This window comes from Arthrobacter sp. NPDC057013 (assembly GCF_042674585.1).
GTDB lineage: Bacteria > Actinomycetota > Actinomycetes > Actinomycetales > Micrococcaceae > Arthrobacter.
Map to the genome: position 1 here is coordinate 1 of NZ_JBHUSE010000027.1, position 54,803 is coordinate 54,803.

A 54,803-nucleotide genomic window follows, 5' to 3' on the forward strand; every position below is an offset into this window, starting at 1 on the left:
GACCCCGGCATGGGCGTCATCCGCCACGTCGACGCCGGCTACGACCGCGCCGCCGACGTCGCCAAAGAACGCGGAGTCCGCATCCCCATGAACGAAGGCAAGTAGGAACCATGACCATCACCACCCACGAACCGCTCACCGTTACCCTCGGTGCCAGCGGCGCCACGCCCGAGGACGTCGTCGCCGTCGCACGGCACGACGCCAAGGTGACCATCTCCCAGGAAGCCCTGGACGCCGTCGCCAAAGTCCGCGCGCACATCGACGGGCTGGCCCACAGCGACGTGCCCGCCTACGGCATCTCCACCGGCTTCGGCGCGCTGGCCAACCGCCACATCCCCGGCGAGCTGCGCACCCAGCTGCAGAAATCCCTGATCCGCAGCCACGCCGCCGGCATGGGCCCCGCGGTGGAACGCGAAGTGGTCCGCGGCATCATGTTCCTGCGCGCCAAGACGCTGGCATCGGGCCGCACCGGCGTCCGGCCCGTGGTCCTGCAGACCATGGTGGACGTGCTCAACGCCGGCATCACCCCGGTGGTCCGCGAGTTCGGTTCGCTGGGCTGCTCCGGCGACCTCGCACCGCTGTCCCACTGCGCCCTGGTCCTCATGGGCGAAGGTGAAGCCACCGGTCCCGACGGCGAACTGTACGGCGGCGCCGGCCAGCGCACCGTTGCCGAACTGCTCGCCGCGCACGGCATCGAGCCGGTGACCCTGGCGGAGAAGGAGGGCCTGGCGCTGGTCAACGGCACCGAGGGCATGCTGGGCATGCTCCTGATGGCCATCGCGGACCTGCGGCAACTGCTCACGACGGCGGACATCACCGCCGCGCTCAGCGTCGAGGCGCTGCTGGGCACGGACCAGGTATTCCTTCCTGAGCTGCACGCCGCCCTCCGCCCGCACCCCGGCCAGGCCGCCAGCGCCGACAACATGCTCCGGGTCCTCTCCGGCTCGGCCATCGTGGCCTCGCACCGCGTGGGCGATTCCCGCGTCCAGGACGCCTACTCCCTGCGGTGCGCACCCCAGGTTGCCGGTGCCGTCCGGGACACGGTTGACCACGCCGAACTGGTGGCTTCCCGTGAACTCGCCGCCGCCATCGACAACCCAGTGGTCCTGCCCGACGGCCGGGTCAGCTCCAACGGCAACTTCCACGGCGCCCCGGTGGCCTACGTGCTCGATTACCTGGCCATCGCCGTCGCGGACCTCAGCTCCATCGCCGAGCGGCGCACGGACCGGATGCTGGACCCGGCCCGCTCGCACGGCCTGCCGGCGTTCCTTGCCGCGGATCCGGGCGTGGACTCCGGCCTCATGATCGCCCAGTACACCCAGGCGGGGCTGGTCTCGGACAACAAGCGGCTCGCGGTTCCCGCGTCCGTGGACTCGATCCCGAGCTCGGCCATGCAGGAGGACCATGTGTCCATGGGCTGGCACGCTGCCCGCAAGCTCCGCAAGGCCGTGGAGAACCTGCGCCGGGTGCTTGCGATCGAACTCGTGACGTCGGCCCGGGCAATTGACATGCGGACCCAGCTTTCCGGCGGCCAGTTGACGCCGGGACCTGCCGGGGCGGCTGTCCTCGAAACGCTGCGGACCGTCGTCGCCGGTCCGGGCACCGACCGGTTCCTGTCGCCGGAACTGGAGGCGGCCGACCGGCTGGTTGGCTCCGGCGCGGTGCGGACGGCGGCCGAATCCGCCGTCGGCAATCTCGCCTGAAGGTGAACAAAGTGCACCGCCGGCAAGCATTTGCCGGCGGTGCCGAAATAGTCTGCAACGCGCCGGACACAGGCCGGCGAGTGTAGTAGAACTAAAGGTGTAGTAAAAGTCACATCAAAGATGCTGTGGCGTAAGAAGAACATCCACAAAGGGGTAGAAGTTCAAATGAAAGCACGCGGGGCAGTCCTGTCCAGGCGCATCGCACACGCAGCAACGGTTTCCGACTGGGGATCGCTGCACGTGGGCGAGCGGATCGAGATCATCAAGCATGCACACGTTATTGCGGCAGGCGAGGTGGAGGAAATCTCACGGAGCGGAAACGTGCTGTGGCTGATCTGTGGCGGGGCGCATGAGTCCCAGCTCTTTATGAAGTCCGACGGCGTGCAGGTGCGCCGGGTGTAGTCCGGCTGTAGCCGTGCGGTAGAACGCACACCAAAATAAAAAGCCCCCGACCTTGGATCATTCGGCCTTTCGGCCAGAATGAGTCCGGGATCGGGGGCTTTTTCGCGTGTTAGGCTGCGATGTCCTCGTGTGTTTCGCCGAAGGGAACAGACTCGTCGAGGGCCACTGTGTAACGGCCTGGCTCCAGGCGCGTGACCTTGATGCCGCAGGTGCCTTCCTGGGCGGCCGTTTCGATCAGCGTCTCCACCGCGCTTTCCAGGCCGTCGTGGACCTGGTCGGCACTGGTGAACGCCAGGTCGATGGACCGGACATCCGCGGAGCGGGACGCGCTCATAGGAGCGGTTGGGCGCTCCATGGTTGCTGTGCTCATGTACTGACTTTCTATGGTTTGTGCCGGGGGGGCAGTAGACCATTCTACCGGGAACCGGCCCAAAGGTAAGATGACTGGCATTTGACAAGGATGTTGACGATAGTTGTCTTATCAACCATTCTGTCATTGCGCGGCTTGTGGAAGCGATCCTGCGCCCCCTCGGTCGCGCCCCGGGCGCTAGTGTTGGTCAGGTCCGAGAGGCTGAGGGCGCAGGAGGCGACCGTGTTTGAAGGTGCCAGCATCATGTTCGCCGCGGCGGGCGTCGCCGTCTTCGTGGCCGCCATCCTGCCCAAGGCGCTGCGCAATGCCCCGATCTCCATGCCGATGGTGTTCCTGGGTGCCGGTGCGGCCGCCTTCGGGCTGCTTCCCGACCTCCCGGACCCGAACCCCGTCCAGCACCATGAGCTGACGCTGCACCTGACTGAGATCTGTGTGATCATCTCGCTGATGGGAGCCGGCCTGGCGCTGGACCGTTCCGTGGGGCGGCGGAACTGGGCCACCACCTGGCGGATGCTCGGCATTGCCATGCCCCTGTGCATGCTGGGCCTGACGCTGCTCGGACTCTGGCTGCTGGGCCTGGGGCTCGCCGCCGCGCTCCTCGTGGCCGCAGCACTGGCCCCCACCGATCCGGTCCTGGCCTCCGAGGTGCAGGTGGGTGAGCCGGCCGACGAGGAGGAGGGCACCGACCGGGAGGACGAGGTCAGGTTCGCGCTGACGTCGGAGGCGGGACTGAATGACGGGCTGGCCTTTCCCTTTGTGTACCTGGCCATTGCCATGAGCCTTGTGGGGACCGCGCCGTCGGCCTGGTTCCCGGAGTGGTTCGGCGTGGACGTCCTGTGGCGTATCGGCATGGGCGTGCTGCTTGGCTTCGCGACAGGCAAGGCGCTGGCCCGGCTCTTCTTCTCCGCGCGGCACGACAGCATCCGGCTGTCCAACCATTCCGAGGGTTTCGTTGCGCTGGCCGCCACTTTCCTGGCCTACGGCGTGACCGAGATGATCGAGGGATACGGGTTCATCGCGGTGTTCGTCTGTGCCGTGACCATCAGGACGGCGGAGCGCACCCACGGCTATCACCGCATTCTTCACTCCTACGTGGAACAGCTTGAGCGGCTCCTGACGGTGGTCATCCTGGTCCTTCTGGGCGGAGCGATCGCGCGGGGCCTGCTGGCCGGCGTCGGCTGGGCCGAGGTGGGCGTGGCACTGGTCTTCCTGGTCCTGGTGCGCCCGCTGTCCGGCTGGCTGGCGCTGGCCCGCGGCAAGACCGGCCCCCGGGAGCGGATCGCCATTTCCTTCTTCGGCATCAGGGGCATCGGGTCGCTTTACTATCTTGCCTACGCTCTGGGCCAGGGCAGTTTCGGGGACCAGACGCAGCGCCTGTGGAGCATCATCGGACTGGTCGTGGCAATGTCCGTGGTGCTTCACGGGGCCACCACGGCGCCGGTCATGAATCGCCTGGACCGGCTCCGCGAACGCAGGGCAGCCGAGAAATTCGGTGACGAGGGTAAGGCGCCGCAGACGCCGGTGTGACCCTGCCAAGCACCGATAGCGCCGAGAGCGGCAAGTATTCCACGTTCCGGCCGCTGATGTGGTGAGCTTGGATCATGGCAGGCAGAAGGTTGGTATCCCGTTTGGCTCTCGCGCTGGCAAAGTTGCTGGGGTTTGTGGTTGTCAGCTGCCTCTGCGGCGTCCTCGTGGCCAGCTTCCTGGTGCCCGGGGCCGCCCTCGCCGGCACCTCGGTCAGCAAGTCGATTTCCTACTTCAACAGCCTGCCCACAGAACTCGCAGTGCCTGCGCCATCGCAAACCACCCGCATGCTGACGGCCGACGGCAAGCTCATCGCCACGTTCTATTCGGAGAACCGGGTCCGTGTGCCCCTGAAGCAGATGTCCCCGTTCATTCGGAAGGCCGTTGTCGCCATCGAGGACAGCCGCTTCTATGAGCACGGCGGCGTGGACACGCAGGGCGTCCTCCGCGCGCTCACCAGCAACCTGACCCGCGGCGACCGGCAGGGCGCCTCCACCCTCACCCAGCAGTACGTCACCAACATCGTGAACGAGTCCCTGATTTCCGAAGGCCGCGAGGACCAGGTGGTGCTCAGCGGGCAGAAGACCATGGGGGACAAGCTGCGCGAGATGCGGCTCGCGATGGCCCTGGAGAAGAAGTTCACCAAGGACCAGATCCTCGAAGGCTATCTCAACATCGTGTTCTTCAACCGCAGCGCCTACGGCATTGAGGCGGCGGCCCAGTATTTCTACAGCGTTCCGGCGAGCAAGCTCACGCTGCCCCAGTCGGCGCTGCTCGCGGGCCTGGTCAACAGCCCCAGCTTCTACGATCCCGTGACCAACCCCAAGAACTCGCTGAAACGCCGCAACCAGGTCCTCGGCGAGATGCTCAAGCAGAAGATGATCACGAAGAAGCAGCATGACGCCGCTGTGGCCTCTGGCGTCGGACTGAAGGTGCGGCCTTCGCGGCAGGGGTGCGCCGCTGCCACCATGGCCCCGTACTTCTGTGACTACGTGACCCACTTGTTCCTCAACAACCCGGCCTACGGTGCGGACACCGAAGCCCGCGAAAAGCGGCTCTTCCGCGGCGGGCTGACCATCACCACCACTCTGGACAGCCGGCTGCAGGCGAAGGCGCAGGCGCAGGTCAACGCCACCGCCGGTGCCAACCCGGACAAATGGGGCGCTTCGCTGGTTACGGTGCAGCCGGGCACCGGCAAGGTTCTGGCGATGGCACAGAACACGGTGTACCTGCCCCAGCCCGGCAAGTTCGACACCCAGTTGAACTTCAACGTGGACGCCAAGGACGCGAGGGGCAACGACCTCAACGGCGCCGGCGGGTTCCAGCCGGGCTCCACCATGAAACCCTTCACTTTCGCCGAGTGGCTGCACCAGGGCAAGACCATGTCCACGGTGCTGGACGCCTCGAAGCGCGAATACCCGCTGGGCTTCCGCTGGCGGGACTCGTGCGGCAAGGTGGCCGGCGGCTACAGCACCAAGCAGCGCCGGGCAGGACTCGAAGCGGCCGACGACCTGCAGAACGCCTCGGAAGGCTACTACCGCAAGATGCCGGCCGACTACGGGCTCTACAACTCGATCAACACGGCAACCTTTGCCGAGGCCGCACAGCTGGACTTCTGCGGCATCCAGAACATGGTCAACGCCGTCGGGCTCCGCAGCGGGCTGGACGGGACACCGGTGGACATGCACCAGCTGGGCAACCTGCTCGGCGGCACCGAGGTGGCCCCGCTGACCATGGCCAACGCGTTCGCCACGTTCGCCGCCGACGGCCGGTACTGCGTGCCGGTGGCCCTGGCCGGCGTGGCGGACATGGCGGGCAAGAAGCTTCCGGCCGGGGTCCAGGAATGCAGCCAGACCGTGGAAAAGAACGTGGTCCGCGGCGTGAACAAGGCACTCCAGGACATGCTCAACAAGGGCTCAGGTATCTACATCAACCCCAAGGTGCAAAAGAGTGTGCCGGTGGCTGCCAAAACAGGTACCAACAACAGCAACGGCGCCACCTGGGTGCTCGGCTACACTACCGGCCTGGCCACGGCGTCGTTCTTCGGGGACGCCCTCGAGGGCCAGCAGCGCCCGGGCCGGAACCTGACCATCAATGGCAAGTTCTATGACCGCATTGACGGCTACATGATCGCGGGCCCGCAATGGGCGAACTACATGCTCCAGGTGGCGCGGCTTTATCCCGCCGCCGCCTTCCCCAAGCCGCCGGCGTCGATCGTCAGCAAGCCCGCGGCGAAACCCAAGCCTGTGGCAAAGCCCAAGGCGCCTGCCCGGCCAGCCCCGAAGCCCAAGGACTAGTAGTTCTCAGCCCAGCAGGATGCTGACCAGCCGCGCGGCCACCCGGGCGGTCCGGTTGTCGACGTCGAAGGCCGGGTTCAGTTCGGCCACGTCCGCGTGCAGGAGTTTGCCGCTGGCCACCACCTGGCGGCAGACGGCACTGATCACCGGCAGCGGAACACCGTACGAGGCCGGTGCGCTGACGCCGGGAGCCACCGCGGCCGGCAGCACGTCTAGGTCGATGGTGAGGTAGAGGACGTCGATCCCGCTGAGGAAATCCGCCACGAACGCCTCGGCGGCGCCGGCGGTGCACTCCTCATCCAGCAGGTACTTCACTCCCAGCTCATCGGCGGTGCTGAACAGCGCCCGTGTGTTGTTGGGTTCGGAAATTCCGACGACGGCGTACCTGAGTTCGCGTCCCGCGGCGGCTTCCGCGCGGGCCATCTGGAGGAACGGCGTTCCCGAACTGGGCGTCGCCTCATCCCGGAGGTCGAAGTGGGCGTCGAGGTTGAGCACGCCCAGCCGCTGGCCGTCGCGGACCGCCCGGGACCCTGCCACGCCGAGGTAGCTGGCGTAGGCGGTTTCGTGGCCGCCGCCGAGCACCAGGGTGAGGCGGCCGCCGTCGAGCAGTGCCGCCACGGCGAGGCCCACGCGGGCCTGGCCCGCCTCCAGTTCGCCGTCGCGGACCACCACGTCGCCGGCGTCGGCGGCCGGCCGGTCCGAGTGGCGGGCGAGGGGGCCGAGGGCAGTGCGGATGGCGGCCGGAGCGGCGGCCGCCCCCGTCCTGCCCTTGTTGCGGCGCACGCCCTCGTCACTGCAGAAGCCGAGGATCACGGCGGGGCGCTGAGCCGGTGTGGCGGCGTTCAGGTCGCGAGCGTTGAGCCGGGCTGTGCTCCCGGTAGCCGGCGTTACGGCCTGCCACCACCGGCGGTGGGCTTCGCCGTCGCCGTCGTAACGCCCGGTCCAGGGCTGGGGCTTAACGTCAACTGGGAGCGCGGGAAAGTCCATGCTTCAAGCTCACCGCACGCGCCCGGCCAGAGCCAGCGGCGCCGCCGTCGTGATGTCTGAAATACCGGAAAACGGTACTGCTACATTCCCAGCGACTGCTCGATGGGCCCGATCCCGAAGAACAGGACGAACGCCGCCGCGACGGCCCACATCAGCGGGTGCACCTCGCGGGCGCGCCCCTGGAAAGTGCGGATCAGGACATAGGAGATGAAGCCCGCGCCCAGGCCGTTGGCGATGGAGTAGGTGAACGGCATCAGGGTGAACGTGAGGAACGCGGGCAGTGCGATGCCCCAGTCCTGCCACTGGATCTTGCCGATCTGGGCCACCATCATGAACCCGACCACCACCAGGGCGGGAGCTACGGCCTCGAAGGGTACGAGGTTGATCAGCGGGGTGAAGAACATGGCCACGAGGAACAGCAGGCCGGTGACGATTGAAGCCAGGCCGGTCCGCGCGCCCTCACCGATGCCTGCACCGGATTCGACGTAGATCTGGTTGGAGGAGACGGAGGCCCCGCCGCCCACGATGGCACCGAGGGCGTCCACCTGCAGCACGCGGTCGACGTTGGGGATGTTGCCGTCCTTGTCCACGGTTCCGGCCTCGTTGGCCAGGCCCACCATGGTGCCCATGGCGTCGAAGAAGATGCTGAGCAGGATGACGAACGCGAGCAGCGCCGCGGCCACGACGCCGAGGTGGCCGAACGCGCCGATGGGGTTGGCCTTGCCGATCAGGGACAGGTCAGGGGCAGCCCACTCAGTGAACTTGGGGGCAACCAGGGACCAGCCCTGCGGGTTGACGTTCTTGCCGTCGAAGCTGGGGCCGATGTGCAGCGTGAACTCGAGGATGACCGCCAGGATGGTCGAGGCGACGATGCCGATCAGGATGGCACCCTTGACGTTGCGCACCAGCAGGGCGATGGTCAGGATCAGGCCGAAGACGAACACCAGCGTCGGCCAGCCCAGGAGCTTGCCGTCGAAGCCGAGGCCCACCGGGACGGTGGTCCCGGCGGCGTCCGGAATGCGCCTGACGAAGCCTGCATTCACCAGGCCGATCAGCGCGATGAACAGGCCGATCCCCACCACGATGGCAGTCTTGAGCCCGTCGGGCACCGCACGGAACACGGCAGTCCGGAATCCGGTCAGGACCAGGATCATCATGGTGACGCCGGAGAGGACCACCAGGCCCATCATGTCCGGCCAGGTCAGGCCGGGATTGGTGGCCACTGTCACGGCCACGAACGCGTTGACGCCCAGGCCGGTGGCCATGGCAAACGGGTGCTTGGCCCACGCGCCCATGAGGATGGTCAGGATGCCGGCAACAAAGGCGGTGACGGCAGCAACGGCCTGGAAACCGAGGGTGGCGCCGGAGGAGTCCGCGCCGGACAGGATCAGGGGGTTCAGCACCACGATGTAGCTCATGGCAAAGAAGGTGGCGAAACCGCCGCGGATCTCGCGGGAGGCGTTCGACCCCCGTTCTGAAATCTTGAAGTACCGGTCCAGTGCAGAGCCCTGCTTGAGCATTAGTCCTCCGGTGAGAGTGTGGGGGTTACTTGAATCCTAGTAGGTTGCCGAGTGCTGTCCGAGCAAATTCGCCTACTCTGTAATGAAGTCAACACTAGGAGTAGTCCGCCCATGCGTTTTCCCCGCCAGATGCTGTCCGCCTTCCTTGGCACGCTCGCACTTGTTGCCCTGCTCCTCACTGCCGGGCCCGCTTCCGCGCATGATGTTGCCGAGTCCAGCAGCCCGGCCGATGGCGCCACGGTGGCCACCGCTCCCGCCAAAGTCTCGATCACGTTCAACAACACCCCGCTGGGGCTCGGCTCCGAGGTCAAGGTGACTGACGCCGCCGGAACAGACTGGACGGACGGCAAGGTGGAGATCGTGGACAACGTCGCCTCGCAGAAGCTGCGCGAAGGTGCGCCGGCCGGGAAGTACACGGTGGTGTGGCGGGTGGTGAGCTCGGACTCCCATCCGATCGAGGGCACGTTCACCTTCACCGCCACGGCCGCTGCGGCGGGGGCAGCGTCGGTGCCCGTCCAGACCGTCGGCACGCCGCAGCCGGGCACCACGCAGGCCACGGGGACGGTCACGAATTCCTCGGAGCCCTTCCCGTGGAGCATCGTGGTGTTCGCCGTCGTGGCTCTCGGCCTGCTGGTCACCCTCGGTGTGCTGGCCCGCCGGCGGCTCAGCGTCGGCGACGACGACAATGACGGTGCCGCGCAGACTCCGGACGGCCAGGGCGGGCGCGACGCCTAGTCGACGGGACGCCTAGCCGACGCGACGCCTAGCCGGGCGCCCGCTGCCAGACTGGGGGACACCGACCCGCGACACGCCGGGATATGGGCGGATGGCGGCCCGAACCATGGCCAAAGTCCCCCACGACGGCAGCGCAGGCCGCCGGTCGCCCGGCCCGATCTGGTCTCAGACAGCCGCTGCGGGCAGCGCCGGGAAGCTTCCGGTCAGTACCGAGGGCACACTGTCCGGGTAGACCTTCGCCGAGATTGCCTGGCCCACCACCTTGGCCTGGCGCAGCACTTCCTTCGGCGTCGGCGTGATGAGCTCACCCACGCCCACCAGGTAAATGCCGATGGCGCGCATGGCAGCGACGAGGTTGGTGCCGATGGAGATGCCGAGGTCCGTGAGCATGCGCCGGAGCTGGCTGTGGGCGCAGCGCGTGAGCACGATGTGGTCGGCCAGCAGTACGCCGTCGGGGGTGTGCACGGCCCAGCGGTGCAGCGAGGGCTCTGCCCCCGGCCCCATCTTGTCGAGCAGCACGGCGGACGTGTCGCTGCGGATGTCCAGCTGGTGGCTTGAGGCGTAGTTGCGCAGGTGCCGAAGAATTTCGTTCCGCTCCTGGATGGACGCTGCCTCGGCGTCGTCGCACCGCTGGTGCGCGGATTTCTGGGACTGGCCGCCGGGGGATTCCAGCCGGCTGACGATGATTGAATCAACGCCCCGGCGCCGGAGTTCCGTCGCTATGGCTAAACCGGGAAGGCCGGTGCCGATGACCACAGTGGTGGTCCGTTCTGCGCCGCTGAGACCAGGCATGCGTGACACTACTTCCTCCTCGAGATTTTTGAAGCGCAGGGCATCATCGCCCATGCGCCGTCCACTGCCCCAGCAAGCAGACACACCCCATTTCCGGCTGCGCGGTGGAGCACAATCCGGACCGATGGTGCCTCGACATTACAGAATTTTTTGGTCGCTGGATACCCCTCCCGAAACATTGGTTTGCGGGGCTTTGCTCGGCGTCACGAGAGCATCCGGAGCAGTGCCGGAACAGCACCCTGGGCAGCGCCTGGCGAGCACAAGGAAAGGCTGAAAACACCCGGTCAGGGGGACCCGCAGGGCCCCAGGGGGCCTGCTTGCTAACAGGTCGCCGACCGAGAATAGTTGGTCTTAAAGGCAGGCTGTGCATAACCGGGAACCGGACGGCCTGCCGGTGACGGCTAGACGCGCTGCTTCTGGCAGAATAGCCGCATCATCAGGCAGTATCGCGAGGAGGCGGACCGTATGGACGCACACGAATTGCATCCCGACCCGGCACGGGATGGCGGTGCCCGGCACGCGAGACCAGAAGGAATCGTTGTAGGCGTCGATGGTTCGGACCACGGCCAGTGCGCCCTCGTGTGGGCCGCCCGTGAAGCCGAACGCCGCCGTCGTCCCCTCCACATTGTCACGGCCTACTCGGTGCCCATCTTCGCCGCCTCCGGACTCGACGGCGGGTATGCCACCGTGGACGACTCGGTGATCCGCGAGGGCGCCGAGGCCATCCTGCAGCACGCCGTGGACAAGGTGTCCGGCTACAACATCAGCGTCAGTGCCTCGGTCGAAAACGGGGACGCTTCAGGCGTGCTGCTCGACCTGTCCGAAACCGCCGAGCTGCTGGTCTTCGGGACCCGCGGCCGGGGCGGCTTCGTCGGGCGGCTCCTGGGCTCTGTCAGCAGCGCGCTCCCGGCCCACGCCAAATGCCCCACGGTCACGGTTCCGCTGATCTGCTCCGACCGCCTCGGCGAAACCACCCAGGACAGACACATCCGGGCCGAGCAGGCCAAGGCCGGCCGCGGTCCCGTGGAAAAGGTAGTCGCCGTGGGCGTGGACGGCTCCGAGCAGGCCCGCGTCGCGGTCCTGGAAGCCGCAGAGCAGGCCGAGCGGCTCGGTGCCCCGCTGAGGGTGATCTGCGCGGTGCCGCAGTACAGCGGATCCCTTGCCTGGGTGCCGGCCCCGCTGGACAGGGAAGCGCTGTTCGCCGATATCCAGGTCCAGCTGAAGGCCGGGGTGGCGTGGCTGCAGAGCCACTTCCCGCGGCTGGCCATCGAGACCCGGCTGCTGGACGGTTCGCCCGTGGATGTGCTGGTGGAGGCCAGCCGGCATGTTGAGTTGATTGTGGTAGGAACCCGCGGCCGCGGCGGCTTCACCGGCATGCTCCTGGGCTCGACGTCGGACGGCGTCCTGCACCATGCCAAGAGCCCCGTGATGGTGGTCCCGGACCGGGAAGACCCCCGCCTCGCCGACCGCGCCAGCTTCGGGCCCATGCTCGGCGCCTCGTAGCGCATGAGCGGCCTGGTACTCGGCCTCGGGGACCTCAGCGCGTCCATGCTGCCGCTGGTTGGCGGAAAGGCCGCCAACCTCGGCGAGCTGCTGGCGGCCGGTCTTCCTGTGCCCGACGGGTTCTGCCTGACCACCGAGGCGTACGTCCAGGCCGTGGAACCGCTCGGGCTCGCAGAGGTGCACAGCGCCCTCCGGGACACCCCCGCCGATGACTTGGAAACCCTTGCGGGCCTGGCCGCCAAGGCCCGGAGCCTGATTACCGCAGCAGAACTTCCGACGGCGATCGCCGGCGAGATACTCACGGCTTACCGGGCGCTGGGCGGCGTTCCGGTCGCGGTGAGGTCCTCGGCAACGGCAGAGGACCTTCCCTTCGCCAGCTTTGCCGGCCAGCAGGACACCTACCTGAACGTGATCGACGCGGTGGCGCTGCTGGACGCCGTCCGGAAATGCTGGGCCTCGCTCTGGACTGACCGGGCGGTGGCCTACCGCGCCAGCCGGAACATTGACCCCGCTACGGTGGCCCTCGCCGTCGTCGTCCAACGCATGGTGGACGCCGAGGCGGCCGGCGTGATGTTCACCGCGAACCCGGTCACCGGCAGGCGCCGGGAGGCCGTGATCGACGCAAGCCCCGGGCTTGGGGAGGCAGTGGTGTCGGGCGCCGTCAATCCCGACCACTTCGTGGTTGACACCGGATCCGGGGCCATTTTGCAGCGCCGCCTGGGGGACAAGCGGACTGCTGTCCGGCCGCTGCCGGGGGGAGGCACCGAATTTGTCGACCAAAGCGCCGACGGCCAGGCGTGCCTGACCGACGCCCAGATCCGGGAACTCGCGGCGCTGGGGAGCAACGCCGAGGCCCACTACGGCGCCCCGCAGGACACGGAGTGGGCGCTCGACGGCGGCGGGAAAGTCTGGCTGACCCAGTCCCGGCCCATCACCACGCTTTACCCGCTGCCGGAGAGAGCCTTTCTTTCCGAGGAAAACAGGGAAGGGCTCGGCCCGGGGGACGAGCTGCGTGTCTACCTCTGCTTCAGCCTCGCCCAGGGACTGACCCGGCCGCTGACCCCGATGGGACTTGCCGCACTCCGGCAGATCGGCTCGTCGGTTGCTGCCGCCGCGGGCTTTGACGTCCCGGACCCCCGCAGCGGGCCACCGCCCTACGTGGAAGCCGGGCAGCGCATCTTCATCGACCTGACCGCCGCCGCGCGAAGCGCCGTGGGCCGCCGGATCATCCCGAATGTCTTCGACGTTATGGAGGCACGCTCCGCAAAAGTCTTGCGCAGCGTGTTCGATGACCCACGCCTCTCCATTACCCGCCGCACGCCCTGGGACCTCCTCAGGCACGTGGCCCCCATCGCTGTCCGCGCCCGGGTGCCGGAAGCCGCGGTCCGGGCGCTGGTCCGTCCCGAGGCGGCCCTCAAACGCCTGAACCGCTTCACGACGGAGTTCAACACGACGCTGGAACTGCCCCAGGGTGCTTCCCCCCACGCGCGGCTTGACCACGCCGAGGGGATACTGTCGCGGCTCTTCCCTATTCTCCCTGCGGTGCTTCCGCTGGCCGGGCTGGGGTTCGCCATGCTCGGCCTCACCGGGAAACTTCTTGGCGCGGGCAAGCTCTTTGGTTCGGGCGAGGACCGGGACAGCGCCGGCGCGGACGGCGGGGGGCGCAACATCGACCTCCAGCCAGTTCTCCGCGGTTTGCCGAACAACGTGACGACGGAGATGGACCTGGAGCTGTGGCGGGTGGCAACCAAGATCAAGTCCGACGCCGAATCGCTGGCCGTGCTCACGGGCGATCCCCCCGCCGTGCTGGCCCAGCGCTTCGCCGCGGGCGACTTGCCCGCCGCTGCCCAGGCCGGCCTGGCGGGATTCCTCGCGAGGTACGGGCACAGGGCTGTAGCCGAAATCGACGTCGGCATGCCCCGCTGGCGGGATGACCCCACCCACATCCTGGGCGTCCTGGCCAACTACCTCCGGCTGGAGGACCCGGAACGGGCCCCCGACCGGCAGTTCAGCAAGGCAGCAGCCGAAGCGGACGCACAGATCGAGCGGCTGGTGGCCGAGGCCAGTGCCCGGGGGCGCCTCCGCGGCATGGCCGTCCGGGCGGCGCTGCGGCGGGCACGGCTCTTCGCCGGCCTGCGCGAACTTCCCAAGTTCCAGATCGTCCTGGCGCTGGCGGAAGTCCGGAAGCAGCTCGCAGAAGTTGGCGCAGTGCTGGCGGAGCAGGAACGGATCGCCCGGGCAGAGGACATCTTCTTCCTGGACTTTGCCGAAGCGTACCGGGCGCTGGACGGTGCCGACATGCAGGATCTCGTGGCCCAGCGGCAGGGGGCTTATTACCTGGAACTGGAGCGGCGCCACATTCCCCGGATGCTGCTCTCGGACGGAACGGAACCCGAGACGCTGCTTACCGCCGTCGGAACCGCGGAACCCGGCGCACTGTCCGGGAGCCCGGCGTCGGCGGGGACCGTGACGGCGCCCGCACGTGTCATCCTCGACCCCGTGGGTGCCCACCTGGAACCGGGGGAGATCCTCGTGGCACCGTCCACCGATCCGGGCTGGACCCCGCTGTTCCTCACGGCGGGCGGCCTGGTGATGGAGATGGGCGGCCCGAACTCCCATGGCGCCGTGGTGGCCCGGGAGTACGGCATCCCCGCCGTGGTGGGTGTCCCCGACGCCACCTCGCTGCTGCGGACGGGCCAGGAGGTGACGGTCGACGGCGGCGCGGGCACCGTGGTGCCCGGCGCCTGAGCCGGGGCTACTGGCGACGGGGCTGCAACGCGCAGTGGCTATTCAGGCCCACGGCTACTGCCGGTCCGGTGCCGGTTTCCGGCGCCGGATGTGCCGGACCACGAGCCAGATCACGAAGACGGCCAGGCCGGCGTAGACGGCGTAGTTGAGGTAGCGCGAGTACTGTTCCACCATCGCGTACTGGCGGCCCAGCAGAACGCCGAAGCCGATCAGCGCGCCGTTCCAGATGCCGCTGCCGGCGATCGTGAAAATGCTGAAGGTGCCCAGGCGCATCCGCTCGGCACCGGCCGGCAATGATATAAGGCTTCGCACGCCGGGAAGCAGCCGGCCGAAGAAGATGGCCGACCTGCCGTGGCGGCGGAACCAGGCGTCCGCCCGCTCAAAGTCCTCCCGGTCCACCAGCGGCAGCTTGGACAGCCAGCGGATCGAACGCTCCAGTCCCACCTTGGCGCCCAGGAAATAGAGCGCGAGGGCGCCCAGGTAAGCCCCCAGCGTGCTGGTCACGAAGACCAAGGCCAGATTGAGGGATCCCTGCCTGGTCAGGAACCCGGCGAGCGGAAGAATCACTTCACTGGGGATGGGCGGGAACACCGTCTCAAGGAAGGTAAAGAGTCCCACCCCCCATTCCCCGAGCGAATCGATCGCCTGGGCGGCGAAGCCCACGATGCCTGTCAGTTCGTCGGCCGGACTGGAGGTGGCACCGGGAATGTGCATTGGCGGGGGCTCCTGGAAACTGGAATACGGCGTCCCATCCAGTCTGGCCCACAAGGCGCCGCAGGGAAAGCGGACAGCCTGGCCGGGGGCTGCCACATAAGAGGCCGAGGCGTACCCTGAGGGTATGAGCTGCGACGTGGGAGCGGAGTTGACATGACTGCCATCTGGCTGCGGTGGACACCTGCCGTGGCCGTACCTGCTGTTATTGCTGCCGGAGTACTGGCGGGGTCCTTGCCCGCGAGCGCCCGGGATCCGTTGCCGGAAAAGTCACCTGCCCAGGTGCTGGCGATGATCGGACAACACCAGACCAAGTCGTTCTCCGGCACGCTGGAGCAGTCCTCCGAACTCGGACTCCCCGATGTTCCGCAGGTGGGGCCCACCTCGGGCTCAGGTGCGGGTTCCCTCGCCGAGCTGCTGACCGGACCGCACAGCGCCCGTGTCTATGTCGATGGGCTAAGCAAAGCCCGCATCCAGGTGATGGACCGGATGGCCGAGCGCGACGCCGTCCGGCAGGGCAACGAGGTGTGGCTGTACAACTCCAGGGACAACACCGCCACGCATGTCACGCTTCCGGCGATGGCTTCGAAGGAATCCCGCAGCCACGGGATGCCTGCAGGAGTGGCAACGCCGGAGGAAATGGCCGCGAAGATGCTCGACAACCTGGACAGCAGCACCAAGGTGGCGGTGGCCGGAGACACCGAGGTGGCAGGCAGGGCGGCGTACAACCTGGTCCTCACGCCGCGGTCGGACGTGACCCTGGTGGGTTCGGTGGCAGTGGCCGTGGACGGTGAGAACGGCATGCCGCTGAGCGTGGAGGTGCGGGCGCGCGGGCAGCAGGAGCCTGCCTTCCGGACCGCGTTCTCCAGCCTGACGCTTGGTGCTCCCGACGCTAGCCTGTTCAACTTCTCGCCGCCGCCCGGTGCCTCGGTGAAGGAATTTGCCGTGCCGGCACCGTCCCACGGCAAGGCGGACCGCACCGATAAGGACCTGGCTGACAAGAACCGGGCTCACAGGAATTGGGACCACAAAGACCTTCGCGGGCATGTCCCGATGGTCACCGGAACCGGCTGGGAACGGATCGTCGGGATTCCGGCCCCGTCCGCTTCCGTCCCGTCCGCATCCCCTGAGTCCGGGAAGCAATCCGTCGACAAGCTGCTCAATGACCCCCTGCTTCGCCAGGCAACCGTGACGGTCCCAGGCGGCCGTGCCATCTCCACATCGCTGGTCAATGTCCTGCTGACGGATGACGGCCGGACCTTCGTTGGTTCCGTGCCCCTGGAGCGGCTCCAGGCCGCCGCAGCCGCGAGGTGACAGCGCCTGGCCGCGCACTGGCGCTGGAAACCAAGGGGCTGAGCAAGCGGTTCGGCCACCAGATGGCGGTCAACAGCATCGACCTCGCCGTGCCCAGGGGCTCAGTCTTCGGCTTCCTCGGGCCCAACGGTTCCGGGAAGACCACCACCATCCGCATGATGCTGGGCCTGGCCGCTCCGACCGCCGGGGAAGTCAAGGTCCTGGGACTGGACATGCCGCGGCAGCTGGACGAGGTCCTGCCCCGCGTTGGTGCCCTGGTGGAGGGCCCGGCTTTTTATCCGTTCCTGTCGGGCGCGGCAAATCTGCACCGCTTGGATGCGGCGGACCGCCACGCGACGCCGTCCACCCGCAGCGCGCGGGTGGGGGAAGCGCTGGAACGGGTGGGGCTTTCCCACGCTGCCCGGAAGAAGGTGCGGGCCTACTCGCTGGGCATGAAGCAGCGGCTGGGAATCGCCAACGCGCTGCTGGCACGACGTGAATTGCTGGTCCTGGACGAACCGACCAACGGGCTGGATCCGCAGGGCACCCGCGAGGTCCGCAACCTTGTGCGGTCACTCGCCGCCGACGGTGCCACCGTGTTCGTCTCCAGCCATCTGCTCGCAGAAGTGGAGCAAATCTGCACCCATGCGGCGATCATGAGCGCCGGCCGGCTGGTGGCGCAGGGGCCCCTGGCCGAACTCCGCCAGGCCGGCACCGCGCAGCTCCGGCTCGTGACGCCCGACGCCGGTACGGCCTCGGGCGTTTTGGCGCGGTTTGGCCTGTCCCCGGTTGTGGGCCATCCCGACGGCGCGGACGCAGTGATCACCGCAAGCCTTCCCGTTGGCACCGGGCTTGACCGCACAGCATTCGCCCGCACAGCAGGGCGCTCAGGCCCTGAAGGCCACCCGGCGCCGGCAGCTGAACCATCCGCAAACGGAGGCGTGCCGCCGGAAACGATCGTCGCTGCCCTCGTGGCGGACGGGGTGCGCGTCCGCGGGTTCACGGTGGAGCGCGGCAGCCTGGAGGACCGGTTCGTGGCTTTGACGGGGGAGGGCTTCGATGTCGCACAGTGACCGGCAGCCAGTGCAGGAACCGGCGGCACATGAGCCGGAAGCGCAGAAGTCCGAGGGACGCGGGGCAGAAGCGCAGGAGACGGCCGCGGACCAGCCGGCAGTTCAGCGGCTGACGGTGCACAACAGGCCGGCGCCGGGGACCCGGCGCCGGGCGTCCAGCGGTTCCCTGCTCGCCTCGGAGCTGAAGCAGCTGTTCCGCCGCCGCAGGACCCAGGCGATGCTCCTGGCCCTGGCCGCTATCCCGGTGGTGATCGCCGTCGTCGTCCGCGTTTCCTCAGCTGTTCCCCCCGGGAGGGGGCCTGCGTTCCTGGACCGGATCAGCCAGAACGGGCTTTTCGTGGCTGTCACGGCGATGCTGGTTTCGGTTCCGCTGTTCCTTCCGCTGACCATTGGCGTGGTCGCGGGGGACACCATTGCCGGGGAAGCCGGACTGGGCACGCTGCGGTACCTGCTGGTGGCTCCCGCCGGAAGAGTGCGGCTGCTGCTGGTCAAGTATGCCGGGGCGGCGGTGTTCTGTATTTCCGCGCCGCTTGCCGGGGCGCTCGCCGGAGCTGGCATCGGTTGGGCGATCTTCCCTGTGGGGCCGGTGGCGCTGCTCTCGGGCGACCTGGTCGAACCGGACGAGGCACTGGTCAGGATGCTCCTGATCGCTGCCTACCAGGCTGTGTCGCTGCTGGGTTTGTCGGCCATCGGGCTGTTCCTCTCCACGCTGACCGACGTGCCCGTGGGGGCCATGGCTGCCACGATCATCCTGTCCGTCGTTTCCCAGGTGCTCGACCAGCTGCCCCAGCTGGAGTGGCTGCACCCGTGGCTGTTCTCGCACTACTGGTTCGGCTTCGCGGACCTGCTGCGCCAGCCCATCGGCTGGGACTCGTTCGGTGACAATGCCCTGCTGCAGTTGGGCTATATCGCGGCGTTCGGCGCGCTGGCGTACGGCCGGTTCGTGAGCAAGGACGTGCTGTCCTAGGGATCGCCCCTGCCGGCAGGGTCCCCGCCATTGGAGTCCCGCCGTTGGGGTCTCCGCCATTTGAGACACCGGTCAGTAGCGCGCGGCGACCGGGTAGAGCTGCATGCCGGCCATCATGCTGAGGTCCGTCACGGTGATGCCCGCGGAGGGGTTCAGCGCCTGGACCACCCGGCCGCCGCCCAGGTAGATCGCCACGTGGTAGAAACCCGGGGCCGAACCCCAGACCAGGAGATCACCGGGCTGTGCCTGCGACAGCGGCACATGGACGGGTGCCTGGGCGAACTGCTCCGCAGCCGTGCGCGGAAGCTGCTTTCCGATGGCCGCGAAGGCGTTCTGGACCAGGCCCGAGCAGTCGAAGCCGTAGGCACCGGTGCCGCCGTATTGGTAGAAGTACGGGGAGCCCACTTTGCCCATGGCCACCGAAATGGCCGCCTGGTTGGAACCGCCCGGCGACGGCGCCGGCTGAACGGGCGCCGGTGCTGGTGCCGGCTGAATCGGCGCAGGTGCTGGCGCCGGGGCGGGTGCCGGCGCCGGGCGGGCAGGGGCCGGAACCGGCCGTGCGGGTGCGGGAGCCGGGCGGGCAGGGGCCGGAGCCGCCGGCGCCGCAGGTGAAGGTGCTGACGGCTCCGCCGGAGCGGCAGGTGCCGGCGCTGCAGGTGCTACGGCAGTCTGGGCAGGCGTCCGGGAGGGCGCGGAGGCGGACTGTTCCGCCGGGGCCGTACTCCCGCCGTCGGAACCCGAAGCGTTCACTGCCGCCTTCTCTGCGGCCGCCTGGTCAGCGGCGGCACGTTCGGCGGCGGCGGTTATGGCGGCCAGCCGGGCCTGCTGGCGCTGGCGCTCCAGGCCGTCCACCCGGGCGGACTCGAGCGCTGCAGTTGTGTGCCGCAGCGAGGCAAGCTGGCCCACCAGGACAGTCCGCTGGGCCTTGGCGTCCGCCACCGCCTTCACCTGGGCTGCGTTGGCCTGGTCTGCCGCTGCTTTGAGTCTTTCGGCGGTTTCCGCGGCGTCGTCTGCCGCGCGGCGGGCGTCGGCGGCAGCGGCGGTGAGTGATGCGGCGGCTGCGGCGGTGGTTTCGGCGGCGGTGAAGGCCCTGCTCCGGCCGGCGGTGAGGGCCTGCAGCGTTGCAGCCTTGGCCAGGACGTCGCCCGTGCCCGTGACCAGGCCGCTCAGCTCCGGGTTGAGGCCGCCGTTCCGGTACAGGTCCCCGGCCAGCTGGCCCACGGCCTTGCGGCTCTTGGACTGTTCCTTGTCCGCGGCAGCAGCCCTCGCCGTGGCCATCGCGGCCGCATCCGACCTCGTGTCCAGCTCCACCAGGGCGTTGCTGTAGGCATTGTTGGCTTCGAGCGTCCGTGCGAACGTGGCCTCCTGGGCCGCCGCGGCGTCGGCAAGGATGCCCTCGATGTCGGCGACCTTTGCCGCCGTCTTACTTTCACTGGACTTGGCCGCGGCGATGTCCTCGGCGGAGGGGATTTCCGGCGCCGCCGGAACATTCAAGGATGCCCCCAGCACCGATGCTGGCGCAACAGCGAATGCCCGGTCGGCCCGCGCAGGTGCTGCAAGGGTTCCAAAGAGGACGACGGCGGTGCACAGGACGGCGGCTGTGCGGCCGGGACCGGTCAAACTCATTCATAACCTCGCAAGTCAGGGCGGGGCGAACGAGTCGGGAGGCAGCACCGAAGTGCCCCTCTGAAGATGCCCAGCCCTCTGAGGTTAGGTGCCAGTCTGCCACTTTGGCAACACTGGTCACATCAATAACATAAACAACACCAGTGTCATTTGCCCGGAGGTGGGGTTGGCGTGTCGCGGTCGTGCCTGGTCAAGGAGCGCGCATAACGGCAGGCAGGCGAGGGGCCGTCGGTGCGGAAAGGCGGTGGCGAGTGCATCCGTCAGGCGTGCTGCGGAGATTCGTGCTCGTAATGGCTGGCCGGTTCCAGCTGGAAGGTGCAGTGCTCGGTGTCGAAGTGCGAGCCGAGGCAGGTGGTGAGCTTGTCCAGGACCTGGTCGGCCCCCTTTGCACTGAGCATCTCGTCCTCCACAACCACGTGGGCGGAAAATACCGGCACGCCGGACGTTATGGTCCAGATGTGGATGTCATGGACGGCAACGACGCCGGCCACGGACAGGATGTGCTCGCGGATCATGCTGACTTCCACGCCCTTTGGGGTGGCCTCCAGGAGGACGTCGACCACCTCGCGGAGCAGGTGCCACGCCCGCGGCAGGATCATCAGCGCGATGATCACGGAGGCGATGGTGTCCGCCGCCAGGTATCCGGTGAACTTGATGACCAGGGCGGCCGCGATCACGGCGAACGAGCCGAGCAGGTCGCCCAGCACCTCCAGGTACGCGCCGCGGACGTTGAGGCTCTCCTGCTGGGCCTTGCGTAGGATCAGCAGCGAGACGAGGTTGGCAGCCGCACCCAGGATGGCGGCGTACAGCATGATGTCGGTGTGCACCTCGGACGCGGAGCCGATGCGGCGGATGGCCTCGGTGAAGATGACTGCCGACACCACCACCAGGATCAGGGCGTTGGCGAGTGCTGCCAGGACTTCCGCCCGCTGGTAGCCGTAGGTCCGAAGGTCGCTGGCCGGCAGCGCTCCGATCCATGAGGCCATCAGGGCGATGAAGACGCCGGCGGCGTCGGAGAGCATGTGGCCCGCGTCGGCCAGCAGGGCAAGGGAGCCGGAGAGCAGGGAGCCGATCACCTGGATGAGCATCACGGACAGGGTGATGGCCAGAACCGCGATCAGCCTGCTGCGATGCCTGCCCGTAGCCGTGAGGCCGTGGGCGTGGTTGTGATCGTGTCCCATGCCTACAAGGCTAATCCCAACCCAGTTCGTGAAGCCGCTGGTCGTCGATTCCGAAGTGATGGGCGATCTCGTGGATCACCGTTACAGCCACTTCCTCCACCACGTCCTCGCGGGAGGAGCAGATGTCCAGGATGGGTTTGCGGTAGATGGTGATGCGGTCCGGAAGGGATCCCGCGTCCCACCAGAAGTCGCGTTCGGTCAGCGGAACGCCTTCGTACAGTCCCAGCAGCACGGTGTCCGGGTCCTCGCCGGGCTGCGGGACGTAGTCGTCGTCGATGAACACGGCCACGTTGTCCATGGCCCGTGCCACCTCGGCCGGAAGCTGGTCCAAAGCGTCGCTGACAGCCGCTTCGAAGTCGGCCTCGGACATCTCGAAACCGGACGGGTCGCCGGCTCCGTCCGGCACGATGGGGAGGCCGGGCGGCAGGTTTGCGGGCATATCCAAACTTTAGCGGGATCTCCGACGGGTCAGCCCCACGCCGAGGAGGCAGATCGCGCCGCCGACGAGCCCCCAAAATGTCGGGATTTCGCTGAGCACCAGCCACGAGATCAGCACCGTCGTGCCCGGCACCAGGTACGTGGTGGCAGCCAGCTTGCCGGCATCGATCAGCGAAAGGGCGTAGGCCCAGGTGGTGAAGGCGATGGCGGTGGGGAAGATGCCCAGATAGATGAGCCCCAGGGTGGCGGGCATCGGCGCCGCTTGCAGTTCCTGACCCAGCTGGCCGGCGAAGGGAAGGCAGCAGACCAGGCCCACCATGATGCCGAACCACGTGGCCTGCCCGGCGGGAAACTTCCGCAGCACGGGCTTCTGGATGATGACGCTGACCGCGGCGAGTGCAGCAGCGAGGAGGCAAAGCAGCACGCCGGCCACGTCCGCCGTCGAGCGCGTCCCCGATCCCAGCGCGATGACCGCGACTCCGCCGAACGCCACCAGGCTGCCGATAATCAGCCAGCGCGGAAAGCCCTCCTTGAGGATGATGCCTGCCATCACGGCCACCAGGATGGGGTTCACGTTGATGAGAAGGGCGCTGGTTCCGGCGTCGAGCGAATGTTCCGCTGCGTTGAGCGCCACGTTGTACCCGGCGAACCACATCACGCCGTAGGCGAGGATCGGCCACCACTCGGGTCCCCGCGGGAGCGCCCTCAGCTTGGGAAGCACCACCGCACCGAGCACGACGGCGGCAACCGCCAGCCGCCCCAGCGTCAGGGCTCCCGGGGAGAAGCTTGGTCCGACGGCGCGGATGCCCACGAAGGCGGAGGCCCAGAGGACCACGGTCACCACGACTGCGGCGACGCCCAGCGCGTTCACCGAAGGAGTGGGCTTCTTCACAGTGGGATCTTCGGGGGACTGGGGCTGGAGGGGGCTGGTGCCCGCGGTGGATGCCATGGTGCCAATCTAGCCCCGCTGCCGGCGCCGTGGCTGGCGGAAATCGGCCATGTCTAGCCAAGAAACTGCCATTGTGTGTGGCCTTGATTTGCCCGCCATCTCGGGCTTCGCAGGGCCGATTTTGGATATTCCGGGGATAGGCTCTATAGTTTTACAGGTCCAGTTCGGAGGAACACGACAGGACAAGAACGAAAGGCTTCGGCCCTTTATTTTTGCCCTTGTTCAGCCGGATTGAGTCCAGGCCCCCATCGTCTAGCGGCCTAGGACACCGCCCTTTCACGGCGGCGGCACGGGTTCGAATCCCGTTGGGGGTACGCAAGGAAGTGGTCAAAGCAGGCAAAAAAGTCTGGTAGGCTGGAGTCCTTGAAAAAACGCGGTAGCCATACTGCGGAAGCAAGAAATAGCAAGGCCCTGTAGCGCAGTTGGTTAGCGCGCCGCCCTGTCACGGCGGAGGTCGCGGGTTCAAGTCCCGTCAGGGTCGCTTTGATTGCCGGAAGGAATTCCGGCCGTCATGGTGACATGTCACCTAGGCTCTGTAGCTCAGTTGGTAGAGCGTTCGACTGAAAATCGAAAGGTCACCGGATCGACGCCGGTCGGAGCCACCAGCTAGAACCCCGCTGTTCCATCAGGAACAGCGGGGTTTTTTCGTTCCCTGGATTTGCGGGTTCTCCGCCCTTGGCCCCAGCCTTTCTCTGCCCCGGCAAGCCGTCGTGGGGCACGTTGGAGGCCCCGGCGTCGTACTTTCCGGCTGCAAGCGGTGTGTCGCGAGTCAAAGTGCCCCTTTTGGCCGCGAGCTTCCCCGCCCTCACGACGGCCCCGGAACCCTGCGCCCGGAACATGAGCCCTCGTCGGGCCACTTTGGAGGCTCCGTCGTCGCAATTCCGACGACGGCCGGTGTGTTCCGCGTGAAAGTGCCTATGTTGGCCGGCCGCGGCGACAGTGCCGGGTGTGAGCAATGCCATTGATGACGCCTTTATGAAGGCACGTTTGATTCCGGGTCGGAACTGGGGCACGCGCGCGCAAACGAGATGTAAGCGTTTGCACCCGAGTGGGGAATCACGCAGATGATCCCCGAAAACCGTGTTGAACTTGGCTGACAACGTTGTCTACCGTTGAGTGTGGGCCGGGAAATGTAAGACATTTCCGATCGCCCAACGGGGTCCTACCCAAGCCCCGTTTTCTTCCCTCGACACAACGGCGTCCTCGATGACGCATGGCGTGTCAGCGGGGTCTCCGGAGTCCGGGGGACAAGGGCAGCCGCCCGTCTTCCACGAAAGTCACTCCGCGAGAAGAGCAAAAAATGCACAAGCACCCCAACACCCCCCGGATGCTGCGGTGGCGCCCCGCCGCCGCAGCTCTGGTGGCCACTGTCGCCGCCACGGCCTTCCTCGCCGTGCCCTCGGCGCAGGCCAACGAGCCGTCGGATCCGCCGTCGAGCACTCAGATGCCGGCCCCGACTCCGGGCTTCCCCCTGCCGACGCCCCACACCCAGACGGCACATGACCCGGCGTCGGACTTCACCTCAAAGTGGACCCGTGCCGATGCCAAGCAGATCATGGCACAGAGCGACTCCAAGGTTCAGCCGGGCCAGAACTCCATGAGCCCCGACGTCACCATGCCGGAGATCCCCGAGGACTTCCCCGCCATGAACGATGACGTGTGGGTCTGGGACACCTGGTCGCTGACCGACGAGAACGCGAACCAGATCAGCTACAAGGGTTACGACGTGATCTTCTCGCTGGTCGCTGACCGGCACGCAGGCTACGGCTTCGACCAGCGCCACTGGAACGCCCGCATCGGCTACTTCTTCCGCAAGACCAACGCCGACCCGGCGAAGGACAAGTGGAACTACGGCGGACACCTGTTCCTGGACAACACTTCCATCGGCAACACCGAATGGTCCGGCTCCACCCGCCTCATGAAGGGCAACCAGGTGAACGTGTTCTACACGGCCACCACGTTCTACGACGTCAAGGAGCGCAACGCCGGCGGCGGCGGCATCGCCCCGGACGCCGTCATCGCCAAGGCGCTCGGCAACATCCACGCCGACAAGAACGGCGTCACCTTCGACGGGTTCCAGCACACCAAGCTGCTCGAGCCGGACGGAAAGCTGTACCAGAACAAGGCGCAGAACCCCGGCTTCGCGTTCCGCGACCCGTACACCTTCGCCGACCCGGCACACCCCGGCAAGACCTACATGGTGTTCGAAGGCAACACCGGCGGCAAGCGCGGCGACTACCGCTGCGAGAACGCGGACCTGGGCTACGCCAAGGGTGACCCCAATGCCGAGAACCTCGACGAGGTCAACAGCAAGGGTGCCTACTACCAGACCGCCAACGTCGGCCTGGCCGTGGCAGACAACAAGGACCTGACCAAGTGGCACTTCCTGCCGCCGATCCTGTCCGCCAACTGCGTCAACGACCAGACCGAGCGTCCGCAGATCTTCATCCAGAACGAAAACGGCAAGAACAAGTACTACCTGTTCACCATCAGCCACCAGTTCACCTATGCTGCAGGCATGCGCGGTCCCGACGGCGTCTACGGCTTCGTGGGCGACGGTGTCCGCTCCGACTACCAGCCGATGAACAACAGCGGCCTGGCCCTGGGTTCCCCGACGGACCTGAACCTGCCGTCCGAGTCCCCGGAAGCCCCGACGCCGAACCAGAACGGCCGTCAGTTCCAGGCCTACTCGCACTACGTGCAGCCGGGCGGCCTGGTCCAGTCCTTCATCGACAACGTGAACGGCGTCCGCGGCGGATCCCTGTCGCCCACCGTGAAGATCAACTTCCGGAATGGCGTGTCCAAGGTTGACCGCACGTTCGGCAAGAACGGCCTCGGCCCGTTCGGTTACCTGCCCACCAACGTCCACGTTGGCGGCAAGGGCCTCTACAAGTAACCCACTGAAGCAGTAAACGGGAGGCGCCCGGACCCTGACGTGAATCGGGGGCCGGGCGCCTCCTGCCGTGTCTGCAACTCTGTATATACGGGTCAATTATCGGTATGCCTGCAAAGTGCACCGGGCCTGTCAACTTGGAAAGTGGCAGGACAGCCGGGCTAGACTCGCACGCCGGGGGACGGGGCAGGCGTTCTGCGGCTGCCCAGCCAGGCCGCCGCAGGCGGCAAAACCACTCCAGGAATGGAAACCGTGAATCATCTAGCCCGCCCGCTGTACGCCACCGCCCTTCTTGCCGTAACGGCACTTGCCGGCTGCTCCGCGCCCGCCTCCGGCAGTGCGCCGTCGGCGTCTGAAACGTCGACGACGGCGGCCAGCAGTGCCGCTCCGACCGCGTCGGCGAGCGCCGCGTCTGGTCCGTACGGCGGCTACCCCTCCGCGGCCGAGGCCTGCGACGCCATCTCCACCCAGGCCACGGGGGCGTCCCTGCTGCCCCTTTCGGCCGCGCAGGGCAAGACGGCACAACTCGAGCAGAAGAAGGCGGAACTGGCCGAAACGGCGCAGCGCGCTCCGGAGGCACTGAAAGCGGACTTCGCGCGGCTGAACGAGGTGGCCCTCGCCGGGCTCACCGACCAGAGCGTGTATTCCAACGGCAAGTTCGAGGCCGCCATGGCCCCCGTGACCAGCTGGCTGTCCACGAACTGCCACTGACCTGCCGGGGGCCAGGCTCTGCCGTGCGCCCGGGCCCCTGACGTTGTCGGGCCTAGGGGATAGGGTTGTGTTCAACAGAAGGGGAGTGCTGATGGAATACCAGAATCCACAAACCGCCGCCGTTCGGGCGGACCCTGCCCTGACGCCGGCCGCAGCCGGGGGACGGACCGTAATCTCCGAGACCGCCGTGGCCAAGGTCGCCGGGATCGCGGCCCGGGCCGTGCCCGGCGTGTACTCCCTGGGGACCGGCTCCTCCCGGGCGCTCGGGGCCATCAGAGACGCGGTGGGCAGCTCCGACCATGCCGCCGGTGTGCACGCCGAGGTGGGCGAAACCCAGGTGGCAGTCGACATCACCCTTGTGGCCGTCTACGGCGCTCCGCTGCATGCCCTCGCCAACCAGGTCCGGGCAAGCGTCTATGCCGCGGTCGAGAAACTTGTGGGCCTGCAGGTCATCGAGGTGAACGTCGAGATCAACGACGTCTACATTGCACCGCCCGTGAAGCCGACGGGTGCGCCCGCCGTCGCCGAGAGGGAGCCGGTCCTATGAGCCCCACTGTCGTTGGAATCGCCGTCGGCGCCTTCGTGGCGTTCATGTCACTACAGTTCGGCCTCTGGGGCTTCCTGATCTCCCTGCTGTTCATGGGAATCGGTGCGCTGCTGGGCCGCGCCGCAGAAGGGAAACTGGACCTCCGCAGCGTCATCGATGCCATCAGCGGCCGGCGCTCCTCCTCATGAGCGGTACGGCCCACATGAACGGGGCAGCCGACATGAGCCAGGCAGCCGCAGCAGCTACGCCCAGCCGGCAGTACAGCGGCCACAACAGGATCAGCACCCAGGCGCTCACGAGCCTGGCCCAGGCCGCCGCCGCCGAGGCCCTGGGCATCCATGCCCATGACGTGCGCGCCGACTGGACGGACGACGCCGGCCTGCTGGCTTTGTCACTCGTCGCACCCATCAGGATCCCCAGCCTGACGGCCGTGCTCCGCGACCCGGGGCGCGTCCAGTCTGTGGGCGGCTCCATCTGGGACAGGACCGTGCACGCCAGGACCGCCATTCTGACCAAGGTCACCGAGCTCAGCGGTGCGAGTCTGAGCAGGGTCGACATCCGTATCAGCGGGGCCCAAGTCACGGAAGGGGGCAGGGTCCGGTGAGTTCCGTCGTCGAACAGCAGCATGAGGCCGGCGGGGACCCGGCTCAGGGCGGCTCCGGGGCGGCGCACGCCCCCGCCATCGACATGCGCCGCGTCCTGCATCGCGAGACCCATTCTTCCCGGGCCGTGGCATCGGTCATCGCCGGGTCCCTGGTGATCGTGCTGTGTCTTTACGCGCTCCTTGAATCGGCGGTGCGCGCCATCGGCCAGCCGCCCTGGCTCATCGACCCGCAGACGGCAGCCGAACGGATCGTGGCACTCCCGTCTGGCGTGCCGCCGTTGCTGCTGGGTGCTGCCGGAGCCGTGATCGCCGCAGCTGGCCTCTTCTTTTTCCTGAACGCGGTCCTGCCCGGCCGCCGGGCCAGGCATCTGCTCGCCGACCGCCGGATCGCCGTGGTGGTTGATGATGAGGTCATCGCCGCGGCGCTTGCCCGGAGCGCGCGCCTGGCGGCCAACGTCACGCAGGAACAGGTCATGGTGGTGGTTTCCCAGCGCCAGGTGGTGGTCAATGTCCGGCCCACCTCCGGCGTGCCCGTCAGCGAGAACGCCATCCTGCAGGCTGTGGAGGATGAACTGCAGGCGATGGGACCGGCTCCCATGCCGCAGGTGACGGTTAACCTGTCGACTTCCGGGGTGGTGGGCGCGTGAACGGTACACCCAGGCTTCTCAACCGGATCCTCCTCGGCATTCTTGGCTTCAAACTGCTGGTGACCGGTGTGCTGCTGGTGCTCCTGGCGGCCGTTCCCGCGGTCGCGGCCTGGTGGCACTCCTGGTCCAAAAGCGTGTCGGACAATGCCGCCGCAGTCTTCGAGGCCACACAGTTCCCCGGCCGGCAGGGGAGTTGGCTGTGGATCGTCCTCGCCCTGGCGGTGGTGCTGCTGATCGGCCTCATGGTCGCGTGGATCGCCCAGCAGGGCAAGGGCCGCACCGACCTCCTGCTGGCAGCGGAGGACCCGGGCGGCATTCCCGGCGACATCCGGATCGGCGGTGGAGTGGCCGAGCAGGCACTCAAAAACGCCTTGGCCGACCGTCCCGACCTCGCCGGAGCCACGGTCTCAATTTATGACGTGAAGGGTCAGCCCGCGCTTAAGCTGCGGCTGCACCCGCGGCCGGGTGTTTCTCCGCAGGCCGTCGCGGCGGACGCGGCGGACCTGGTTGACGCACTGAGCGCTGTGGTGGGCCAGCGGACGCCGGTCCTGGTGCACATCGCGGCCGGCGCGCGGACCCGCTTCAGCCGTGCTGAGCGGGTCCGCTAACTCCGTTCGTCAAGGGCTCGCTGGCCTCTTTATCCGGCCACCAGGTAGGCCGCGCTGTTGGGTGCGACGACGGCGTCCTCAGCGGCTGCGTCTTCGGCGCTGGACAGTGCCACCCGGTAGCCGTCGGGGACAGGCGTAGGTTCGGTGCCTGTGTTGGCGATCACCAGGACATCCCGGTTCAGGAAGGCAAGGACTCCCAGATCGGGATCGTGGTTGTCCGCCCAGCAGAACGTCCCGGATCCCAGCCCGTGGCTCCGCCGCGCGGCAAGCGCCGAGCGGTACAGCTCCAGCGTCGAGCCTTTAACGCCGTCCTGCCGGTCTGCGGCCAGATCTTCGAACGATTCGGGCTGCGGCAGCCACGGCGCGGCCGGGTCCTGCGCAGCGGACGCCGCCGCGAAGCCGTACCCCGGCGCAGCGGATTTCCAGGGCAGCGGCACCCGGCAGCCGTCGCGTCCGCGCTCGATGCCGTTGGTCCGGAAGAACGTCGGGTCCTGCCGGGCTTCGGCGGGCAGCGTGGTGTGCTCCGGGAGGCCAAGCTCCTCGCCCTGGTAAATGTAGGCCGAGCCGGGCAGGGCCAGGGACACCAGCGTGGCAGCCCGGGCACGGGCCAGGCCCAGAACGGCATCGGGCTGCTCGTCTTCGGCGGCAATGCCCTTCGGAAAGGTGGTGGGGTCCTGCAGGCCGAAGCGGCTCGGATGGCGCACGGTGTCATGGTTGCTCAGCACCCACGTCGACGGCGCTCCCACGGACGCGGCAGCCTCGAGGGAATCCTCGATGGCCACCGCCATCCGCTGGGCGTTCCAGCCGGCCAGGAGGAAATCGAAGTTGAAGGCCTGCTGCATCTCGTCCGGGCGGATGTACCTGGCGAGCCGTTCCGCAGGTTCAACCCACGCCTCGGCCACCAGCATGCGGTCGCCGTCGTACCCGGCCAGGACGCGGTTCCAGTCCCGGTAGATGTCATGGACCCCGTCCTGGTCAAAGAACGGCGACGGCGGGTACAGCGGCGATACGGGTTCGTGCTCCGCGGCAGCAGCGGCGGCACCAGTGACGGCGGCATTTCCTTCGCCGGCGCCGGCCGGTGAAGCGTGCGCCGTATGCGGTTCAATTGCCTCGTCATGGGCGCCCGGGGGATCGGTCACGTGGGTGGCTTCGGCGGCGCCTTCCACCATGGCAGCCACGCCTTCCCAGTCCGGAAGGCCGGCCTCCTTCACCATCCCGTGGGCCACATCCACCCGGAACCCGTCCACGCCCCGGTCCAGCCAGAAGCGAATCACCGACCGCATCTCCTCCCAGACCTCGGGGTTTTCCCAGTTGAGGTCCGGCTGTTTCGTGTCGAACAGATGCAGGTACCAGTCACCGGGGGAGCCGTCCGCATTCGTGGTCCGCGTCCAGGCTGGTCCGCCGAAGATGGATTTCCAGTTGTTGGGTTCGACGTTGCCGTCGCCGGATCCGGGAACCTCGTCCTTTCCCGGCCGGAAGATGTAACGTTCCCTGGCGGCTGAGTCGGGGCCCGCCGCGAGGGCCTCTTGGAACCACGCATGTTCATCGGACGTATGGTTGGGCACCAGGTCCACGATCACCTTCAGCCCGCGGCTGTGGGCCTCCTCCAGCATGGCGTCGAAGTCGGCCAGCGTGCCGAACGCGGGGTCGACCTGCCGGTAGTCGGCGACGTCGTAGCCGCCGTCGGCCTGCGGGGACCGGTAGAACGGCGAGAGCCAGACGGCGTCGACACCGAGCTGCTGCAGGTATGGCAGACGCGCCGTGACGCCGGGCAGGTCGCCCATGCCGTCACCGTTTCCATCAGAAAAAGAACGCGGATAAATCTGGTAGACAGCCGCGTGGGCCCACCATGCTGCTGTCTCGGAAGCCGGCGTGCTGATCGGGCGGTGGGTCATAGTTGCCTCTCCGGTAACAATTAGGTGTAAACGCTTGCATATCCTCGGGCAACGTTACTAGTGTGACAGTCACCACATCAACCGCACGACTGATTTCCATGTCACTCAGCGAGGAGTCTCCAACCAATGAAAACCCCTAAGTTCTTACTCCCGGTTGCCACTGCCGGTGTGCTCGCTCTGACCCTGTCTGCCTGTGGCGGCGGCGGCGGGGGCAGCACCACGGGCGGCGGTGCCGGGGGAGGCGACGCCGCCAACAACCTGGACGGCCGCGGTCCCATTACCTACGTTCAGGGCAAGGACAACAGCAACGTCGTCCGGCCGCTGATCGAGAAGTGGAACGCCGCCCACCCGAACGAGAAGGTGACCTTCAAGGAGCAGACGGATCAGGCGGACCAGCAGCACGACGACATCGTGCAGCACTTCCAGGCCAAGGATGCCAGCTACGACGTCGTGGACGTTGACGTTGTGTGGACCGCGGAGTTCGCGGCCAAGGGCTGGCTCCAGCCGCTGAAGGACAAGATGGCCTTCGATACCGCCGCAATGCTGAAGCCGACCGTTGACAGCGCCACCTACAAGGGCACGCTGTACGCGGCACCGCAGACCTCCGACGGCGGGCTGCTGTACTACCGCAAGGACCTTGTCCCCACTGCGCCGAAGACGTGGGACGAGATGATGGGCATGTGCTCAATCGCCAAGCAGAACAACATCGGCTGCTACGCCGGTCAGTTCAGCAAGTATGAGGGCCTGACCGTGAACGCTTCGGAGGCGATCAACTCCGCCGGCGGCTCCGTCCTGGATCCGGACGGCAAGCCCAGCCTGAACACGGCCGAAGCCAAGGCTGGCCTGGAGAACCTGGCCAAGGCTTACGCCGACGGCAACATCCCGAAGGAAGGCATCACCTTCCAGGAGGAGCAGAGCCGCCAGGCCTTCCAGAGCGGAAAGCTCCTCTTCCTGCGCAACTGGCCCTACGTTTACAACCTGGCCACCACTGAAGGTTCCTCGGCCGTGAAGGACAAGCTGGGCATCGCCCCGCTTCCCGGCAAGGATGGCCCCGGTGCTTCCTCGCTCGGCGGCCACAACCTCGCCGTTAGCGTCTACTCCAAGAACAAGGCCACTGCCCTGGACTTCCTGAAGTTCATGACGTCGGAGGAAACCGAGAAGTTCTACGCCACCCAGGGCTCGCTGGCGCCGGTGCTCGGGTCGCTTTACACGGACCAGACCCTGGTGAAGAAGCTTCCGTACCTGCCCGTGCTGAAGACCTCCATCGAGAACGCCAAACCGCGCCCGGTCACCCCGTTCTACCCGGCGGTTACCAAGGCGATCCAGGAAAACGCGTATTCAGCCATCAAGGGTGAGAAGCCCGTGGACACTGCACTTTCTGACATGCAGAAGTCCATTGAATCCGCCGGTGCAGGATCGTAGTTCTGCCATGGCAACCGAAGTAGGCTCGACGCCGGTCAAGGCACCGGCGTCGGGCGGCACCCCGGTCCACCACGGCCCCAAGGGCGTGGGTGAGGACAACAAGATTCTCAGTCAGGGCAAGTGGGCCTCATGGCTCCTGGCCCCGACCATCATCGCCCTTGCCGTGGTGATCGTGTACCCGATCATCAGCGCAATCGTGATGTCCTTCCAAAAGGACGCCGGCCTTGACCCTGCCACCGGCCTGTTCACGGCCGGCGGCCCGGCCGGCGTCCAGAACTACGTCAACTGGATCGCCCAGCAGTGCGCCACCCCGGATGGCGGCTCGGTGGCCTGCCCGCCAGGCACGCTCGGTTCGCAGTTCTGGTCCGCCACGGCAACAACCTTCTTCTTCACCGTCGTTACCGTGGCCTTCGAGACCGTCCTGGGATTCTGGATGGCAATGATCATGGCCCGCACCTTCAAGGGCCGGAGCATGGTCCGCGCTGCAGTGCTGGTGCCGTGGGCCATCCCCACCGCCGTCACCGCAAAGCTGTGGTTCTTCATCTTCGCCTTCGAGGGAATCGCCAACAAGCTGTTCAACACCACGATCCTGTGGACCGGCAGCGAATGGCCGGCGAAGTGGGCAGTGGTCATCGCGGATGTCTGGAAGACAACCCCGTTCATGGCCCTGCTGATCCTCGCCGGACTCCAGATGATCCCGGCCGAGGTCTACGAGGCCGCCAAGGTGGACGGTGCGTCCGCCTGGCAGCGGTTCCGGCTGATCACGCTGCCGCTGGTGAAGCCGGCCCTGATGGTGGCCATCCTCTTCCGTACCCTGGATGCGCTGCGCATGTTCGACCTCCCGTACATCCTGACGGGCGGCGCGAACAACACCACCACCCTGTCAATCCTGGTGATCAACCAGATCAGACAAGGGTTTAACGCGGCCGCGGCGTTGTCCACCATCACCTTCATCATCATCTTTCTTGTCGCGTTCATCTTTGTCCGGTTCCTCGGCGCAAATGTTGTTGAACAGAGCGGCGCCACAGGTAAGGGGAAGAAATGACCGCCGCGACCACCTCCGCCACCAGCCTGCGCGCGGAGCAGGACAGAGGCCGCCGCAAGGCGCAGAACAAGGAAAGGTGGGCACAGGGCAGGACCTACATCAGCGCCGCCATCATCCTGATCTGGTGCCTCGCACCGGCGTACTGGATGGTAGTGACGGCGTTCCGCGAGGTGGGCTTCACCTACGACACCTCGATCCTGCCCAGCCATGTCACGCTGGACAACTTCAACACCGCGTTCGACACCTCGTTCGGCAACCGGTTCGGCCAGGCCCTGCTGAACAGTGTTTTCATCGGCGGCGTCGTCACGCTCGTGTCGCTGGTCATCGGTGTTTTCGCGGCGTACGCGCTCGCGCGGCTGAACTTCAGGTTCAAGTTCCTGGTGCTCGGCTTCATCCTCGGAGCGTCCATGTTCCCCGGCGTTGCCCTGATCACCCCGCTGTTCCAGCTGTTCACCAACATCGGCTGGATGGGCACCTACCAGGCGCTGATCATCCCGAACATTTCGTTCGTCCTGCCGCTGACCGTCTACACCATGACCTCCTTCTTCCGGGAGATGCCGTGGGAGCTGGAGGAGTCGGCCCGGGTGGACGGCTGCACGCAGGGGCAGGCCTTCCGCAAGGTCATCATGCCCCTTGCCGCACCGGCCATCTTCACCACCGCGATCCTGGCGTTCATCTCCTCGTGGAATGAATTCCTGATCGCCAGCCAGCTGTCCAGCGACGCGACCCAGCCGGTTACGGTGGCCATCGCCAACTTCGCCGGGGCCCAGCCAAACCAGGTCCCGTACACGGCCATCATGGCAGCCGGCACCATCGTCACCATCCCGCTGGTCATCCTGGTGCTGGTGTTCCAGCGCAAGATTGTTGCCGGCCTGACGGCGGGCGCTGTCAAGTGACGCACGGAGCAGCACCACAGAACGGGAAGCCCGGGCAGGCCGCGCCCAAGCGCGTCCGCTCCGGCGAGGACTTCGACATCATCATCGGATTCCTCGGCTTCTGGGCTGTGGTGCTGCTCGTGGTCACCGTTTGGATGGAAGTGACTGCGCAGCCCGCGCTCTGGTGGGCGCTGGGATTGCTGGCCACACTGCTGGCACTGTATGGCATGGTCAGGCTCCGCAGGCGACTTCCCGCGCGGACGGCCACGCGCCGCCGGTGAAACCGGCGGGACTAAAATGGATTCTTGCCGCCGCGCAAACAGCATGGCGGGCATCTGCATGAGGAGTTAGAGAGGACATCGTGGCGCGCACTAGTGAAAGGGCACAGCGCGGTGGCCACTCAGGTGTCAGTATCGAAGACGTGGCAGCGGCCGCGGGTGTATCCACAGCAACCGTCTCACGGGCCGTCCGCGGCCTGCCCCGCGTCTCCCCGGCCACCCGGCAGAAAATCCTGGAGGTAGCCACGGCCCTCGGCTATGTGGCGTCGTCGTCGGCGTCCGGCCTTGCCACCGGGCGCACCAAAACCATTGGCGTGCTGGCGCCTTTTGTGAGCCGGTGGTTTTTCTCGAAGGCCATCGAGGGGGCGGACCGCGAGCTGCACGCCCGGCAATACAACCTTTCCCTGTTCAACCTCGGCGGACACGGCAGCCACCGCGAGCGGCTCTTCAGCAAGACCATGGTCTACAAGCAGATCGACGCCCTCTTGGTGCTGTGTATGGCGCTCACGCGGGACGAGCTGGACCACCTGCAGAAGATCGACATTCCGCTGGTGGTGGTGGGCGGCCATGTCGAGGAATGCGCCTACATCGGCATCGATGACTACGCCGCAGCGTCCACCGCGGTCAAGCACCTGATCGGGCTCGGCCACCGGGACATCGCACTGCTGCACGGTGACGACGAAACGGACCTCAACTTCGACGTTCCCCGGGTCCGCATCCTGGCCTTCCAGGACGTCATGGCGGCCGCGGGCCTGGAAGTCCGGCCCGAATGGGACGAATGGGGGGACTTCACCGTCCGCAGCGGCCAGGAGGCATTCCGGCGGCTGTGGGCCCAGCCCGGCGCCAAACCGACCGCCATCTTTTGCGCGTCCGATGAAATGGCCATGGGGGTCATCTTCGAAGCGAACCGGGTGGGCGTTCGTGTGCCCGAGGACCTGTCGGTGATCGGCATCGACGACCACGATTTTTCGGACGCCATCGGCCTCACCACGGTGGGGCAGCGGCCCGACGAGCAGGCTGAGCTTGGCACCAAGATGCTGCTCGACGAACTCCTCGGGATCACCGGTTCGGTGCAGTCCTCCGTCGCACCGCACCGCCTCATAGTCAGGCGTACGACGGCGCCGCCCCGGTCCGTTTAGCAGCGTACCTTCCCCGCGGGCACGCCGGGTGCCCCTGCCGGTTAGGAGGCTCTGGCCAGCTGGCGGATCGGGATCCAGCGCGAGGCAAGCCGGCGGTAGGCGGCGGCAGCGCCTGTCATGTCCCCCTCCGCGAGGCATTCGATGCCCAGCCGCACGTCCATGGGGGAGTCGTCCGGGTAGACCTTGTCCGCCACGGCGCCGTAGTCCAGCTCCACCATGGAGTCCGCGTGGAAGAGCTCCAGCCATTCGGTGAGCTGCGTGAGGTCGTCCAGCATGTCCAGGTCCGGCGCCGCGAGGGCCAGGTTCGCCACGGCGTAACGCACCCGGTCGAGGGCATCGGAGATCGGTGTCCATACCCGCACCGTAAGGATCCGGCCGCCGGCCTCGACGACGTCCTGCGGATCGGACTCGAGGAAGAGCGAAAACCAGCTGAAGGGGATGCCCCACGTGGAGGCACGGGTGTGCACCCTGGTGATGCCGTCGCGGGCATTGACCAGATCAATGCGTTCCTGGTGCCTGTCCCGCTGTTCCTCGGGGATCAGCAGCTCGGCGAGGGGTCCGTGAATGCCTTCTATCAGCGCGTTTGCCGCCAACCCGGCCCGAAGCACCAGTTGGCTGGGGCAGTAAAGCAGCGCGACGCCGTCGGCCGTTTCTTCCCCCGAACCTTCCTTGCCGTTTTCCTCCACGGGGACGCCCGGGGCGCGGGTGACGCGCACCAGGTCCGTCCGTCCGGTGGGGAACGGATCGCCGCCGGCCCGGGTGATCCGGCCCAGGGAGGCCAGCAGCTCAGCGTTTTCGACTGCGGCGCGGGATACCGCCCGCTCACCGGCTGACTTGATGGCGGCGCGCTGATCCTCGGGAAACGCGTCCAGCGGCTCATAAACACGCAGCGTGGAGGAAAACGGGAGCCCGGCCTGGCCCCGGTAGAGGTTGCCCGTCATGAATCCCTGCCTGTCATCAGCCGTGAGCCTCCATCAGTCGGTCAGTTCCACAATCACCGGTGCGTGGTCAGATGCGCCCTTGCCCTTGCGTTCCTCGCGGTCGATGGACGCGCCGGAAACCCGGGACGCGAGCGCCGGCGAGGCGAGCACGAAGTCGATCCGCATGCCCTCCTTCTTGGGGAAGCGCAGCTGCGTGTAGTCCCAGTAGGTGTAGACGCCCGGGCCCGGGGTGTAGGGGCGCACGACGTCGGAGTAGCCCACGGACTCGAAGGCGCGGAACGCGGCGCGCTCCGGTTCGCTGACATGGGTGTAGCGCTGGGTGAGGAACAGGTCGATGTCCCACACGTCGTCGTCCGTGGGGGCGATGTTCCAGTCGCCCATCAGTGCGACCTGCTTGGACGGGTCCTCGGAGATCCAAGTGGCAGCGTGGTTCTTCAGGGAATCCAGCCACTTGAGTTTGTAGGGCATGTGCTCGTCGTCGAGGGAGCGGCCGTTGGGCACGTAGAGGCTCCACACCCTGACTCCACCGCAGGTTGCCGCCATGGCGCGGGCTTCCTGGACCGGATCCTTGCCGGCCTTGCCGAAGTGCGGCTGGTCAGTGAAACCGCGTTCGACGTCCTCCAGGCCAACACGCGAGGCGATGGCCACACCGTTCCACTGGTTGACGCCGAAGTGCGCCACCTCGTAGCCCATGCGCTCGAAGAGCTCCCACGGAAAGTTGTCGTCCTTGCACTTGGTTTCCTGAATGGCCAGGACGTCACAATCGGAGCGCTGCAGCCACGCCTCCACACGGTCGGCACGGGCACGCAGCGAGTTCACATTCCAGGTAGCTATCTTCACAGTCCTAACTTACCGAACTTGGCCGCGGATGGGACTCCCGGCGGACGGCGCTGCGGCACTGTGTGAACCGCGGCCGAAACGGGGCAGTTTGGCGCGGGACACGCCGGGATTCGACGCCCGGAAGCACCGTTTGCGCCCCAAAGTGCCCTCCGACGGCGGCAACTCAGCACAGCTTCCAACGCCGTCTGAGGGACTCTGGAAATTAGTAGGAAGTCCGAGTAGATTCAGCAGCAAAGATGACCGGGGTCATGCAAAGGAGCATCCATGGTTCGCGAACTCTCCCACTACATTGGCGGCCGGCGGGTCGACGGCACGTCCGGCCGGTACGGCGACGTGTTTGATCCCTGCACCGGCGGGGTCCAGGCCAAGGTGCCGCTCGCGTCCGCGGAGGAAGTCCGCAACGCGGTCGCGAACGCCGAGAAGGCCCAGCCGGAGTGGGGGGCCATGAACGCCCAGCGGCGCGGCCGCATCCTGCTCAAGTTCGTGGATCTCGTCAACGAAAACATGGACGAGCTCGCGGCACTCCTGTCATCGGAGCACGGGAAGACCCTCGCCGATGCCCGGGGCGACATCCAGCGCGGCATCGAGGTGGTGGAGTTCGCGGCCGGCGCCCCGCACCTGCTCAAGGGCGAGTTCTCCGACGACGCCGGCGCGGGCATCGACGTGCACTCCATGCGCCAGCCGCTGGGAGTTGTTGCCGGCATTACGCCGTTCAATTTTCCTGCCATGATCCCGTTGTGGAAGTCCGGCCCGGCGCTCGCGGCCGGCAACGCCTTCATCCTCAAGCCGTCCGAACGCGATCCTTCCGTGCCGCTGAGGCTGGCCGAGCTCTACTCCGAGGCGGGGGTGCCGGACGGCGTCTTCAACGTGGTCAACGGCGACAAGGAGGCCGTGGACGCGCTGCTCGAGGATGACCGCGTCAAGGCGATCGGCTTCGTGGGTTCCACCCCTATTGCGCAGTACATCTACGCGACGGCGGCGGCCCACGGCAAGCGGGCGCAGTGCTTCGGCGGCGCCAAGAACCACATGGTGATCATGCCTGACGCGGACCTGGACATGGCCGCGGATGCACTGATCGGGGCCGGCTACGGGTCGGCCGGCGAACGCTGCATGGCAGTTTCCGTGGCAGTCCCCGTGGGGGAGGAGACGGCGAACAAGCTTGTGGCACGGCTGCAGGAGCGGATCAAATCACTGAAGGTCGGCCACAGCACGGCCAAGGACTCCGACTTCGGGCCGGTGGTGACCCCGGCCGCCAAGGAGCGCATCGAGGGCTACATCAAGTCCGGAGAGGAGGAGGGAGCCTCACTCCTGGTGGACGGCCGCGGCCTGTCCGTGGACGGGTACGACGGCGGCTTCTGGGTTGGCCCCACGCTGTTCGACAACGTCACCAAGGACATGAAAATCTACCGCGAGGAGATCTTCGGCCCCGTGCTCAGCGTCGTCCGCGCGTCCGACTACGACGAGGCCCTGCGGCTCTGCAGCGAGAACGAGTTCGGCAACGGTGTGGCCATCTTCACCCGTGACGGGGATGCCGCCCGGGACTTCGCCAGCCGGGTGCAGGTGGGCATGGTGGGCATCAACGTGCCCATTCCGGTGCCCATTGCCTACTACACCTTCGGCGGCTGGAAAGCGTCAGGGTTCGGCGACCTCAACCAGCACGGCGCCGACTCCTTCCGCTTCTACACCAAGACCAAGACCGTGACCTCGCGCTGGCCCTCCGGTATCCGGCAGGGCGCCAGCTTCATCATGCCGGAAGGAAGCTGATGACTGAACCTGCTGAACAAGAGGTGCTGTTCGAACAGCGGGGCAAGCTGGGGGTGGTGACGCTCAACCGGCCCAAGGCAGTCAACGCGCTCACGGCCGCCATGGTCACCGCCGTCCTGAAGCAGCTCAGCGCCTGGGCGGACGATGACACCGTGGCCACGGTGCTCGTCCGGGGCGCCGGCGACCGCGGACTGTGCGCGGGCGGGGATATTGTGGCCATCTACCGGGACATTCTCGCCGGCGGCGACGAAACGGCCGGCTTCTGGGCGGACGAATACCGGCTGAACTCGCTCATCGAGAAATTCCCCAAGCCCTACGTGGCGTTCATGGACGGCCTGGTGCTGGGCGGCGGCGTGGGCATCTCCGCGCACGGCTCCCTTCGGGTCGTCACCGAGCGGACGCGGACCGGGATGCCGGAGACCACCATCGGGTTCGTGCCCGACGTCGGCGGCACACTTCTGCTGTCACGCTCACCCGGGGAGGCAGGCACCCATGCCGCCCTCACCGGTGCCCATCTGACGGGTGCGGATGCGCTGTTCCTGGGGCTGGCGGACCACTTTGTCCCGTCGGGCAGCCTCGCCGACCTTGCAGCGGCGCTGGAAAACGAGAGTGCGGAAGCCGCCGTCGTACGCTTTGCCGAAAAGCCGCCGGCCTCGGCGCTGGAGGCGCAGCGGGACTGGATTGACGCCTGCTATGCATCCGACGACGCCGAGGAGATCGTCCGGCGGCTGCGCGCCGCGGGCGGGGAGGCCGCGGCGGCAGCCGACACCATCGAGGCGAAGTCGCCCACCTCAGTCAAGGTGACCCTGGCGTCGCTGCGCAGGTCGCGCGGGCTGTCGCTCGACCAGGTCCTGGCCGAGGAGTACCGGGTGGGGCTGCATTGCCTGGCCGGACCGGATTTCCGCGAGGGGATCCGGGCGCAGGTGGTGGACAAGGACCGCAATCCCCGGTGGCGGCCGGCCACGCTGCAGGAAGTGCACGCGGACGACGTCGAGCGGTACTTTGCGCCGTTGGGGGACCGGGAACTGGTGCTGTGGGAAAGGGAGTCGGACCATGCCTGAAGAAGCAACCGTGCCCGAGGAAACCCGGCCTGAAGGAGCGAAGCCGCGCATAGCCTTCCTGGGGCTCGGCCACATGGGCGGTCCCATGGCGGTCAACCTGGTCAAGGCAGGCTATGAGGTCATCGGCTTTGATGTGGTGCCCGCCGCGCTGGATGCCGCGCGCGAGCACGGCATCCCCACCGCCGCGAGCGCCGCGGAAACCATTCCGGGAGCAGACGTGGTGCTCACCATGTTCCCGAGCGGGCAGCACGTGCTGGACGCGTACCGGGGCGCGAACGGGGAGCCCGGACTGCTGGCCGCCGCCGCGCCGAACACCATGTTCCTGGACTGCTCCACCATCAACGTCGACGAGGCGCGGGAAGCGGCCCGGCTCGCCCTCGACGCCGGTCACCGCTCCGTGGACGCGCCGGTTTCCGGCGGAGTGGTGGGCGCAGAGGCCGGCACGCTGACATTCATGGTGGGCGCGCTGCCGGAGGACTTCGAGACGGTGCGGCCGCTGTTCGACGTCATGGGCAAGCGCGCGGTGCTGTGCGGAGAGCACGGCGCCGGCCAGGCCGCGAAGGTCTGCAACAACCTCATCCTGGGCGTCTCGATGATCGCCGTCAGCGAGGCGTTCGTGCTCGGGGAGAAGCTGGGACTGACGCACCAGGCTCTCTTCGACGTCGCGTCAGCGGCGTCGGGGCAGTGCTGGGCGCTCACCACGAACTGCCCGGTCCCCGGGCCGGTGCCCACCAGCCCGGCCAACCGTGACTATCAGCCGGGCTTCGCCGGAGCACTCATGGCCAAGGACCTCCGGCTTGCACTGAACGCCCTGCGGTCCACCGGCGTCGCCGCCCGGATGGGCCCGCTGGCCTCCGAGATCTACGACGCCTTTGCCGCGGAAGGCGGGGCCGGCCGGGACTTCTCCGGCATCATCACCGACATCAGGGACAAGTCAGGACAGTAGGCTTAGTTTCAGGACGCACTGACTTTTCTGGACGCACCAACCACGTGAGGGGCATGGATGACGCACGAGTACGGGAACATTCTGGTGGAGCGGCGCGGGCGCGTTGGCCTCGTCACCCTGAACAGGCCCGAGGCGCTGAACGCCCTGGACCGGGCCACCCTGGAGGAACTCGTGTCCGCGGTTTCGGCCATGGACACCGATCCCGGCGTTGGCGCCGTCGTGATCACCGGCTCGGGCAAGGCCTTCGCCGCGGGCGCCGACATTAAGGAGATGGCGGACAAGGGCTACCTGGAGATGTACGACGCCGACTGGTTCCGCGGATGGGAGGACCTCACCCGGCTGCGCATTCCGCTGATTGCGGCCGTGTCCGGCTTCGCGCTGGGCGGCGGCTGCGAGCTGGCCATGATGTGCGACTTCATCATCGCGGGCGACAACGCCAAATTCGGCCAGCCCGAGATCAACCTCGGCGTTGTGCCGGGCATGGGCGGCTCCCAGCGGCTTACCCGCGCGGTGGGCAAGGCCAAGGCGATGGACATGATCCTCACCGGCCGGTTCATCGACGCGGACGAGGCAGAACGCTCAGGCCTGGTGGCACGGGTGGTGCCCGCCGCGGACACCGTGGAGGAGGCGCTGAAGGCCGCGGAGGTCATCGCGTCAAAGTCGAAGCCAGCCGCCATGCTGGCCAAGGAAGCCGTGAACGCGGCCTTCGAGACGGGGCTGGCACAGGGCGTGCTGTTTGAACGCCGCCTGTTCCATTCCCTCTTCGCCTCGGAGGACCAGAAGGAAGGCATGGCTGCTTTCGCGGAGAAGCGCCAGCCGGAGTTCAGGCACCGGTGAGCGCCGGGCTGACCGGGGAACGCACCGTGAAGGGGACGTCCCTGCGCGTTGTCCCGGCAGCCATGGTCTCGCTGGCCGGCTTTGTCCTGTTCGGGCTGGACCAGAGCCTGCCGGGCTATGCCCTGCTGGCCGCGGCGCTCGTGGTCGCCGCGCTGGTGGACCGCGTGCTGTTCCACGACCTCGCGCTGGTTGCGGCCGGTGTGGCCATCATCAGTGCCGTGCCGATCACCACCGACGTCAGCACGTCCCACATGCTCGTGATGGGATCGGCCATGATCGCTGCCGTGGGCATCCCGTACGCCGTCTCGCGGTTCGTGACCAAAGAGCATGCGGTGGTCTTTCCGGTCCGGACCGGGCAGAAATGGACGCGTGCGGAGAAATGGTACCTGCCCGCCGTCGTGGTCATTGGCTACGCCCTGCTGCCTGTCTATATGATCCGGACCGGTGTCTACACGAACTGGCCCGCCGTGCATGACCCCGAGGGCATCGCGCGGCTTTTCGTCGGCACCAACGCCCTGGGCATCTGGGATGAGCTGTTCTTCATCTGCACCTGCTTCGCGCTGCTGCGCCGGCACCTGCCCGACTGGCAGGCCAACGTGCTGCAGGCCGTGCTGTTCACCTCCTTCCTGTGGGAACTGGGGTTCAAGGCCTGGGCGCCGTTCTTCATCTACCCCTTCGCCCTGCTGCAGGCCCGCATTTTCACCGCCACCAAGTCCCTGTCGTACATCGTCAGCGTTCACCTGCTTTTCGACTTCGTGCTGTTCCTGGTGCTGCTCCACGCGCACAACAGGGCGTGGATCGACATCTTCCTGTACTAAGCAGCGTGTTCCGCAGACGGCCCACCGAGTTTTTGTCCAGATATCGGCCGCTAAAGGCACTTTTGCCCGCGATATCTGGACAAAAACTCCAACGAGGCGAGGGCTGGACGCAAAATGGCCGCCCGGATTTCACCCGCAGTTAATCGCAATCCACTAGCCTTGCACTTCAGGCAAAAGTGTCTATTCAGGCAAACGTTTGAAAAAGGGGAACGATCGTGGCCGACATCGCTGCTGTACTGGGACGGCTCACCGCGGCCGAGCTTGAGGAAATCCACGCCACAGGCCCGCAGGGGCACTTGAGCCGCAGGATCGTGGAGGCGCTGGACCGCGCTGCCGGCGGTCCGGGCGGCGGCCGCGGCTACTACGTTCCGGCCGGCAGCGTCAGCGGAACAGGCAGCCCGCACGTTGTCCTGAGGAGCGACGTCGCAGCCTGGCTTTTCGGGCATTCAGCACCTGCCGCCGTCGTGGACCCCGCCTAAAAGCCGGGTCCGCCTAAGAACGAACCCGACCAGGGCTTGCCCGCGCTAGCCTGCGGTCCGTGCCGCCGGTGTAAGGGCAGTCGCCGGCGCCGCGCCGGGTGTGCCGCCGTCAGATCCGCCGTCCTGCTGCCGCATGCCGCCGTCGAGGATGGTGCCCAGCAGGCCGCGGGCCGCTTCCAGGACCTCACGTACTTCGGGAGACGTCAGCTCGTAGAACAGCCGGCCGTCCTTCCGGGACGGAACGATCAGCCGCTGGCGCCGCAGGATGCCGAGGTGCTGGGAAAGGTTTGAGGCTTCAAGGCCGGTGCAGTCCCGCAGGTTGCTCACCGTCACGGGGCCGCTGACCAGCATCTCCAGGACCAGGATGCGTGCAGGATGGCCCATGGACTTGAACAGGTCCGCCTTGACCTCAGTGTGGATCACGCCGTCGGGCATATCACCCATTATGGATCCCTTCAGTGTTCCTAGACAGGTCTTGCTTGCCAAATGTTGCAGCCGGAGCTTGCCCGGTCCGCCAAACTGCTGCCCCCACGGCGTACAGACCCAAGTATAGAGACAGAACGGTCTGTCTTAGAGGAGCGCGGTGGATTTTTGCCGGGAAGCCCTCCAGGGACGCGAAGGCACGGCAGCGGGCCGCGGGCAGGCCTTGCCAAGAGCGCGCGAGTAGTTCACAATTTCATAAATTCCTCAATTACGGCCCCGGCTCACCCGCGGGAGCGGTAAGGAGAGAAACCTCAGCTGCTTCCGGCGACGACGGTGTCCCGGACGCCGTGTTCCCGGATCCAGGAGGGCTAAATGGCTGGCATGTTCGAACTCTTCATTGACGCAGAGGCTTCATTCAGGTTCCAGCTCACCGCCCCGGACGGCACCGTGATGGCCGTGTCCCGCCCCTTTCCCAGCAAAGCCGCCGCGGTTGAGGGTATTGCCGCCGTTCGTGAGTACGCCGGGATGGGGCACGTGAAGGAGTTGGCCGCCCCGCCGGCGGAGCGCCATTTCGGTTCCCGCCCGCACGCTGCCATTCGCCCCCCGTCCAAGCGCGTGCCGCTACAGTGCCAGAGGCTGGCCGGGTAGGGCGGCAGGAAGCCGCGATGAGCCTTCCGAAAACGGTGCGGGCGTACTCGAGCGCCCTCGGGCCCGCAGATTGCGTTGCCGGCACTTTCCACTACGACGCCATTTCCGGTCGTCTGGAATGGTCGGATGAGCTGTACACCCTCCACGGTTACCGCCGCGGCGAGGTGGTGCCCACCGTGGAGCTTCTCTACGCCCACAAGCACCCGGACGACAGGGACCGCTGCCACGATATCTTCATGGCGGCCTGCGAGGCGGGCGGCTTCTTCTGCAGCTATCACCGCGTGATTGACGCACGCGTGCGGGAACACCGTGTCCTCACTGCCGGCGAGGCGGTCGTGGAAGACGGAAGGCTCGTTGCTGTTGAGGGGTTCATCGTTGACCTGACCAGCACCCTGCACTGGGAAACGGAACGGGCGGCACGGGAAGCGGTTGCGGGCGCCCTTGGCACGCGGAGCACCATCGAACAGGCGAAGGGCATCCTGATGGGCGTCCTGCGGATCGGTTCCGAGGCCGCCTTCGACCTGCTGGCCAGGCACAGCCAGGACACCAACATCAAGGTGGCCAGCACCGCTGCCGACCTCGTGCAGCTCGCCAACAGCCCGCAGCAGGCGGCCTTACTGGACACGTTCGTCCAGGAGCTCCGGCGGCAGTCGGAAAGCCCTGCGGACCGCCAGCCAGCAAATCCGGTCAGCCCCTAACCCCGGTCAGTCCGTAAAATCACCGGCGCCGCGGCGGAAGTCGCCCAGGATGCGGATGAGCTGGTCCACGTCCTGTCCGTTGAAGCCGGACCGGGAGAAAACCTCGGCGTTGAGTACCGCCGTCGCCCGTTTTGCCACCGTGCGGCCCTCGGCCGTGAGCTCGATCAGTGTGGTGCGCCCGTCGGTGGGATGCGGTGAACGCACCACCAGTCCCGCGGACTGGAGACGGTCGACGGCGTTGGTCACCGAGGTGGGATGGACCTGGAGCAGGGCGCTCGCCTTATTCATGGGCAGTGCCCCGCTCCTGGCAAAGCTGAGCAGCGCCAGCAGCTCGTAGCGGGCGAAAGTCAGCCCGAACGGCTTCAGTGCCCCCTCGATGCGGGCCAGCAGGATCTGCTGGGTGCGCATGATGGCCGTGATGGCAGCCATCGGGGCAGCGACGTCACCCCAGCCGTGGCTCTCCCAGTTGCGTTGCGCATCGGCAATCGGGTCTCGGGGCAGCGGAGGGGCCACGGCTCAGCCCTGGCTTTTCAGGCCCGGGAAATCCGTTTCGGAGTATTCCGTGCCCAGGCCGAGGGAAACACCGGCATCCGCGTGCTGCGCCCCGTCCGCATGGCGGAGCTCCTCGCTGTGCCGCAGCTCAACCCGGCGGATCTTGCCCGAGATGGTCTTGGGCAGCTCCCCGAATTCCAGCCGGCGGATGCGCTTGAACGGCGCCAGGTGGTCCCGGCAGTAGCGCAGGATTTCCTCGGCGAGCTCCGGTCCCGGTTCGTGCCCGGCGGCCAGCACCACAAATGCTTTGGGCACCGACAGCTTGAGCGGATCGGGGGAGGGGACGACGGCGGCCTCCGCCACCGCCGGGTGCTCGATGAGCACACTTTCCAGCTCGAAGGGGGAGAGCCGGTAGTCGGAGGACTTGAAGACGTCATCGTCCCGGCCCACGTAGGTGATCACGCCGTGCTCGTCCCGGCTGGCCATGTCACCCGTGTGGTAGTAGCCGCCGCGGAAGGCCTCGGCGGTCTTCTCGGGGTCGGCGTAGTACGACTTCATCAGCCCGGCGGGGCGGGGATCCAGACGCAGGCAGAGCTCGCCGTCGTCCGCTTCTTCTCCCGTCGCCGGATCGACGAGAACCACGTCGTACCCTGGCAGGGGCTGGCCCATGGCGCCGATCTTGACCGGCTGGCCGGGGGTGTTGGCCACCTGCACAGTGGTTTCGGTCTGGCCAAAGCCGTCGCGGATGGTCTGGCCCCACGCCCGCTGGACCTGGCCGATGACCTCCGCGTTGAGGGGCTCACCGGCCGAGACAACCTTGGTGGGCGGATTCTTCAGGAGGGTGAGGTCGGCCTGGATGAGCATCCGCCAGACAGTGGGCGGAGCGCAGAAGCTGGTGACCTTCTCGCGGTCCATCTGCTCCATCAGTGCTCTTGCATCGAAGCGTTCGTAGTTGTAGACGAACACGCACGCCTCGGCAATCCACGGGGCGAACAGGTTGGACCAGGCATGTTTCGCCCAGCCCGGGGAAGCCACGTTCAGGTGCACATCGCCCGGCTCCAGTCCGATCCAGTACATCGTGGACAGGTGGCCCACCGGATAGGAGGTGTGGGTGTGCTCCACGAGCTTGGCCTTGGAGGTGGTGCCCGACGTGAAGTAGAGGAGCAGGGTCTCGTCCGCCAAGGTGGGGGCATCAGGCGTGAAGTCGCCGGGGGAGGCGGCGGAGTCTGCGTACTGCAGCGCCGCCGCAGCCGCGGCGCTGCCGGCATCTGCTGGACCGCCGATGCTAGCCGGGCCGCCGGCGTCGGGGATCTCGATGAGCCGGTAACTGCCGGGCACCGCGGCAAATTTGCCGAGATTGGAACTGCCGACGGCGGCCCAGCCCGCTTCGCCGCGTTCCACCCGGTCCTTCAGGTCCGCCGGACCCATGAGGGTGGTGGTGGGGATCAGCACGATGCCCAGCTTGATGCCGGCCAGCACGAGTTCCCACAGTTCCACCTGGTTGCCCAGCATGATGATCATGCGGTCGCCGCGCTTCACGCCCTGGCTGCGGAGCCAGTTCGCCACCTGCCCGGACCGCGCCGAGAGGTCGGCGAAGCTGCGCCGGGTGGCCGAGCCGTCCTGTTCCACAATCACCAGTGCCGGGCTGGTCCGCTTGGCAGGATCGGCAGCGATGGCGTCAAACCAGTCGAGCGCGAAGTTGAACTCCGTGGGCCGCGGCCATTCGAAGCCTGTCCTCGCCTGACGGTAGTCCTGGCGCAGGGCGAGCAGTTGGTCGCGTGCGGCACGGAAGTCGTCGGTGACTGTCATGGGGCACCTTTCACCTGGGGATTCACGTCCTAGTGATCCACATCACTGTGCAATATACTAGGACATCCAAGGGTTTGGAAGAGCGAAGGGATCAGCGCCCGTGCAGCCACAAGGACGTGACAACGGACAGCCCACGGAGGCTGCAGCGGCGGAGGCCGCGCAGGCGGGATCGGGGAGCGCGGCGCCGCCGTTTGCCGATGCTGACCTCATGTATGTTGCGGACCTGCTGCCGCCCGGTGAGCGGACACGCTATCTCGAGATCCGGGACTTCCTGCAGTCCAGGGTCCGGGCGCAGTCCATCGAATACTGGAACCGGGAAGAGTTCCCGTTCGGGCTGCTGGCGGAGCTCGGCAAGCACGGGCTTGGCGGGCTGCAGACGGACGGCACATCCACGCTCTTCAAGGGCCTCATGTACGTTGAGGTGGCCCGGGCCGACGTGTCGCTGTCGGCGCTGGTGGGCATCCACAACGAACTGATCGTCGGGATGATCGATGCGCTGGGGTCGGAGGAACAGAAGCAACGGTGGCTGCCGGGCCTGACCGCCTTCACCCAGCTGGGGGCTTTCGCGCTGACGGAGCCGGAGCACGGCTCGGACATTGCAGGCGGGCTGTCCACCACAGCCCGGCTTGAGGACGGCGAATGGGTCATCGACGGCGCCAAGCGGTGGATCGGGGCCGGTACCATCGCGGACTTCGCGCTCGTGTGGGCCAGGGACACGGCCGACCAGCAGATCAAGGGCTTCATTGTTGAGACGGACCGCCCCGGCTACACGGCCACCAAGATCAGCAACAAGATCGGGCTGCGGATCATGCAGAACGCCGATATCCAGCTGGACGGCGTCCGCATTCCGGAAACCAACTTACTCCCCGGGGCCACGGATTTCTCCAGGGCCAACGAGCTGCTGAGGGATTCCCGGGCCTGGGTGGGGTGGCAGGCTGCGGGGATTCAGCTCGCAGCCTTTGACGTTGCGCGCTCCTATTCGCTGCAGCGCCGCCAGTTCGGCAGGGAGCTGGCACGCTTCCAGCTCATCCAGCAGCAGCTCGCCGAAATCCTCGGCAACGCCTCGGCCTCGCTGGCACTGATGGCGCAGCTGGCCCGGATCCAGGAGCAGGGCAGGCTGGAGATGGCACAGGCGGCCATGGCCAAGGCCACCACCACCCGGCTGGCCCGTGCCTCCGTGGCCATGGGCCGATCGCTGCTGGGCGGCAACGGCATCAGCAGCGACTTCGAAATGGGAAAACTCTTCGGTGACGCCGAGATCCTCTACACCTACGAAGGCAGCTACGAGATCAACTCACTGATCGTGGCCCGCGCGGTGACGGGGAAATCGGCCTTCGTGTAGGCCGTCCCGGCCGCTCAGGTAGCCGTCACTCACCTAGCCAGGCCGGTCACTCAGCCAGCGCTGCCGCTTTCCGCGCGGCGGCCTCCAGCTGCTCAACGTAGGCGGCCTGCTCCGCCGAGCCCCGCTGCGGAAGGTTGGGGTCGTTGGGCCCCTGCCCGGCCGAGCCGTCAATTAGCTCGCGGATGATGTCAGCGTGTCCCAGGTGTTGTGCTGTCTCGGCACACATGTGTACCAGCATCTGGTGCAGGGTCACGTGCCTGCGTTCCTCCCGCCACCAGGGCACAACCCCGGGAGCGTCCAGGGGCAGCGCCTCGATGGTGGCATCGGTGTGCGCCGCGGAGAGGTGGTGCAGCGCCACGATCTCGGCGCGGGTCTGCTCCGGCGTGGCCCACATGTCGGCGTCCGGCTCGGCCCCGTCAGCGAACCAGGGCAGCTCCCGGTCACTGGGCCGCCCGAACACTTCGCCGAAGTAGCCCAGTTCCACGCTGGCCACATGCTTGACCAGGCCCAGGAGGTTGGTGCCGGTGGGCGTCATCGGCCGGCGGACGTCGTACTCGCCCAGGCCGTCGAGCTTGGCGAGCAGCTGGGCGCGCCGTGTCCGCAGGTAATGGTGCAGGGTCGCCTTTTCATCCATGGCGGCACTCTACCGGGCGGCCAAAGACTGCGGGCAGCAAAAACTCCCCTGTGCGTGCCAGGCACGGACAGGGGAGTCTTTGGTAAGCCGTTACAGCGGGCGAATGTTCTCTGCCTGCGGACCCTTGGGGCCCTGGGTCACTTCGAATTCGACCTTCTGGTTTTCATCCAGGGAGCGGTAGCCGCTGGAGGCAATTGCCGAGTAGTGGGCGAATACATCTGCCGATCCATCATCCGGAGCGATGAAGCCGAAGCCCTTTTCGGCGTTGAACCATTTAACTGTGCCTGTTGCCATTGCTACTTCCTTTGTAACCCTTTTCTGGTCCTGCTCCGACAGCAGGCAGAGACGGAAACTGTTGTCCGCTGTCTCCAACCTATGGGCCATCCGCCGGGCGTGCAATAGCTGCCGTCATCAGGAGTCCCACCTGTAACGGGAGATGTTGTCCCAAAACCTCAGTTGGAGACGCCGTTTCCTGCCCTAAGTGGTGCTCTCCGGCTCCTGCCCGGTGTCCTCCCACATCACGTCCAGGTTCCGGAAAACCGGCGGACCGTCACACAGGGCCGCCATCTTCGCGGCGAAGTCGGATGTTTCGGGCCGGTTGGAGTTCTCCATCGCCGACTCGTAGGAGTCAAACTCCACGATGGTGAAGTATGTCCCGGGCCGGTCCCGGTCCGCGGTGGCGCTGATCCGGCGAAACGTCGGCGCGGTGGTTCCCTCGGTTCGTGACGGGCGGCCCAGCGCTTCAACCTCCTCGATGCGAGAGGTCTGGAATTCGATGATCTGCACAAACCCGGCCATGACGGCTCCCTCGACGGCGGTGGTGACTGATGCGGATCACGGTAGACCCGGCGCCGTGCCCGCGCAACCGTTCTATGGGGTCAGGAGCACCTTGATGGCCCGGCGCTCGTCCATCGCCTTATAGGCTTCGGGCGCGTCCTCGAGGGGCATCTCGACGTCGAATACCCGCCCGGGATTGATGGCGCCGGAGAGCACGTCCTTGAGCAGCTCGGGAATGTAGGTCCGGGCAGGGGCCATTCCGCCGGACACGGTGATGTTCTTGTCGAACAGGTAGCGCAGCGGAATCTCCGCGCCGCCGGTGGGAACCCCGACAAAGCCCAGGGCGCCCCCGGGCCGGACGGAATGCAGGGCCTGCTCCATGGACTCCTTGGTGCCTACGCATTCGAGCACGGAGTCGGCCAGCACTCCGCCGAGAAGTTCACGGACCTTGGCCACGCCGTCGTCCCCGCGCTCCTCCACAATGTCGGTGGCACCGAACTCGCTGGCGATGGCCTGCCGGTCGGCATGCCGGGACATCGCGATGATCCGCTCGGCCCCGAGCCGCTTTGCCGCAAGGACGCCGCAGAGCCCCACAGCGCCGTCGCCCACCACCACAACGGTCCGGCCGGGGCCCACCTGGGCGCTGACGGCGGCATGGTGGCCGGTGGCCATGACATCCGAGAGGGTCAGCAGGCTGTTGCGCAGTGCTGCGTCCGGCTCGCCGATGTCCGGCACCTTGACGAGCGTCGATTCGGCGAGCGGGACGCGCACGGCCTCGCCCTGGCCGCCGTCCACCGCGAATCCGGCGTCGTCCTTACCGCCCCAGCCGGCGAGGTGGTCGCAGGCCACCGTGACGCCGTTCAGGCACTGCGGGCACTGTCCGCAGCTGACCACGAAGGGGGCGATCACGAAGTCGCCCGCCCGGAGCGTGGACACGTCGGTGCCGGCGCTTTCCACGACGCCGACGAATTCGTGGCCGATGGCGGAGGCATGGCGGACGGGCCTCACGCCGCGGTACGGCCACAGGTCCGAGCCGCAGACGCAGGCGGCCGTCACGCGGACTATGGCGTCCGTGGGGAGCTGGATGGCCGGGTAGTCGCGGTCCTCCACCCTGATGTCGCCGGGTCCGTGGATGATAGTGGCGCGCATGGCTGCTCCTCTCGAAAGGGCTGGGCTGGACGGGATCGAGTCTAGCCCCGCTGCTAGCGCATCCCCTCGCGGCGGATGGCGGTGGCGATGGCCGCGGCCCGGGTCTCCACGCCCAGCTTGGCGTAGATGTGGGCGAGGTGGGTCTTGACGGTGGCCTCGGAGATGAACAGCCGCTGCCCCAGCTCCCGGTTGCTGAGCCCCTCGGTGAGGAGGCTCAGCAGCTCGGCTTCCCGCGGGGTCAGGACCTCGTCAGGATTGCGCAGCTGCTGGAACAGGCGGGAGGCTACCGGCGGGCTCATGACGCTCTTGCCCTGGACGGCGCCGCGGATGGCGGCGAAGATCTCCTCCGGCGCCGCGTCCTTCAGGAGGTAACCCATGGCCCCGGCGTCAACGGCCCGGACAATGTCGGCGTCGGAATCGTAGGTGGTGAAGACCAGCACGGCCTGCCTGCGGTTGCGTTCGCGCAGCTTCCTGATGGCCCCGATCCCGTCCATACCCGGGCCCATGGCCAGGTCCATCACCACGACGTCGGGAGCGTGGGCTTCCACGGCGGCCAGGGCTTCCTCGCCGGAGGACGCCTCGGCAACCACCTCGATGTCCGGCTGCGTGCCCAGCAGGGCCTTCAGTCCGCTGCGGACCACGAGGTGGTCGTCCACGAGGAGCACGGTGATGACGCTCATGCTTCCCCCTTTACCGGCAGCTGCGCCGCCACCACAGTTCCCTCGCCCGGTGCGCTTTCCACCGAGAAGGCGCCGCCCAGCTGCTCCACCCGCTGCCGCATCGCCCGCAGTCCGTACCCTCCGGCGTCCGACGGCGGTGCTACCGCCGCCGGATCAAAGCCCGCGCCGTCGTCGTAAACGTCCAGCGTGACCGCGTCCGGCAGGAAGCCGAGGGTGATGGTGGTGGTGTCCGCGGAGGCGTGCAGCTTGATGTTCGCGGCGGCGCTCTGCACCACCCGGAGGAGTGCATGGCGGATGTCAGCGGGAACTGTCCGCGGTTCGCCGGTGACCAGCAGCCTGGAGCCCGGCACGTACTGGGAAGCGGCCTGCAGCAGGGCGTCCGGCAGCGGTGAGGCGTCGAGGCCGGGGGAGGCAAGTTCGTGGACCAGGCTCCGCGTATCGGAGAGGTTCCGGCGCAGCAGCTCGCTGGCCTCCCGGAGATCCTGCCGGGACGCTGGCCCGGGCCAGGCCCGGTTTGCGGCTTCGAGGAGGAGCAGGCTGCTGGCCAGGCCCTGGGTCACGGTGTCGTGGATTTCCCTGGAGACGCGTTCGCGTTCGGCGATGGTGCCGGCGCGGCGCTCGCTGGCGGCCAGTTGCCCCTGGGCGAGGGATACCTCGGAATGCAGGCGCCGCTGCTCGGCGGCGTCGTGTTCGATGCGGTCGTAGATCAGGGTAAGCAGGACGCCCACGGCGAGCGGGCCCAGGAGCATGGCCAGGTCGGTGCCGTCGCTGAGCCGGAACAGCCCCGCGGCGGTGGCTGCCGCCGTCGCGCCCGCCGCCGCATAGGCGACGGCGCCGGTAAAGGCGATGCGGCACAGGAAGAACAGCGCAAACGAGCACCAGGCGAAGCTGGGCGCGGAGACCACCAGCACGGCCCACACGGCCACGAGGACGAACATCCACACTGCCCAGGGACGCCGGCGCTGGGCCAACACGGCGATGACCGCATACAGGGCGCAGGCGGCGCCCGCCAGTGCGAGGACCAGCAGGTTGTCCTGGGCGCTGTGCCGCATCACGTACCGCACCACCGAGGCGACCATGAGCACGGCGAAGCCCAGGTGGACCGCCGCGTCGATCCGTCCCAGCCGGCTGCCCGGGGCAGGGCCGGTGCGTGCAGGAGGATGTTCCGGTGCGGCGGTGGGGGCTGGCGAAGGCATGGCGGGTCCGGTTCCGGTGGGTGACGTGCTACGGACCATGCTATTGCCCGCGCCGTTGCTGGTCTCTCAGCCATTCGGCTGATACGGCCAGCCAGAAGGACCATCCGGATCCAACTGATGGCCTGATGCGTCCCCGGCCGGCGCAGGTCCACCATGGAAATGCAGCCCTTTGGCTGCGTCCGCATATCACCGGATTCCGGTCCGGACTTATTCGGCCGGCCGCTCGCCGCCCACCCAAGGAGAACCACCGTGAAGAAGTCCCAGAAGTTTTTTGCCGCCGCGGCAGCCGGAGCGCTTGTGATCACCGCCGGTGCCACCGCCGTCGCCAACGCCGGGCCAGGATCTTCCCCGGCTTCGGTTCAGCCCGGGGCCGCAGTACAGCCTGCCGCAGTGCCGGCAGCCGTGCCTGCTGCCGATGCCCAGCCGGGTTCGGACGACGTCGTCGCCCAGAACCGGATCAGCGTTGGCGCCTCGGCGAAGGCGGTGGGCGCCGCGCTCGCGAAGTGCCAGTCCGACAAGCTGCCCTTCGTTACCGTGGCCCTGGTGGACCGCTTCGGCACCGTCCAGGCGCTCCTGCGCGGCGACAACGCCGCCGAGCACACCATCGAGTCCGCCAAACAGAAGGCGTACACCGCGGCAGCGTTCGGCAGCCCCACGAGCGAACTCGCCAAGCGCATTTCCGGCAACGGGCCGAGCATCGCCGACCTTCCCGGCACGCTCTTCCTCCCGGGCGGCGTCCCGCTGAAGGTGAACGGCGTCTCCGTGGCGGGCATCGGCGTCGGCGGCGCCCCCGACGGCAAGCTCGACGAAGCGTGCGCCGAGGCCGGCGCCGCCGCAGTCGCCGCCAAGTAGGTTGCGGACCTGCAGGGCTGAGGGCGCCGAACTGGCCCGGTTTTAGGACGGTCAGCCGCAGGGGGCGGCCGTTTCACCGCGCCTGCAGCGTCAAAGCTGGGCCGGTTCGGCGAGCTCCGCGGCAACCGTAAACTCCGCTTCCGTCTTCTCCCGGATCTCCACGAGGGTGACGCCCGGGGCGAGCCGTGCGAGCGTGAGCTGCCGGCCGCCGTCGTCCTTCTTGTGGAGGTCGAAGACGGCGAGGTCGCTGATGATCCGGTCCACGACGCCCACGCCGGTCAGGGGCAGGGTGCAGTCGGTGACGATCTTGGCCGAGCCGTCTTTGGCGTTGTGTTCGGTGAGGACCACGACGCGGGGCGTGCCGGCGACGAGGTCCATGGCGCCGCCCATGCCTTTGACCATTTTGCCGGGGATGGTCCAGTTGGCGAGATCGCCGTTGCCGGAGACCTGCATGGCGCCGAGGATGGCGACTTTGACGTGGCCGCCGCGGATCATGCCGAAGGAGGTGGCGGAGTCGAAGATACTGCCGCCGGGCAGGACGGTGACGGTCTGCTTGCCGGCGTTGATGAGGTCGGCGTCCTCCTCGCCTTCGTAGGGGAAGGGGCCCATGCCGAGCAGCCCGTTCTCGCTTTGCAGGACTACCCGGACGCCGTCGGGCAGGTTGTTGGCTACCAGCGTGGGGATGCCGATGCCGAGATTGACGTAGTCGCCGTCGTTCAGTTCCTCGGCCGCGATCGCGGCCATTTCATTCCGGGTCCAGGGCATGGGTTTCTCCTTCTTAGTTGCTAACCAGTTCCGTGCGCGGCCGGACGGTGCGCTGTTCGATGTCCTTGACTCGTGCGGTGGCCTGGACCAACCGCTGGACGTACACGCCGGGGGTGACGATGTGGTCCGGGTCCAGGGCTCCGGGTTCGACGATGACCTCTGCCTCGGC

General features: G+C 67.3%; 55 protein-coding genes and 3 tRNA genes (1 of these 58 running past the window's edge). 35 read left to right on the forward strand and 23 right to left on the reverse strand.

Translation table 11 applies throughout. The annotated features are described in order from the left end of the window. The first annotated feature begins 110 nt into the window (after positions 1-110). Together hutH and ACFTSA_RS22410 are read left to right on the forward strand one after the other, a co-directional pair. Positions 111-1,703, forward strand: coding sequence for a histidine ammonia-lyase (gene hutH, locus ACFTSA_RS22405; RefSeq protein WP_377954159.1), 1,593 nt, complete (start codon positions 111-113; stop codon positions 1,701-1,703). Between the two features lie 165 nt (positions 1,704-1,868). Further along, on the forward strand, positions 1,869-2,105 hold the full coding sequence (locus tag ACFTSA_RS22410) for a hypothetical protein (RefSeq protein WP_377954161.1): 237 nt from the start codon (positions 1,869-1,871) through the stop codon (positions 2,103-2,105). Positions 2,106-2,214: 109 nt separating this feature from the next. Here ACFTSA_RS22410 and ACFTSA_RS22415 read toward each other — a convergent pair whose 3' ends face one another. Further along, the gene (locus tag ACFTSA_RS22415) at positions 2,215-2,475 is read right to left on the reverse strand and encodes a hypothetical protein (RefSeq protein WP_377954162.1); all 261 of its coding nucleotides are present in this window, start codon (positions 2,473-2,475) and stop codon (positions 2,215-2,217) included. 222 nt (positions 2,476-2,697) lie between these two features. On the opposite strand from ACFTSA_RS22415, the gene ACFTSA_RS22420 reads away from it, so the two are divergent. Both ACFTSA_RS22420 and ACFTSA_RS22425 read left to right on the forward strand, forming a co-directional pair. Further along, positions 2,698-4,002 carry a cation:proton antiporter gene (locus ACFTSA_RS22420; RefSeq protein ID WP_377954164.1) on the forward strand — a complete coding sequence of 435 codons (1,305 nt, stop codon included), beginning with the start codon at positions 2,698-2,700 and terminating at the stop codon, positions 4,000-4,002. Between the two features lie 74 nt (positions 4,003-4,076). Further along, entirely contained in the window at positions 4,077-6,296 is a 2,220-nt protein-coding gene (locus tag ACFTSA_RS22425) for a transglycosylase domain-containing protein (protein ID WP_377954166.1), read from the forward strand. A gap of 6 nt (positions 6,297-6,302) precedes the next feature. Here the strand turns inward: ACFTSA_RS22425 and hutG are convergent, their stop codons facing one another. Beyond that, positions 6,303-7,283, reverse strand: a complete 981-nt coding sequence (hutG, locus tag ACFTSA_RS22430; RefSeq protein WP_377954168.1) for a formimidoylglutamase — start codon at positions 7,281-7,283, stop codon at positions 6,303-6,305. Between the two features lie 80 nt (positions 7,284-7,363). Beyond that, positions 7,364-8,803: an NCS2 family permease gene (locus tag ACFTSA_RS22435; protein ID WP_377954169.1), complete on the reverse strand. Its 1,440-nt coding sequence runs from the start codon at positions 8,801-8,803 to the stop codon at positions 7,364-7,366. Positions 8,804-8,914: 111 nt separating this feature from the next. On the opposite strand from ACFTSA_RS22435, the gene ACFTSA_RS22440 reads away from it, so the two are divergent. After that, the gene (locus ACFTSA_RS22440; RefSeq protein ID WP_377954171.1) at positions 8,915-9,538 is read left to right on the forward strand and encodes a copper resistance protein CopC; all 624 of its coding nucleotides are present in this window, start codon (positions 8,915-8,917) and stop codon (positions 9,536-9,538) included. Between the two features lie 165 nt (positions 9,539-9,703). On the opposite strand, the gene ACFTSA_RS22445 is transcribed toward ACFTSA_RS22440, so the two are convergent. Beyond that, the gene (locus ACFTSA_RS22445) at positions 9,704-10,330 is read right to left on the reverse strand and encodes an FAD-dependent monooxygenase (protein ID WP_377954244.1); all 627 of its coding nucleotides are present in this window, start codon (positions 10,328-10,330) and stop codon (positions 9,704-9,706) included. Positions 10,331-10,795: 465 nt separating this feature from the next. Between ACFTSA_RS22445 and ACFTSA_RS22450 the strand changes: the two genes are divergently transcribed. After that, positions 10,796-11,833, forward strand: a complete 1,038-nt coding sequence (locus ACFTSA_RS22450) for a universal stress protein (RefSeq protein ID WP_377954173.1) — start codon at positions 10,796-10,798, stop codon at positions 11,831-11,833. A gap of 3 nt (positions 11,834-11,836) precedes the next feature. After that, positions 11,837-14,581, forward strand: a complete 2,745-nt coding sequence (locus ACFTSA_RS22455; RefSeq protein WP_377954174.1) for a PEP/pyruvate-binding domain-containing protein — start codon at positions 11,837-11,839, stop codon at positions 14,579-14,581. Positions 14,582-14,635: 54 nt separating this feature from the next. Here the strand turns inward: ACFTSA_RS22455 and ACFTSA_RS22460 are convergent, their stop codons facing one another. Beyond that, the gene (locus ACFTSA_RS22460; RefSeq protein WP_377954176.1) at positions 14,636-15,295 is read right to left on the reverse strand and encodes a DedA family protein; all 660 of its coding nucleotides are present in this window, start codon (positions 15,293-15,295) and stop codon (positions 14,636-14,638) included. Positions 15,296-15,448: 153 nt separating this feature from the next. On the opposite strand from ACFTSA_RS22460, the gene ACFTSA_RS22465 reads away from it, so the two are divergent. The 3 genes from ACFTSA_RS22465 to ACFTSA_RS22475 all read left to right on the forward strand — a co-directional run bounded on the left by ACFTSA_RS22465 (position 15,449) and on the right by ACFTSA_RS22475 (position 18,625). Beyond that, entirely contained in the window at positions 15,449-16,606 is a 1,158-nt protein-coding gene (locus ACFTSA_RS22465; protein ID WP_377954178.1) for an outer membrane lipoprotein carrier protein LolA, read from the forward strand. Between the two features lie 62 nt (positions 16,607-16,668). Beyond that, positions 16,669-17,658, forward strand: coding sequence for an ABC transporter ATP-binding protein (locus ACFTSA_RS22470; protein WP_377954245.1), 990 nt, complete (start codon positions 16,669-16,671; stop codon positions 17,656-17,658). After that, positions 17,645-18,625: an ABC transporter permease gene (locus ACFTSA_RS22475; RefSeq protein ID WP_377954179.1), complete on the forward strand. Its 981-nt coding sequence runs from the start codon at positions 17,645-17,647 to the stop codon at positions 18,623-18,625. The genes ACFTSA_RS22470 and ACFTSA_RS22475 overlap by 14 nt, the downstream gene beginning before the upstream one ends. Positions 18,626-18,697: 72 nt before the next feature. Here the strand turns inward: ACFTSA_RS22475 and ACFTSA_RS22480 are convergent, their stop codons facing one another. The 4 genes from ACFTSA_RS22480 to ACFTSA_RS22495 all read right to left on the reverse strand — a co-directional run bounded on the left by ACFTSA_RS22480 (position 18,698) and on the right by ACFTSA_RS22495 (position 22,819). Next, a complete protein-coding gene (locus tag ACFTSA_RS22480; protein ID WP_377954181.1) occupies positions 18,698-20,251 on the reverse strand; it encodes a C40 family peptidase in 1,554 nt (517 codons plus the stop codon). A gap of 260 nt (positions 20,252-20,511) precedes the next feature. Further along, entirely contained in the window at positions 20,512-21,432 is a 921-nt protein-coding gene (locus tag ACFTSA_RS22485; protein WP_377954183.1) for a cation diffusion facilitator family transporter, read from the reverse strand. A 10-nt stretch (positions 21,433-21,442) separates the two neighbouring features. Continuing rightward, complete coding sequence (locus ACFTSA_RS22490) at positions 21,443-21,871, reverse strand: metallopeptidase family protein (RefSeq protein ID WP_377954184.1); 429 nt, start codon at positions 21,869-21,871, stop codon at positions 21,443-21,445. 9 nt (positions 21,872-21,880) lie between these two features. Further along, positions 21,881-22,819, reverse strand: coding sequence for a DMT family transporter (locus ACFTSA_RS22495; RefSeq protein ID WP_377954186.1), 939 nt, complete (start codon positions 22,817-22,819; stop codon positions 21,881-21,883). A gap of 241 nt (positions 22,820-23,060) precedes the next feature. Between ACFTSA_RS22495 and ACFTSA_RS22500 the strand changes: the two genes are divergently transcribed. From ACFTSA_RS22500 to ACFTSA_RS22545, 10 genes are all read left to right on the forward strand, one after another. Further along, a tRNA-Glu gene (locus tag ACFTSA_RS22500) sits at positions 23,061-23,133 on the forward strand. A gap of 93 nt (positions 23,134-23,226) precedes the next feature. After that, positions 23,227-23,300 (forward strand) — tRNA-Asp (locus ACFTSA_RS22505). A gap of 48 nt (positions 23,301-23,348) precedes the next feature. After that, a tRNA-Phe gene (locus ACFTSA_RS22510) sits at positions 23,349-23,424 on the forward strand. A gap of 695 nt (positions 23,425-24,119) precedes the next feature. Next, positions 24,120-25,715: a glycoside hydrolase family 68 protein gene (locus ACFTSA_RS22515; RefSeq protein WP_377954188.1), complete on the forward strand. Its 1,596-nt coding sequence runs from the start codon at positions 24,120-24,122 to the stop codon at positions 25,713-25,715. A gap of 240 nt (positions 25,716-25,955) precedes the next feature. Then, positions 25,956-26,423 (forward strand): hypothetical protein, encoded by a 468-nt coding sequence (locus ACFTSA_RS22520; RefSeq protein WP_377954189.1) that lies wholly within the window; start codon positions 25,956-25,958, stop codon positions 26,421-26,423. A gap of 91 nt (positions 26,424-26,514) precedes the next feature. After that, positions 26,515-26,970: an Asp23/Gls24 family envelope stress response protein gene (locus tag ACFTSA_RS22525; protein WP_377954191.1), complete on the forward strand. Its 456-nt coding sequence runs from the start codon at positions 26,515-26,517 to the stop codon at positions 26,968-26,970. After that, positions 26,967-27,158, forward strand: a complete 192-nt coding sequence (locus tag ACFTSA_RS22530; protein WP_003799126.1) for a DUF2273 domain-containing protein — start codon at positions 26,967-26,969, stop codon at positions 27,156-27,158. Before ACFTSA_RS22525 ends, ACFTSA_RS22530 begins: the two co-directional genes overlap by 4 nt. Before the next feature lie 32 nt (positions 27,159-27,190). Beyond that, positions 27,191-27,574, forward strand: coding sequence for a hypothetical protein (locus ACFTSA_RS22535; protein WP_377954246.1), 384 nt, complete (start codon positions 27,191-27,193; stop codon positions 27,572-27,574). Then, complete coding sequence (locus ACFTSA_RS22540) at positions 27,571-28,221, forward strand: hypothetical protein (protein ID WP_377954192.1); 651 nt, start codon at positions 27,571-27,573, stop codon at positions 28,219-28,221. The genes ACFTSA_RS22535 and ACFTSA_RS22540 overlap by 4 nt, the downstream gene beginning before the upstream one ends. After that, positions 28,218-28,829: a hypothetical protein gene (locus tag ACFTSA_RS22545; protein ID WP_377954193.1), complete on the forward strand. Its 612-nt coding sequence runs from the start codon at positions 28,218-28,220 to the stop codon at positions 28,827-28,829. Before ACFTSA_RS22540 ends, ACFTSA_RS22545 begins: the two co-directional genes overlap by 4 nt. A gap of 29 nt (positions 28,830-28,858) precedes the next feature. Here the strand turns inward: ACFTSA_RS22545 and ACFTSA_RS22550 are convergent, their stop codons facing one another. Then, on the reverse strand, positions 28,859-30,724 hold the full coding sequence (locus tag ACFTSA_RS22550; RefSeq protein ID WP_377954194.1) for a glycoside hydrolase family 13 protein: 1,866 nt from the start codon (positions 30,722-30,724) through the stop codon (positions 28,859-28,861). 126 nt (positions 30,725-30,850) lie between these two features. Between ACFTSA_RS22550 and ACFTSA_RS22555 the strand changes: the two genes are divergently transcribed. The 5 genes from ACFTSA_RS22555 to ACFTSA_RS22575 all read left to right on the forward strand — a co-directional run bounded on the left by ACFTSA_RS22555 (position 30,851) and on the right by ACFTSA_RS22575 (position 35,483). Continuing rightward, positions 30,851-32,146 (forward strand): ABC transporter substrate-binding protein, encoded by a 1,296-nt coding sequence (locus tag ACFTSA_RS22555; RefSeq protein WP_377954195.1) that lies wholly within the window; start codon positions 30,851-30,853, stop codon positions 32,144-32,146. Between the two features lie 7 nt (positions 32,147-32,153). Then, complete coding sequence (locus ACFTSA_RS22560) at positions 32,154-33,191, forward strand: carbohydrate ABC transporter permease (protein ID WP_377954197.1); 1,038 nt, start codon at positions 32,154-32,156, stop codon at positions 33,189-33,191. Beyond that, positions 33,188-34,087, forward strand: a complete 900-nt coding sequence (locus ACFTSA_RS22565) for a carbohydrate ABC transporter permease (protein ID WP_377954199.1) — start codon at positions 33,188-33,190, stop codon at positions 34,085-34,087. The genes ACFTSA_RS22560 and ACFTSA_RS22565 overlap by 4 nt, the downstream gene beginning before the upstream one ends. Further along, positions 34,084-34,347 carry a hypothetical protein gene (locus ACFTSA_RS22570; RefSeq protein WP_377954200.1) on the forward strand — a complete coding sequence of 88 codons (264 nt, stop codon included), beginning with the start codon at positions 34,084-34,086 and terminating at the stop codon, positions 34,345-34,347. The genes ACFTSA_RS22565 and ACFTSA_RS22570 overlap by 4 nt, the downstream gene beginning before the upstream one ends. Positions 34,348-34,427: 80 nt before the next feature. Then, a complete protein-coding gene (locus ACFTSA_RS22575; RefSeq protein WP_377954201.1) occupies positions 34,428-35,483 on the forward strand; it encodes a LacI family DNA-binding transcriptional regulator in 1,056 nt (351 codons plus the stop codon). Positions 35,484-35,524: 41 nt separating this feature from the next. Here the strand turns inward: ACFTSA_RS22575 and ACFTSA_RS22580 are convergent, their stop codons facing one another. After that, entirely contained in the window at positions 35,525-36,424 is a 900-nt protein-coding gene (locus tag ACFTSA_RS22580) for a hypothetical protein (RefSeq protein WP_377954202.1), read from the reverse strand. A 33-nt stretch (positions 36,425-36,457) separates the two neighbouring features. Continuing rightward, positions 36,458-37,264, reverse strand: a complete 807-nt coding sequence (locus ACFTSA_RS22585) for an exodeoxyribonuclease III (RefSeq protein ID WP_377954203.1) — start codon at positions 37,262-37,264, stop codon at positions 36,458-36,460. A 264-nt stretch (positions 37,265-37,528) separates the two neighbouring features. Here ACFTSA_RS22585 and ACFTSA_RS22590 point away from each other — a divergent pair, with 264 nt between their 5' ends. The 6 genes from ACFTSA_RS22590 to ACFTSA_RS22615 all read left to right on the forward strand — a co-directional run bounded on the left by ACFTSA_RS22590 (position 37,529) and on the right by ACFTSA_RS22615 (position 43,169). Then, positions 37,529-39,028, forward strand: coding sequence for a CoA-acylating methylmalonate-semialdehyde dehydrogenase (locus ACFTSA_RS22590; protein WP_377954205.1), 1,500 nt, complete (start codon positions 37,529-37,531; stop codon positions 39,026-39,028). Next, on the forward strand, positions 39,028-40,089 hold the full coding sequence (locus ACFTSA_RS22595; RefSeq protein ID WP_377954206.1) for an enoyl-CoA hydratase/isomerase family protein: 1,062 nt from the start codon (positions 39,028-39,030) through the stop codon (positions 40,087-40,089). The genes ACFTSA_RS22590 and ACFTSA_RS22595 overlap by 1 nt, the downstream gene beginning before the upstream one ends. Continuing rightward, the gene (mmsB, locus tag ACFTSA_RS22600) at positions 40,082-41,035 is read left to right on the forward strand and encodes a 3-hydroxyisobutyrate dehydrogenase (RefSeq protein ID WP_377954207.1); all 954 of its coding nucleotides are present in this window, start codon (positions 40,082-40,084) and stop codon (positions 41,033-41,035) included. The genes ACFTSA_RS22595 and mmsB overlap by 8 nt, the downstream gene beginning before the upstream one ends. 57 nt (positions 41,036-41,092) lie before the next feature. After that, positions 41,093-41,872: an enoyl-CoA hydratase gene (locus tag ACFTSA_RS22605; protein WP_377954209.1), complete on the forward strand. Its 780-nt coding sequence runs from the start codon at positions 41,093-41,095 to the stop codon at positions 41,870-41,872. 62 nt (positions 41,873-41,934) lie between these two features. After that, entirely contained in the window at positions 41,935-42,690 is a 756-nt protein-coding gene (locus ACFTSA_RS22610; protein ID WP_377954248.1) for a type II CAAX prenyl endopeptidase Rce1 family protein, read from the forward strand. Between the two features lie 215 nt (positions 42,691-42,905). Further along, complete coding sequence (locus tag ACFTSA_RS22615) at positions 42,906-43,169, forward strand: hypothetical protein (protein ID WP_377954210.1); 264 nt, start codon at positions 42,906-42,908, stop codon at positions 43,167-43,169. A gap of 45 nt (positions 43,170-43,214) precedes the next feature. Here ACFTSA_RS22615 and ACFTSA_RS22620 read toward each other — a convergent pair whose 3' ends face one another. Next, positions 43,215-43,613: an ArsR/SmtB family transcription factor gene (locus ACFTSA_RS22620; protein WP_377954212.1), complete on the reverse strand. Its 399-nt coding sequence runs from the start codon at positions 43,611-43,613 to the stop codon at positions 43,215-43,217. 351 nt (positions 43,614-43,964) lie between these two features. Between ACFTSA_RS22620 and ACFTSA_RS22625 the strand changes: the two genes are divergently transcribed. Then, a complete protein-coding gene (locus tag ACFTSA_RS22625) occupies positions 43,965-44,240 on the forward strand; it encodes a YegP family protein (protein ID WP_377954213.1) in 276 nt (91 codons plus the stop codon). 17 nt (positions 44,241-44,257) lie between these two features. Then, complete coding sequence (locus ACFTSA_RS22630; RefSeq protein ID WP_377954214.1) at positions 44,258-44,938, forward strand: PAS and ANTAR domain-containing protein; 681 nt, start codon at positions 44,258-44,260, stop codon at positions 44,936-44,938. Between the two features lie 6 nt (positions 44,939-44,944). Here the strand turns inward: ACFTSA_RS22630 and ACFTSA_RS22635 are convergent, their stop codons facing one another. Continuing rightward, positions 44,945-45,451, reverse strand: coding sequence for a MarR family winged helix-turn-helix transcriptional regulator (locus ACFTSA_RS22635; protein WP_377954215.1), 507 nt, complete (start codon positions 45,449-45,451; stop codon positions 44,945-44,947). Between the two features lie 3 nt (positions 45,452-45,454). Beyond that, positions 45,455-47,239 (reverse strand): AMP-binding protein, encoded by a 1,785-nt coding sequence (locus ACFTSA_RS22640; RefSeq protein WP_377954216.1) that lies wholly within the window; start codon positions 47,237-47,239, stop codon positions 45,455-45,457. Between the two features lie 208 nt (positions 47,240-47,447). Between ACFTSA_RS22640 and ACFTSA_RS22645 the strand changes: the two genes are divergently transcribed. Beyond that, a complete protein-coding gene (locus ACFTSA_RS22645) occupies positions 47,448-48,581 on the forward strand; it encodes an acyl-CoA dehydrogenase family protein (RefSeq protein WP_377954249.1) in 1,134 nt (377 codons plus the stop codon). Positions 48,582-48,627: 46 nt separating this feature from the next. Here the strand turns inward: ACFTSA_RS22645 and ACFTSA_RS22650 are convergent, their stop codons facing one another. The 6 genes from ACFTSA_RS22650 to ACFTSA_RS22675 all read right to left on the reverse strand — a co-directional run bounded on the left by ACFTSA_RS22650 (position 48,628) and on the right by ACFTSA_RS22675 (position 53,017). Further along, entirely contained in the window at positions 48,628-49,215 is a 588-nt protein-coding gene (locus tag ACFTSA_RS22650; protein ID WP_377954217.1) for a DinB family protein, read from the reverse strand. A 90-nt stretch (positions 49,216-49,305) separates the two neighbouring features. Then, the gene (locus tag ACFTSA_RS22655; protein WP_003799085.1) at positions 49,306-49,509 is read right to left on the reverse strand and encodes a cold-shock protein; all 204 of its coding nucleotides are present in this window, start codon (positions 49,507-49,509) and stop codon (positions 49,306-49,308) included. 183 nt (positions 49,510-49,692) lie between these two features. Beyond that, on the reverse strand, positions 49,693-50,013 hold the full coding sequence (locus ACFTSA_RS22660) for a putative quinol monooxygenase (protein WP_377954218.1): 321 nt from the start codon (positions 50,011-50,013) through the stop codon (positions 49,693-49,695). Between the two features lie 72 nt (positions 50,014-50,085). Continuing rightward, the gene (locus ACFTSA_RS22665) at positions 50,086-51,141 is read right to left on the reverse strand and encodes a zinc-dependent alcohol dehydrogenase family protein (RefSeq protein ID WP_377954219.1); all 1,056 of its coding nucleotides are present in this window, start codon (positions 51,139-51,141) and stop codon (positions 50,086-50,088) included. A gap of 53 nt (positions 51,142-51,194) precedes the next feature. Next, positions 51,195-51,821 carry a response regulator gene (locus tag ACFTSA_RS22670; protein ID WP_377954220.1) on the reverse strand — a complete coding sequence of 209 codons (627 nt, stop codon included), beginning with the start codon at positions 51,819-51,821 and terminating at the stop codon, positions 51,195-51,197. Continuing rightward, complete coding sequence (locus ACFTSA_RS22675) at positions 51,818-53,017, reverse strand: sensor histidine kinase (protein WP_377954222.1); 1,200 nt, start codon at positions 53,015-53,017, stop codon at positions 51,818-51,820. Before ACFTSA_RS22675 ends, ACFTSA_RS22670 begins: the two co-directional genes overlap by 4 nt. Positions 53,018-53,266: 249 nt before the next feature. On the opposite strand from ACFTSA_RS22675, the gene ACFTSA_RS22680 reads away from it, so the two are divergent. Then, positions 53,267-53,869 (forward strand): heme-binding protein, encoded by a 603-nt coding sequence (locus ACFTSA_RS22680; RefSeq protein ID WP_377954224.1) that lies wholly within the window; start codon positions 53,267-53,269, stop codon positions 53,867-53,869. A gap of 90 nt (positions 53,870-53,959) precedes the next feature. Here ACFTSA_RS22680 and ACFTSA_RS22685 read toward each other — a convergent pair whose 3' ends face one another. Both ACFTSA_RS22685 and ACFTSA_RS22690 read right to left on the reverse strand, forming a co-directional pair. Continuing rightward, a complete protein-coding gene (locus ACFTSA_RS22685) occupies positions 53,960-54,634 on the reverse strand; it encodes a CoA transferase subunit B (protein ID WP_377954226.1) in 675 nt (224 codons plus the stop codon). A gap of 13 nt (positions 54,635-54,647) precedes the next feature. Then, a protein-coding gene (locus tag ACFTSA_RS22690; RefSeq protein ID WP_377954227.1) for a CoA transferase subunit A crosses the window boundary here: on the reverse strand, positions 54,648-54,803 show its end. It continues 561 nt past the right edge of the window; only the last 156 of its 717 coding nucleotides appear in the window; its start codon lies beyond the right edge, outside the window; its stop codon occupies positions 54,648-54,650.

Bases quoted from the DNA above. Each gene is read 5' to 3' on its own strand.
- hutH (WP_377954159.1), top strand. From the start codon at position 111: ATGACCATCACCACCCACGAACCGCTCACCGTTACCCTCGGTGCCAGC.
- ACFTSA_RS22410 (WP_377954161.1), top strand. From the start codon at position 1,869: ATGAAAGCACGCGGGGCAGTCCTGTCCAGGCGCATCGCACACGCAGCA.
- ACFTSA_RS22415 (WP_377954162.1), bottom strand. From the start codon at position 2,475: ATGAGCACAGCAACCATGGAGCGCCCAACCGCTCCTATGAGCGCGTCC.
- ACFTSA_RS22425 (WP_377954166.1), top strand. From the start codon at position 4,077: ATGGCAGGCAGAAGGTTGGTATCCCGTTTGGCTCTCGCGCTGGCAAAG.
- hutG (WP_377954168.1), bottom strand. From the start codon at position 7,283: ATGGACTTTCCCGCGCTCCCAGTTGACGTTAAGCCCCAGCCCTGGACC.
- ACFTSA_RS22435 (WP_377954169.1), bottom strand. From the start codon at position 8,803: ATGCTCAAGCAGGGCTCTGCACTGGACCGGTACTTCAAGATTTCAGAA.
- ACFTSA_RS22440 (WP_377954171.1), top strand. From the start codon at position 8,915: ATGCGTTTTCCCCGCCAGATGCTGTCCGCCTTCCTTGGCACGCTCGCA.
- ACFTSA_RS22445 (WP_377954244.1), bottom strand. From the start codon at position 10,330: ATGCCTGGTCTCAGCGGCGCAGAACGGACCACCACTGTGGTCATCGGC.
- ACFTSA_RS22450 (WP_377954173.1), top strand. From the start codon at position 10,796: ATGGACGCACACGAATTGCATCCCGACCCGGCACGGGATGGCGGTGCC.
- ACFTSA_RS22455 (WP_377954174.1), top strand. From the start codon at position 11,837: ATGAGCGGCCTGGTACTCGGCCTCGGGGACCTCAGCGCGTCCATGCTG.
- ACFTSA_RS22460 (WP_377954176.1), bottom strand. From the start codon at position 15,295: ATGCACATTCCCGGTGCCACCTCCAGTCCGGCCGACGAACTGACAGGC.
- ACFTSA_RS22465 (WP_377954178.1), top strand. From the start codon at position 15,449: ATGACTGCCATCTGGCTGCGGTGGACACCTGCCGTGGCCGTACCTGCT.
- ACFTSA_RS22470 (WP_377954245.1), top strand. From the start codon at position 16,669: ATGGCGGTCAACAGCATCGACCTCGCCGTGCCCAGGGGCTCAGTCTTC.
- ACFTSA_RS22475 (WP_377954179.1), top strand. From the start codon at position 17,645: ATGTCGCACAGTGACCGGCAGCCAGTGCAGGAACCGGCGGCACATGAG.
- ACFTSA_RS22480 (WP_377954181.1), bottom strand. From the start codon at position 20,251: ATGAGTTTGACCGGTCCCGGCCGCACAGCCGCCGTCCTGTGCACCGCC.
- ACFTSA_RS22485 (WP_377954183.1), bottom strand. From the start codon at position 21,432: ATGGGACACGATCACAACCACGCCCACGGCCTCACGGCTACGGGCAGG.
- ACFTSA_RS22490 (WP_377954184.1), bottom strand. From the start codon at position 21,871: ATGCCCGCAAACCTGCCGCCCGGCCTCCCCATCGTGCCGGACGGAGCC.
- ACFTSA_RS22495 (WP_377954186.1), bottom strand. From the start codon at position 22,819: ATGGCATCCACCGCGGGCACCAGCCCCCTCCAGCCCCAGTCCCCCGAA.
- ACFTSA_RS22515 (WP_377954188.1), top strand. From the start codon at position 24,120: ATGCACAAGCACCCCAACACCCCCCGGATGCTGCGGTGGCGCCCCGCC.
- ACFTSA_RS22520 (WP_377954189.1), top strand. From the start codon at position 25,956: ATGGAAACCGTGAATCATCTAGCCCGCCCGCTGTACGCCACCGCCCTT.
- ACFTSA_RS22525 (WP_377954191.1), top strand. From the start codon at position 26,515: ATGGAATACCAGAATCCACAAACCGCCGCCGTTCGGGCGGACCCTGCC.
- ACFTSA_RS22530 (WP_003799126.1), top strand. From the start codon at position 26,967: ATGAGCCCCACTGTCGTTGGAATCGCCGTCGGCGCCTTCGTGGCGTTC.
- ACFTSA_RS22535 (WP_377954246.1), top strand. From the start codon at position 27,191: ATGAGCCAGGCAGCCGCAGCAGCTACGCCCAGCCGGCAGTACAGCGGC.
- ACFTSA_RS22550 (WP_377954194.1), bottom strand. From the start codon at position 30,724: ATGACCCACCGCCCGATCAGCACGCCGGCTTCCGAGACAGCAGCATGG.
- ACFTSA_RS22555 (WP_377954195.1), top strand. From the start codon at position 30,851: ATGAAAACCCCTAAGTTCTTACTCCCGGTTGCCACTGCCGGTGTGCTC.
- ACFTSA_RS22560 (WP_377954197.1), top strand. From the start codon at position 32,154: ATGGCAACCGAAGTAGGCTCGACGCCGGTCAAGGCACCGGCGTCGGGC.
- ACFTSA_RS22565 (WP_377954199.1), top strand. From the start codon at position 33,188: ATGACCGCCGCGACCACCTCCGCCACCAGCCTGCGCGCGGAGCAGGAC.
- ACFTSA_RS22580 (WP_377954202.1), bottom strand. From the start codon at position 36,424: ATGACGGGCAACCTCTACCGGGGCCAGGCCGGGCTCCCGTTTTCCTCC.
- ACFTSA_RS22590 (WP_377954205.1), top strand. From the start codon at position 37,529: ATGGTTCGCGAACTCTCCCACTACATTGGCGGCCGGCGGGTCGACGGC.
- ACFTSA_RS22595 (WP_377954206.1), top strand. From the start codon at position 39,028: ATGACTGAACCTGCTGAACAAGAGGTGCTGTTCGAACAGCGGGGCAAG.
- mmsB (WP_377954207.1), top strand. From the start codon at position 40,082: ATGCCTGAAGAAGCAACCGTGCCCGAGGAAACCCGGCCTGAAGGAGCG.
- ACFTSA_RS22605 (WP_377954209.1), top strand. From the start codon at position 41,093: ATGACGCACGAGTACGGGAACATTCTGGTGGAGCGGCGCGGGCGCGTT.
- ACFTSA_RS22610 (WP_377954248.1), top strand. From the start codon at position 41,935: ATGGTCTCGCTGGCCGGCTTTGTCCTGTTCGGGCTGGACCAGAGCCTG.
- ACFTSA_RS22620 (WP_377954212.1), bottom strand. From the start codon at position 43,613: ATGGGTGATATGCCCGACGGCGTGATCCACACTGAGGTCAAGGCGGAC.
- ACFTSA_RS22625 (WP_377954213.1), top strand. From the start codon at position 43,965: ATGGCTGGCATGTTCGAACTCTTCATTGACGCAGAGGCTTCATTCAGG.
- ACFTSA_RS22630 (WP_377954214.1), top strand. From the start codon at position 44,258: ATGAGCCTTCCGAAAACGGTGCGGGCGTACTCGAGCGCCCTCGGGCCC.
- ACFTSA_RS22640 (WP_377954216.1), bottom strand. From the start codon at position 47,239: ATGACAGTCACCGACGACTTCCGTGCCGCACGCGACCAACTGCTCGCC.
- ACFTSA_RS22645 (WP_377954249.1), top strand. From the start codon at position 47,448: ATGTATGTTGCGGACCTGCTGCCGCCCGGTGAGCGGACACGCTATCTC.
- ACFTSA_RS22650 (WP_377954217.1), bottom strand. From the start codon at position 49,215: ATGGATGAAAAGGCGACCCTGCACCATTACCTGCGGACACGGCGCGCC.
- ACFTSA_RS22655 (WP_003799085.1), bottom strand. From the start codon at position 49,509: ATGGCAACAGGCACAGTTAAATGGTTCAACGCCGAAAAGGGCTTCGGC.
- ACFTSA_RS22660 (WP_377954218.1), bottom strand. From the start codon at position 50,013: ATGGCCGGGTTTGTGCAGATCATCGAATTCCAGACCTCTCGCATCGAG.
- ACFTSA_RS22665 (WP_377954219.1), bottom strand. From the start codon at position 51,141: ATGCGCGCCACTATCATCCACGGACCCGGCGACATCAGGGTGGAGGAC.
- ACFTSA_RS22670 (WP_377954220.1), bottom strand. From the start codon at position 51,821: ATGAGCGTCATCACCGTGCTCCTCGTGGACGACCACCTCGTGGTCCGC.
- ACFTSA_RS22675 (WP_377954222.1), bottom strand. From the start codon at position 53,017: ATGCCTTCGCCAGCCCCCACCGCCGCACCGGAACATCCTCCTGCACGC.
- ACFTSA_RS22685 (WP_377954226.1), bottom strand. From the start codon at position 54,634: ATGCCCTGGACCCGGAATGAAATGGCCGCGATCGCGGCCGAGGAACTG.